Source organism: Aquitalea magnusonii (genome assembly GCF_003202035.1).
GTDB classification, from domain to species: domain Bacteria; phylum Pseudomonadota; class Gammaproteobacteria; order Burkholderiales; family Chromobacteriaceae; genus Aquitalea; species Aquitalea magnusonii.
Window position 1 is genome coordinate 56,437 of sequence record NZ_QJKC01000015.1, and the last position, 57,146, is coordinate 113,582.

The following is a 57,146-nucleotide window of genomic DNA, read 5'->3' on the forward strand; positions in this document are numbered from 1 at the left end:
GGTCACGCTGCGCGTGGTACGCACCAGCAATTTCACCCCCAGCCGCTCCTCCAGCGCATCCAGCCGCCGCCCTATCATGGCCGGCACCACCCCTTGCTGGCGTGCAGCTGCCGACAGGCTGCCGTGATTGACCACAGCGACAAAGGTTTCCAGCTGCTTGAATTCGCTCATTGCATACTTGAAAGTAAAAGATGTTATGCCTATTTATGCATTTTTTTTTACTGTTTGGCTAGATACACTGGCTGTCATCGCAATGCAGCATTTTGATCAATCAGGACGGTAGTCCGCCGCCCACGGCAATTCAATCAGGAGCAAGCACATGGCTGTCACCCTTCCGCAAGGCGTGGAAATCCTCGCCCCGCTGACCCCGGCGTTTGAAGAAATCCTCACCACCGAGGCGCTGGCCTTTGTGGCCAAGCTGCACCGCCAGTTTGAAGCGCGCCGCCGCGAACTGATCGCCGCCCGCGTGGTACGCCAGGCCGAACTGGATGCCGGCAAGCTGCCGGACTTCCTGCCGGAAACCGCCGCCATCCGTGCTGGCGACTGGAAGATTGCCCCGCTGCCGCAGGATTTGCTGGACCGCCGCGTGGAAATCACCGGGCCGGTTGACCGCAAGATGATGATCAATGCGCTGAATTCCGGTGCCAAGAGCTTCATGGCCGACTTCGAGGACTCCAACTGTCCGAGCTGGGAAAACCAGATCAGCGGCCAGATCAATGTGCGCGATGCCTATCGCAAGACCATTTCCTTTGCCAATCCGGACGGCAAGCAATACCGCCTGAACGATAGCGTGGCCACGCTGATCCTGCGTCCGCGCGGCTGGCACCTGATGGAAAAGCATGTCACCGTGGATGGTGAGATTGTCTCGGGTTCGCTGTTCGACTTTGCCCTGTCCTTCTTCCACAACATCGCCTATCTGCAAAGCGTGGGCAGCGCCACCTATTACTACCTGCCGAAGATGGAAGGCCATCTGGAAGCACGCCTGTGGAACGATGTATTCGTGTTTGCCCAGAACGAGCTGGGTATCCCGCAAGGCACAATCAAGGCCACCGTACTGATCGAAACCATTCTCGCGGCTTTCGAGATGGACGAAATCCTCTACGAACTGCGCGAACACAGCTCCGGCCTGAATGCCGGCCGCTGGGACTACATTTTCAGCTGCATCAAGAAGTTCAAGCAGAACCGCGACTTCTGCCTGGCCAACCGCGCACAGATCACCATGACCGTGCCCTTCATGCGTGCCTATGCCCTGCTGCTGCTGAAAACCTGCCACCAGCGCAACGCACCGGCCATCGGCGGCATGGCGGCGCTGATTCCGATCAAGAACGATCCGGTTGCCAATGAAAAGGCACTGGGCGGTGTGAAGGCCGACAAGGACCGCGATGCCACCGACGGCTACGACGGCGGCTGGGTAGCGCACCCGGGGCTGGTGCCGATTGCCAACGAAGCCTTCAGCCGCGTGCTGGGCGATGCGCCTAACCAGATTGCCAAGCAGCGCCCGGATGTGAACGTTACCGCTGCCGATCTGCTGAACTTCCAGCCGGAAGCGCCGATCACCGAAGCCGGCCTGGCGATGAACATCAATGTGGGTATCCAGTATCTGGGCTCGTGGATTTCCGGCAACGGCTGCGTGCCCATCCATAATCTGATGGAAGACGCTGCTACTGCAGAAATTTCCCGCTCGCAGATCTGGCAGTGGATTCGCAGCCCCAAGGGCGTGCTGGATGATGGCCGCAAGGTGACGGTGGAACTGTTCCGCGAACTGCAGGCCGCGGAAGTGGCCAAGCTGAAAGCCGAATACGGCAGCCGCTGGACCAAGCAATACGAAGACGCGGCCGGCATGTTCGACCTGCTGACCACCTCGGACGACTTTGTCGAGTTCCTGACCCTGCCAGGCTACGACTACATCGATTAAACGATCGACCCTATAGCTGGCAATTTGCCAGCTTACACTCATGCGGCCCGTGATCCGGGCCGCTTTTTTTATGCCTACCCGCCGAATCGGCAACTTCCTGTCTCCAATATCCAATTTCAGCCATTTTATTGCGCACCGCAGCAAGAAAAATCTTTGGCATTGGAATAAAATTGCGCGAAATAAACATTTTCCAAAAAAATCTATCCTGACTCACAAGGAAACGCCATGTCCCTACGCCATCGCCAACTGCTGGCCGCTGCCGCTGCCGTGTTGTCCCTGTCTGCCGCCGCGGCGGAAATGCAATCTGTCGCCATTACCGCCATCGTCGATCACCCGGCACTGGACGCTGCACGCAAGGGCATCACCGATGAACTGAAAGCCGCCGGCTACGGTGAAGACAAGGTCAAGGTGCAATACCAGAGCGCCCAGGGCAACCCGGCCACGGCCGGCCAGATCGCCCGCAAATTCGTCGGTGACAAGCCGGACGTCGCCGTCGCCATCGCCACCCCGTCCGCCCAGGCCCTGGTGGCCGCCAGCAAGACCCTGCCCATCGTGTTCACTGCCGTCACCGATCCGGTGGCTGCCAAGCTGGTGAGCAGCTGGAAACCCAGTGGCAGCAATGTCACCGGTGTATCCGACATGCTGCCGCTGGGCCCGCAGGTGGACCTGATCCTGAAAGTGAAACCGGCCGCCAAACGCATCGGCATGGTTTATAGCCCGGGTGAAGTCAACTCCACCATCGTGGCCAAAGAGCTGAAGGCCGAGCTGGCCAAGCGCGGCATGACCCTGGTGGAAGCCCCGGCCGCCCGTACCGTCGACGTGGCCCCGGCCGCCAAGAGCCTGATCGGCAAGGTGGATGCCATCTACACCAGCACCGACAACAATGTGGTGTCCACTTACGAATCGCTGGTGGCCGTGGCCAACCAGGCCAAACTGCCGCTGATTGCCTCGGATACCGATTCGGTCAAGCGTGGTGCCATCGCCGCCCTGGGCATGAACTACTACGACATGGGCCGCCAGACCGGCAAGATCGTCATCCGCATCCTGAAGGGTGAAAAGCCCGGCAGCATTGCCCCGGAAGTGGGCAGCAAGCTGAGCCTGACCGTTAACCCGTCTGCCGCCATGAAGCAAGGTGCCCCGCTGTCAGCCACCCTGCTGAAAGAAGCCCAGAACACCGTCAAGTAAGCAATAGCTGCGCAGCCCTGCCCTGATGGCCTGATGGCCGTCGGGGCTTTGTCCGTCATCACCGCCCTGCCTGCCCTGGCAGGGCCCGCCGGCTCCCCCATCCGGGCAGCCGGTTTGTCGTAGAGGTTTTCATGTCCCTGATTTCACTGATGGGCGCGCTGGAAATCGGCCTGATCTTTGCGCTGGTCGCACTGGGCGTGCTGATTTCCTTTCGCCTGCTCAATTTCCCCGATCTCACCGCCGACGGCAGCTTCCCGCTGGGCGGTGCCGTCGCCGCCGTATTGATTGCCGGCGGCCATGACCCGTGGCTGGCCTGTGGCCTGGCCGCCATCGCCGGCGCCGCCGCCGGCTGGCTCACCGCCTGGCTGAACGTCCGCCTGGGCATACTGCAATTGCTGGCCAGCATCCTGGTGATGATTGCGCTGTACTCGATCAACCTGCGCATCATGGGCGCGCCCAATATCGCGCTGATCGGCCTGCCCACTGTGTTCACCCCCTTTGTCAGCACCGTCAATGACAATGCCTGGCTGATCCAGCCGGCGGTACTGGCCGTCATCGTGGTGTTGGCCAAGCTGTTGCTGGATGCCTTCTTTGCCTCCGAAGCCGGACTGGCGCTGCGCGCCACCGGCGCCAATCCGCGCATGGCGCGTGCCCAGGGCATCTCCACCGACCGCATGACCCTGGCCGGCATGGCGCTATCCAATGCGCTGATTGCCCTGGCCGGCGCCCTCTATGTGCAAACCCAGGGCGGTGCCGACATTTCCATGGGTATCGGCACCATCGTGGTCGGCCTGGCGGCGGTGATCATTGGCGAAACCCTGCTGCCACCACGCAGCCTGTGGCTGGTGACCCTGGCCACCGTGCTGGGCGCCCTGCTCTATCGCCTGCTGATTGCCCTGGCCCTGAATGCCGACTTCATCGGCCTGCAAGCGCAGGACCTGAACCTCATTACCGCCGTGCTGGTGGGTCTGGCGCTGGTACTGCCCAAGATCAAGGCCAAACTGCGCAACAAGCAAGGAGGACGCACCGCATGATGCGCGCCGACAATCTGTTCAAAACCTTCAACCCCGGTACGCCGCTGGAAAACCCGGTGCTGCGCGGCCTGTCGCTCACCATCGAATCCGGCCAGTTCGTCACCGTGATCGGTAGCAATGGCGCGGGCAAATCCACCTTTCTCAATGCCATCAGCGGCGACATCAGCCCGGATAGCGGCAGCCTGTTTATCGATGGCCAGGATGTGACGCGCCAGACGGCCTGGCAACGCGCCGGGCTGGTAGCCCGTGTGTTCCAGGACCCGCTGGCCGGCACCTGCGAAGGCCTGTCCATCGAGGAAAACCTGGCGCTGGCCATGCAGCGCGGCCAGGGGCGCGGTCTGTCACGGGCAGTGAAAGCCAGCTATCGCGAACAATTCCGCGCCAAGCTGGCCACCCTGCAACTGGGGCTGGAAAACCGGCTGGGCGACCGCATGGGCCTGCTCTCCGGTGGCCAGCGCCAGGCAGTGAGCCTGCTGATGGCGTCCTTGCAGCCTTCGCGCCTGTTGCTGCTGGACGAGCACACCGCTGCGCTCGACCCCAAAACCGCCGCCTTCGTGCTGCAACTGACCGACCGCATCGTCAGCGAAAACCAGCTGACCGCGCTGATGGTGACCCACTCCATGCGCCAGGCGCTGGATCATGGCCATCGCACCGTGATGCTGCATCAGGGCCGGGTGGTGCTGGATGTCAGCGGTGAGGAGCGCAGCCGCATGGATGTGCCCGACCTGCTGGCCATGTTCGAGCAGACACGGGGCGAAAAGCTGGACGACGACGCCCTGTTGCTGGGCTGAGCCTGCGCAAGATCGTTGGCTGGGACGGCACAGCCCAGCCAACGACCATTTTCTTGTCATAAAAACGAACCTTCTGCAGCAACTCTGCTCAAAAGCCTGTTTGAAAACATCAGCAGGGAGCTTGCATGAACAACTACCTCATCCCCGCCCTGATCTGGGCCAGCCTGTCCGGGGTGTCGGCCATGGCCAGCGCGGCCGACACTATCGAATTGCGTCTTTCCGCCTCAGCCCAGCAGGAAGTGGCCAATGACCAGCTGCAGGCCACACTGTATTTGCAGGACAGGAGCGAGCAGCCCGCGCTGCTGGCAGACCACCTGAACAAGGGCATTGCCCGTGGCCTGGCGGCCGGCAAGGCCTACCCGCAGGTGGAGCTGAGTAGCGGCAGCTACAATAGCTGGCCCAGCTATGACAAAGGCGGCAAGATCAATGGCTGGCAAGGCCGGGCGGAAATCCGCCTGAAAAGCCGCAACATGACGCAGGCGGCGGAACTGGTCGCACAATTGCAAAAAACCATGCTGCTGGAGGGTGTGCAGTTCAGTGTTTCCGATAATGCCCGCCGCGCCGCTGAAAAAGCCATGATTCCGGCCGCACTGGCAGAAATGCAGCAACAAGCCGATATCACCGCCAAAACCCTGGGGAAAAGCCGGGTCACCATCAAGGAACTGGAATTCGGCAATGCCGCCCCGGCTTATCGCCCCCCCATGCTGATGCGGGCCGCCGCCGCGCCCATGGCCAAGGAGATGGATGTGGCCCAGCCAGACTGGCAGCCGGGGCAAAGCCAGCTGCAGCTGCAGATTACCGGCAAGATCGAACTCGACTAGCTCACACTCAACTAGGGCTTTATGCATGCGCAGCCATGCGCTAAAGTAAGCACATAACGGGCTGAGTTCATCAGCCCGCTTTTACGACCCGCCGAGCACCCTACCACCATGAAACTGATTGCCTCCCTCACCAGCCCGTATGCCCGCAAGGTACGCATCGTGCTGGCCGACAAGAAGATTGATTGCCCGCTGGAAGAGGACATGCCATGGAATCCGGACAGCCAGGTCCCGCATTACAATCCACTGGGCAAGGTCCCCGTGCTGGAGCTGGATGACGGCAGCACCCTGTTCGATTCACGGGTCATCGTGGAATACCTGGACAATATCTCGCCGGTGGCGCGCCTGCTACCGCAGGAAAACCGCCGCCTGATCAACACCCGCCGCTGGGAAGCGCTGGCCGATGGCATCACCGATGCTGTGGTGGCCATCGTGCTGGAGCAGCGCCGCCCGGCCGACAAGCAGATGCCGGAGTGGATTGCCCGCCAGCAGGACAAGGTAGACCGCGGCCTGGCCGCCCTGTCCAGCGACCTGGGTGAACGCCAGTGGTGCAATGGCGAGAGCTACAGCCTGGCCGATATCGCCGTCGGCTGCTGCCTGGCCTATCTGGATTTCCGCTTCCCCGCCATCGACTGGCGTGCCAGCTATCCCAATCTGGCCACCCTGCTGGAACGCTTGTCCACCCGTCAGTCTTTCATCGATACCCAGCCACCCGCAGTCTGAGCCAGGCACATGAAAAAACCGGGCCAGTCCCGGTTTTTTGTTGCGCCCCCCCACGCTCATGCCTGCCGCGGTGCCAGCATGATGATGCCCATCCCCAGCAGCGCCAGCGTGGCCCCCAGCACATCCCACAGTCCCGGCCGCACCCCATCGACCAGCCACAGCCACAGCAAGGCCACCACCACGTAGACACCGCCATAAGCAGCATAGACACGCCCCGCCGCGGCCGGATGCAGGGTCAGCAGCCAGACAAACAGCAGGAGTGCCAGCGCCGCCGGCAGCAACAGCCAGACCGAGCCCTGCTGCTTCAGCCACAACCAGGGCAGATAGCAGCCGGTAATCTCGGCCAGAGCGGTCAGGCCAAACAACAGCAATAACTTCAACAAGGCCACAAATGTTTTCCTTTAGTCGATTTTCCCGGCGCCGCTGGCAAGGTCAGTGGGCGGCCTGTGCCAATTCCTGTTGATACGCGGCCACTTCTTCTGCCATCCAGCCGGCAAAATCACGCTGTTTGCGCTGCGAACTCTCCCGCGCCGGCCACACCAGCCAGTGCGGGTAAGGATAAGACACCACGATATCACTCAGCTGCACCAGCGTGCCGGCTTGCAAGGCGGCATGCACCAGGCTGCGCCGCTCCAGCGCCACCCCCTGCCCCTGCTGTACCGCCTGCAGCACCAGATTGGAATCGTTGATCCACAAACCGGCCTGGGCCGGCTCGGCCACGCCGGCAGCCTGACACCAGCCCATCCAGCTCTCCACCGTACGCACCACCGGCCCGGCCACGATCTCGGCCGGCGTGCGCGGCAACCGCCCTTGACGGAAGCTTGGCGCAGCCACCACCACCAGTTCGTCATCAAACAAATGCTGTTGTTGCAGCCCCTCCCAATCGCCCTGCCCCATGCGGATGCCGATATCCACCAGCCCCTGGCGCAAATCCTGGATATCCAGGCTGGCACGCAGGCTGATGCGGTAGTGCGGGAAACGCGCCTGAAAGCGTGGCAGGCGCGGCAGCAGCCAGTGCGCGCCAAAGGAAGGCAGCACCGCCAGCACCAGCTCGCCATCGCGCGGCCGTGCCTGTACCAATCGTGTAGCCTCGGTTAATTCTGCCAGACCGACCCGCACCTGCAGCGCATACAGCCGGCCATCTTCGGTCAGGCGCAAACCACGCCCCTCACGCACAAACAACACCACACCCAGCAAGTCCTCCAGCTGGCGTATTTGCTGGCTGATGGCCGAGTGGGTGACATGCAGCTCGCTGGCGGCCAGGGTGACGCTACCCAGGCGGGCCAGTGCTTCGAAACTGCGCAGGGCAGATAGGGGTGGCAAGGCTCTCATGTAAGAAAAACTAACATGAATTCCAAATAAATATCAATTTTCCGCAGCCAGCCCGACGCTTATAGTGAACTCACCCCCACGCAAGGAGATGACCATGGCCCATTCATTACGGCTGGAACTGGCGGATGGCGAACTGCTGGTGCTACAGCTTGCCCGGCGCTGCCAGCTGTTTGCCCGCAGCGGCGCGCACTGGCTGACCATTGATGGCCAGGACATTTGCCTGCACGATGGCGAAACCGTCGACCTGCCTGCCGGCAAATTATTGCTGGAGGGCCGTGGCCAGCTGGAGCTACGGCTCTGCGCCGAACAGGCAGCTGCGCAACATGCCTGGCTCAGCCTGGGCAGCCATTACCAAACCGTTTGAACCGGAAAGGATGATCATGCAACTGATAGGCATGCTGGATTCCCCTTATGTACGCCGTGTCGCCATCAGCCTGCGCCTGATGGCGATTCCCTTCAGTCACCGTGCGGTATCGGTATTCCGCCATCTGGCCGAGTTTCAGGCCATCAACCCGGTGGTCAAGGCACCAACCCTGATTCTGGACGATGGCAGCACACTGATGGACTCCACCCTGATTCTGGATTATCTGGACACCTTGCATCCGGAACGCAGCCTGATGCCACCAGCCCTGCCACAACGCCAGCGTGCGCTGCGCTTGCTGGGGCTGGCGCTGGCCGCCATGGAAAAAAGCGTGCAGCTGGTTTACGAGCAGCGCGTGCGCCCCGAAGACAAACGGCATCAGCCCTGGCAGGAGCGGGTCAGTGCGCAGCTGCTGGCCGCCTATGGCTTGCTGGAGCAGGAGCTGGGCCGCGAGGCGCTGTCACTCAACTCGCTGGATCAGGCCGGCATCAGTATTGCCGTGGCCTGGCGCTTCAGCCGGGAAATGCTGCCACAGCAATTGGCCTGGGACGATTTTCCGCTGTTGCAGCAATGGAGCGCGCAGGCAGAAGCCCTGCCGGCCTTTCTCGCCACGCCGTTTGAGTAGCCCGGTCACCGCCAGCCGGCAAGGCCTGCTTGCCTTGCCCTCACCGGATACAAAAAACCGCCTGTCCTCAGCCAAGGACAGGCGGTTTGTCAGGTCACTGCGTGCATTCAGCCTCAGGCCGTCAGCTCCAGCAGCAGCTTGTTGATGCGCTTGACGAAGGTGGCCGGGTCTTCCAGCTTGCCGCCTTCTGCCAGCAGAGCCTGGTCGTACAGCACCTGGGCCAGATCGGCAGCACGGCCAGCATCGGACTCTTCGGCCAGACGTTTCACCAGTACGTGTTCCGGGTTGATTTCCAGCGTCGGCTTGCTGGTTTCCACCTTTTGTCCTGCCGCCTTCAGCATGCGCTCCAGATGCGCGCTCATATCATGCTCGCCGGCAACCAGGCAGGCCGGGCTATCGGTCAGGCGCACCGTGGCGCGCACTTCCTTCACCTTGTCACCCAGGGCATTCTGCACTTTTTCCACCAGCGGCTTGGCAGCTTCTTCAGCCTGCTTCTGGGCTTCCTTGTCGGCTTCGTCTTCCAGTGCGCCCAGGTCCAGTTGGCCCTTGGCGACCGACTGTAGCGACTTACCGTCAAACTCAAACAAGGAGCCGACTACCCACTCGTCCACGCGGTCGGTGAGCAGCAGCACTTCCACGCCCTTCTTCTTGAACACTTCCAGGTGCGGGCTGTTGCGGGCAGCGGCCAGGGTGTCGGCGGTGATGAAGTAGATCTTGTCCTGACCTTCCTTCATGCGGCCGATATAGTCGCTCAGGCTGACCGTCGGCTCGTCACCGTCCACTGCCGTGGAGGCAAAGCGCAGCAGCTTGGCAATGCGTTCCTTGTTGGCGTGGTCTTCGCCCACACCCTCTTTCAGCACCTGGCCAAACTCTTTCCAGAATGCCGCATACTTTTCCGGCTGATTGCTGGCCAGATCTTCCAGCAGGCCCAGTACCTTCTTGACGCAACCGGCACGAATGGCGTCGATATCCTTGCTTTCCTGGAGGATTTCGCGCGATACGTTCAGCGGCAGGTCATTGCTGTCGATCACCCCGCGCACAAAACGCAGGTATTGCGGCATCAGCTTGTCGCTGTCTTCCATGATGAACACGCGGCGCACATACAGCTTGATGCCCTGCTTGCGTTCGCGGTCCCACATATCGAACGGCGCACGCGCCGGGATGTACAGCAGCTCGGTGTATTCCTGGCGGCCTTCGACACGGGCATGGCTCCAGGCCAGCGGGTCGGTGAAGTCGTGCGCCACATGTTTGTAAAACTCGATGTACTGCTCGTCGCTGATCTCGCTCTTGCTGCGGGTCCACAGCGCGGAGGCGGCATTGACCGCTTCCAGCTCGTCGCTTTCGATCACTTCGCCGTTTTCGCCGTAGCTATTGCCCTTCTTCATCAGGATGGGGATGGAGATGTGATCGGAGTAGGTCCGTACGATGCGCTTGAGTGCCCAGTCATTCAGCAAATCGTCTTCACCTTCCTTCAGGTGCAGCACGATGTCGGTACCACGACCGGCTTTTTCCACCTGTTCCAGTGTGTATTCGCCTTCTCCTTGCGATTCCCAGCGCACGCCCTCGCTGGCGGCGCTGCCGGCACGGCGGGTGGTGAGGCTGACTTTGTCAGCCACGATAAAGGCCGAGTAAAAACCGACGCCGAACTGGCCGATCAGGTTGGCGTCTTTCTTGGAGTCGCCGGATAGCTGTTCGAAGAAGGCCTTGGTGCCGGATTTGGCGATGGTGCCGATATTGGCAATCACCTCGTCACGGTTCATGCCGATGCCGTTGTCGGAAATGGTGATGGTGCGGGCTTCCTTGTCGAAGCTGACGGTGATGTTCAGCTCGGCATCATTCTCGAACAACTCGGGCTTGGCCAGACCTTCAAAACGCAATTTGTCGGCTGCATCCGATGCATTGGAGATGAGTTCTCGCAGGAAGATCTCCTTGTTGGAATACAAGGAGTGGATCATCAGGTGAAGGAGTTGCTTGACTTCGGTCTGAAAGCCCAGGGTTTCTTTCTGTGCGCTCATGGTCTCTATTCATCAGTGGTTGGGTAATGGTGAGCTGACAGATAGGGGCAGAGTTAAGCGATTTCAATACCCTTACCCAGAATGCGGTCGCGGCAGCGGTGTGCCGGACAGCTGCAGCAGCTCGGCCACCACGGCAATGGCCACTGCGGCCGGCTGGCGACTGTCGATGCCGGCGATGCCGACCGGACAGCGTATCGAGGCAATCCGCCCCAGCGGCAAGCTGCCCATCAGCCGCAGATTAAAGCTGGCCAGCTTGCTGTGACTGCCCAGCAAGCCGACAAAGCGCGCGTCAGCACGCTGCAGTATCTGCTCGATCCAGCAATAGTCCAGCAGATCGCTATGCGTCATCACCAGCCAGCAGGCGTCTGCCGGCAACTGTCTGTTCAGCTCGACGCCACCCAGCAGGGTCGTGACATGCTCCGGGCAGGCCAGCGGGAACATGGCGGGCCGGTTATCCAGCCAGATCAGCCGGACCGGCAGCTCCCCCAGCAGGCGGCTCACCGCACGTCCGACATGGCCGGCCCCACACAGCACCACAGTCAGTTCGGGCGCCGCCAGATCGTCTTGCAGCACGGTTGGCTCGGCCAGCCAGCGCACTCCCTCACCGCTGCCGGCAGGCCAGCTGCAACGCACGGGCGCAGCAGAATCCAGCAGCAGCGTCCGCCGCAAAACCCGCCCCTCGCGCCGGGCTTGCCAGGCCAGTTCCAGCCATGGCTCATCCTGCCGGTCCAGCTTCTCAAACAACAGCCATACCTTACCGGCGCAGCAATACTCACCCGCCGGCCCCAGCTGAAAGCACAGGCAATGCCGTAGCACCTGTGGCTGGGCCAGCAGGCGACGGGCATGGCTGCATGCTTGTTGCTCCAGCCAGCCACCACCCAGCGAATCGGCTTGCCAGTCCTCAGCCAGTGCCAGCCGAGCGCCGGTTTCGCGCGGTACCTGCCCCTGGCTACGCACCACGGTCACCAGCATGGCCTGACCTTGTTGCGGTAGTTGCCGCCGCAGCGCGGTCAGCCAATCCCCCTCCAGCAGCATCGCCCTTTCCTTTTCCATGCGGCTCATCAGGCAGCCAGCGACCCGCGCGCAGGCGGGTCTACTAGCTCAATGCCCCGGCACCGACATCACCTCGGTGGCGCTGGCTTCGGTCAGGTCCGCCTGACCCAGGCCATTGAAAAATGCATTAAGCACCACGGCGGTCAGGCTGGCCAGCAGGATGCCGCTGTGCAATAGCGGTGCCATGCCGGCCGGCATCTGGCCAAAAAAGTCTTTGGCCACGGTGGGAATCATGCCCATGCCCAGGCTGATGGCGACGATGTACAGGTTGTAACGGTTGTGAAAATCCACCCGCGACAACACCTTGATGCCGGTGGCCAGCACCATGCCAAACATCACGATACCGGCCCCGCCCAGCACGAAGGGGGGAATGGAAGCCACCACGATGGACATCTTGGGCACCAGGCCAAAAGCGATCAGGATAAAACCGGACATCACGCACACCCAGCGGCTGCTGACCCCGGTAATACTGACCAGGCCGATGTTTTGCGAAAACGAGGTATGCGGGAAGGTATTGAACATGCCACCCACCATGGTCCCCAGTGCATCCACCCGCAGGCCGCGTACCAGATCATCGCGCCGGACCGGACGATCGACGATTTCCCCCAGTGCCAGAAACATGCCCATCGATTCGATGAACACGATCAGCATCACCACGGTGAGGGTGATGATGGACCACAGCTCGAACCGTGGCGCACCAAACTTGAAGGGCGTGATCAGGGCAAACCAGCTGGCATCCTGCAAGCCGTTGAAATCCACCTTGCCCAGCAGCAGCGCGATGCAGAAACCCAGCACCAGGCCCAGCAGGATGGAGATATTGGCCAGGAATCCACGGGCAAAGCGGATGATCAGCAGAATGAAGATCAGCACGCTGAGTGAAATACCCAGATAAAGCGGGCTGCCGTAATCAGGCGAACCCAGGCCGCCGGCCGACCAGTTGATGCCGACACCGATGATGGACAAGCCAATGGAGGTAATCACCACCCCGGTGACCAGTGGCGGGAAAAACCGGATCAAGCGGCCGATCAGCGGCACCAGCAGCAGCGACAGCAGGCCGGCAGCCATGGTGGCACCAAAAATGCCGGGCAGGCCCAGTGCCGGATTCTGGCCAATGGCAATCATCGGCCCCACCGTGGCAAAGGTCACCGCCATGATGACCGGCATGCGAATGCCAAAGCCCTTAAAGCCCAGGCATTGCAGCAGCGTGACCAGGCCACAGCAGAACAGGTCGGCACTGACCAGAAAGGCGATCTGCTCCTTCGGCAGCCCGACAGCGCCACCGACAATCAGCGGCACTGCCACCGCTCCGGCATACATCACCAGCACGTGTTGCAAGCCCAGTGTGAACAGCTGTACCAGCGGCAGCTTTTCGTCCACCGGATGAACAGTTTGCGTCGAGTTCATCGAGTCTCTCCTTCGCATGAGTCTTCCGCCAGCGCAAAACACGCTGTACGGGTGGGTGGCTCGCCTGACGACGGACGTGACGGGGCCACCCTGTTGCATCAACAACAAGGACTACAGCAGGAACCATCAGGGATTGAGGCTAGCTGGCGGCCTCGATGCGATAGCTCGTGGACAAGGCAAACTCATCGCAGTTGTGCCCGCTACCGACACGGTCGACCACGATGAAATCTCCTTCCCGCCCCAGACTGATCAAGGGGTGATGCCAGCAGCCACGGCGATAGTTGACCCCCTGGTCGGAATAGGCATGAAAGGCGCGCAAGCCGCTTTCATCCGGCAGGCCGTTTGGCAGGCTGGGGGCCACCACCACGATGAAAGGCACACCGTTGCAGGGGATGAAGGACTGACTACCCAACGGGTGACGTTCGAGCATGCTGATGCTCAGGGGAAAATCAAAGGCTGCGCCACGTGCCATGCTGATGGCGGGCAACCCGTCCTCACCCACCACCTCGACCATGCCCAGCTTGTGATAGCGCTGGGTACTGCCGTTATTGATGGGAAACCAGTCGCTGCCTTCGATTTCAATGACATCGCCAAAAGGGGCGAACGCTTCCTTGCTCAGTGCTTCCAGGACAAGCTGGGCCATGGTGTTTCTCCTCTTCAGAATCGGCGGGTCTGATGGCTGTCAATCAACCAGACGGCCCCAGATGCGCAAGCGGCTGACGCCACCATCGGGGAAGATGTTCAGGCGCACATGATTGACCGGCCCCAGCGGGCGGATCTGCTCGCGGTCATAAAAGTGCTGCTTGTCCATGGCAGTTTTTTGCTCGGGCAACAAGGTGTCCCAGAACATGGCCTGGGTCACGATGGACTGATCGGTACCCTGGGTCACCCGTGCTGCCTGAATGGAAACGCTGTCCGGATAATTGCCCTTGAAATGGGCGGTATCCACCTCGATACGCTCGACAACGGCAGTGTGCCCCAACTGGATGATGCACCAGTCGTTGCCGGGTTCACGGCGGCGGCGGGTTTCCCAGCCATCGCCCATATTGATGCCACGACCAGGCATGATCAGGCGAAAGGGCACGCCGAAATGGGCATCGTTATAGGCAACGATACGGCCCCCATGCTGTAGCGCCGATACTTCATGCAGGGCAGAACGGTCCTTGCCCGCCCAGTCGCTGTCGGGCTGGCCATACACCCGAAAACGCGCCACGCCGCCATCCGGATAGATGTGCAGCCGCAGATGTGTCCACACCCGTTGGTCATCGATGGCAAAAAAGTGATGCGCGTTGCTGCCCAGCGCTGCCGCCGGCAGGATTTCGGTCCATACCGTATGCTCGTCAGGTGCGCCGGCGATATGGCAAGCCTCCACCGAGGCGGCAGGCGGGAAGTTGCCGGTAAAATGGCTGGTATCGATATCCAGTCCCTTGATCACGCCAGGCAGGCCCAACTGGATGAGCGCATGATCATGCCCGCCATTACGGCGACGGCGCGTCTCCCAGCCATCCATCCATTTGCCGTGATCGTCAAACTTGCCGACCACGAACACCGGTGACGATGACTTCAGCATGCGCTCTGCCGGCGCAAACCACTCGTCCGAGCAGGACAGCACGCAAGCACCAAAATCCGGATCGGCCAGATTGACATGGCGACGGGCAAACTCGGGTAATTCAACCGGCGCAGCAGGTACAACGGTCGCCGTGGGATGCAATGCAATACTCATGATGTCTCTCTCCTTTATTTTTGCTTTACCACCAACACGATTTGCTACTTACCACTCCTTCACAGGGCAACGCTGGCCAGGGTCTGCCCCAGCAGTACGCCGCCCATCACCACAAAACAGATGGCAGAAGCCATCAGGAACAGCCGGCGCAGCGCAGCCATGCTGGACAGCAGCCGGCTGGCCAGCAGGCCATAAGCCAGCTTGCACAACAGATCGACCACCATCCAGCCCAGCACCATCCACAGCAGCTGCGGCAACAATGGTCTGGACGACGTCATGAATTGCGGCAGCAAGGCCAGGAAAAAAGCGATGTCCTTGGGATTGCTGATCCCCAGCAAAAAGGCTTTGGAAAATAACTGCGCCCGTCCCTGGCGACCATCAGCCGCCCGCGCCGCGCTATTGCGTCCCTGCCAGGTACGGATGCCCAGATAAAACAGGTAGCAGGCGCCCATGGCTTGCAGCAGCAGGAAGCTGCGCGGCGATGCCAGCAGCAAGGAGCCGATACCCAGGGCCGACAGCAGCAGCAGGCTGACCGAAGCCAGCACGCCGCCGGCGATACCGGGCCAGCTCTTCCAGACGCCAAACTGCAGGGCATTGCCCACCATGAACAGTGACAGCGGCCCGGGTACGGCAATCACCACGGCAATCGCCAACAGATAGAGGCCCAGCGTTTCCGGACTCATGCACAAACGCTTTCCGGGAGCAGTGCCTCCAGACGCAAGCGACCGATACGATAGATCTGCTCCAGGCACTCGCGCCGCTCCTCCTCCACGCCCAGTTGCAAGCGGCGTTCGAATTCGCGGATGATGCCCGCCCGGTCATAGCCGCGCACCGCCAGGATGAAAGGGAAGCCGAATTTGCTGCGGTAGGCATCGTTCAGCTCAGTCAGCCGGGCAAACTCCTCCGGGCTGCATTGATCAAGCCCTGCTCCGGCCTGCTCGGTGCTGGACTCTGCCGTCAGCTCGCCGCGTATCGCGGCCTTGCCGGCCAGCTCAGGGTGAGCCCGGATCAGCGCCATCTGCGCGGCATAGCCGGCCTTTTCCACTTCCCCGGCCATGACGGCAGCCAACTCGGCCACCGAATGGAAAGGACGCAAGGCTGCGGTACGCTCTGCCACCCAGGGCGAGTGTTCGAAGATACCGCCCAGCACCGCGACAAAATCATCGAATGGCAACTGGTTCAATAATGACAGGGTGAGAGGCTGGTTCATCGGCAGGACTCCAGAGCGGGGTGGGGATAATGACGCAGCCAGTGCTGGGCGATATCGACACGACGGCATACCCATGCCCACTCATGCTGCTGCACATAATCGAGAAAACGCTGTAATGCGGCAAAACGCCCCGGGCGACCAATCAGGCGGCAATGCAGGCCGATGGACAGCATGGCCGGCGTGGTTTCGCCTTCGGCATACAGCACGTCGAAGCTATCCTTCAGATACTGGAAAAAATGCTCGCCGGTGTTGAAGCCCTGCACTGAGGCAAAGCGCATATCGTTGGCATCCAGGGTATATGGCACCACCAGATGCGGCTTGCACTGGCCATTGCCCAGGCGGACTTCCGTCCAGAAGGGCAGCTCATCGCCATAGTGGTCGGCGTCGTAGAGAAATCCGCCCTCCTCCACCACCAGCCGGCGGGTATTCGGGCTGTCGCGGCCGGTATACCAGCCTGCCGGATGCGCTCCGGTCAGTTGGCTGATGATTTCGACACAGCGCTGCATGTGTTCGCGCTCCAGGCTGATATCCGCATTCTGGTAATGCAGCCAGCGGTAACCGTGGCAGGCCAGCTCATGCCCCAGCTCGACAAAGGCCGCAGCCGCTTCCGGATTGCGCTCCAGCGCCATGCCGACCGCAAATACCGTCAGCGGCAATTCGCGCTTTTCGAACTCACGCAAAATGCGCCATACCCCGACCCGCGAACCGTACTCATACAGGCTTTCCATTGACATGTGCCGCGCAGGGTAGGCCGCTGCGCCCACGATTTCGGAGAGGAACTGCTCGGATGCCGCATCACCGTGCAGCACATTGCTTTCTCCCCCTTCCTCGTAGTTGAGGACAAACTGCACGGCCACCCTGGCCTGGCCTGGCCAGTTCACCTGGGGCCGTTGGCGGCCATAGCCGATCATGTCGCGCGGATACGCCTGTTGCATGCGTTGAACTCCTTCGGTCTTGGGCCACTAAAGCTGGCGATGAAACATCGTCCATGGATCAGGTACATTTCTGTCGGCAAAATGCATGCGCTCTTCGCAATCCTGCAAATGCTGCCGCATGGCGTGCTGCGCCCCTTGTCGGTCTCCCCGGGACAACTGCTGCAGGATCTGCTCATGCTCATCGAATGAGCAGGCACTGCATCCCGGCTTGTCGTACAGGGCGATGATGAGCGAGGTGCGCGAACACAGGCTGTTCATCAATTCGGTCAGTACCTCGTTTTCCGCCAGACGCACCAGCTGCACATGAAAGGCATTGGACAGGCGAATCCAGCTGACCCGGTCCTGTCGCTCGAAAGCCGCCCGCTCCTGCCGCACCATTTGCCACAACTGCTGCAGGCGATCTGGCAAATCGGGCAGGCTCAGCAATTTATCCAGAATGGCAGCCTCCACCATACGTCTGGCCTCGAACACATCGCGGGTTTCCTTGATGTCCGGCTGCGCCACAAATGCCCCGCGATTGGGCTGCAGCTCAACAATCTTGTCATGCTGCAACTGGGCCAATGCCGCTCGTACCGTGCTGCGCGAACAGGCAAACGCATCGCACAGCACGGCCTCGGTCAGCTTGACGCCTGGCCGCAGACGCTGGTCGATCACCGCATCGAAGATTTCCAGGTACAGCCGATCCACTTCGCCCGGCGGCTGGCCTTCGTCACGCCAGCTGGAGGCCGGCGGTGCAGCCATGACGTCCTCCCCTTCCTGCACAGGCCATTGATGATTGTTCATTTTTACAATTTCCACAATACGGTAATGACTTCCAAAATATTGTTGACAATTATCGACAGGATAAAACAATATCGTCAACTCAAATCGCCCATGCTTTGCACAACAACAACAGCCCGCCGCTCACAAACCGCGCAGGGCTGGCACATCGGAGACAAACAAATGGGAAAACTTTCCACACACGTGCTGGACACCATGCATGGCCGCCCCGCGGCCGGGGTGCACGGTGAGCTGTACCGGATACAAGAAGAGGGACGCACGCTGCTGCGCCGCTTTGATACCAACGAGGATGGCCGCTGCGACGAGGCGCTCCTGTCTGGTGCGGCCATGCAGGCCGGGGTGTATGAGCTGGTTTTTCATGCCGGCGACTATTTCGCCAGCCAGGGGGTGGATCTGGCACAGCCCTGTTTTGTCGATCAGGTGGTACTGCGCTTTGGCATTGCCAATCCAGCCGAAAACTATCACGTCCCGCTGGTCGTCACGCCCTGGACGTACTCGACCTACCGCGGTAGTTGACCCCTACTTTCGATCAGGAACTTCGCTCATGGAAAGCTACCTCCTCGAGTTCGGCAACCTGCTGCTACGCTGGTTGCACGTGATCGCCGCCATTGCCTGGATTGGCGAGTCCATCTACTTTGTCATGCTGGACAACAGCCTTACCCCACCCAAGGGAGAGCAAGACCCGCGTTATGACCTGCTGGGTGAGATGTCCTCGGTGCATGGCGGCGGCTTTTATCACAACCAGAAATATCTGACCCGCCCGCCTTTTCCGCTGGATGACAAACTGCACTGGTCGTTCTGGAAGTCCTACACCACCTGGCTGTCCGGCTTTGCCTTGCTCTGCCTGCTCTATCTGAGCAACCCGGCGGTCTATCTGGCCAATCCGGCCAGCCCATGGGCCTGGGCCGCCGTGCTGACGCCGACCGAGGTCAATATCGCGGCCATTGCCCTGCTCATCGTCGGCTGGCTGGTTTACGACGAACTATGTCGCCGCATCAGCCCGGAAATGCAGCGCGATGGCCTGCTGAGCGTGGCAGTGGCGTTCATGATGGCCGGCGTGGCTTACTTCAGCGCCCATGTCTTCCAGGGGCGCGCCGCCTTTCTGCTGACCGGCGCGGTCATGGCCACCTGCATGTCGGCCAATGTGCTGTTCTGGATCATCCCCGGCCAGCGGCGGATGGTGGCCGCGCTACAGGCCGGAGAAGCGCCCAATCCGCTGGATGGCAAACGCGGCAAGCAAAGATCGGTGCATAACACCTACTTCACCCTGCCGGTCGTGTTCCTGATGATCAGCAATCACTATGCCTTTGCCTATAGCAATGACACGGCCTGGTTCATCATGGTGTTGTTCATCCTGGCCGGCGCCTTGATCAGGCAATATTTTGTACTGCGTCACCGTGGCGAGAACGTACTGACCCTGCTGGCTGCCAGCGCCATCATGCTGCTGGTCATCGGCATGATTGCCGCCCCCTCCAGCACGCCGAGCGACAATGCGACTAACAGCGCAAGCGCAGCCAGCAGCCATGTCACACCCTCTGCCAGCACCCAGGCAGAGGACAAGGGCAAGGACAGCGGGATGCAGAGCGTTGCCAGTGTGCTGCATCAACGTTGCGTCGCCTGCCATGCCGCCAAACCAAGCCAGCCGGGCTTTGCCGCAGCACCAGCGGGTATCCGGCTGGATAATGAGCGGGACATCCGCTTGCATTACCTCAAGATCAAACAGGCTGTCGCCAGCAAATACATGCCGCTGGCCAACACAACCAAGATGAGCGAAGAGGAGCGTCAACTGATTGCCCAGTGGCAGCCATAGCAAAAGCAGGCAGGACACGAAGGGAGCATGGCCCGGCTGCTGGCAGGCCGTTTGACACTGCCGGGCAACAGCTGGCTCAGCCTGTCAGCCGGTCTGCTGACGCATACAGTGGTTGAATGAAACGGCGCGACAGGGCCCGGTGTGATAAACAGCCTTGTCAGCAATCAGTAAGGGGCGGATTTCTCCGCCCCTTTTTTCACATCCGTCTTGATGGCGGCTGGCTGCCAGCTGCCTTACTGGGCCGGGATGGCAAAGTCTGACAATTGCTCCAGCGCCCGGACCATGGCGCTGTGATCCCAGGCTGCCCCGCCCTGTGCCACGCAGCTATTGAATAATTGCTGTGCCAGTGCCGTTGCCGGCAGGGCCAGGGCCATTTTCTGGGCATTGGACAAGGCCAGGTTCAAGTCCTTCTGATGCAGGGAGATGCGGAAGCCAGGATCAAAAGCCCGCTTGACCATGCGTTCGCCATGCACTTCGAGAATCCTCGACGAGGCAAAACCGCCCAGCAGCGCCTGACGCACCTTGGCCGGGTCAGCACCGGCACGTGCCGCAAACAACAGCGCTTCGCCCACCGCTTCTATCGTCAGTGCCACAATCATCTGGTTGGCCACCTTGGCTGTCTGACCGTCACCATTTTCACCGACCCGGGTGATGTTCTTGCCCATCAATTGCAGCACCGGCAGCAAGCGCTCGAATACCGCCTGCGGCCCACCGACCATGATGGAGAGGGTTGCCGCCTTGGCTCCCACTTCGCCACCGGATACCGGTGCGTCCAGATAGTGGCCGCCCAGCTGTTCGATACGCTGGGCATACTGTTTGGTGTCCAGTGGAGAGATCGACGACATGTCGACTACAACCTTGCCGGCCAGCTCGGCCTCCGCCACTCCTCCGGCACCAAACAATACCTCGCCCACATCCGGGGTATCCGGCAACATCAAAATGATGACTTCGGTCTGCTGGGCCACCTGCCGGGCCGTTTCACACAGCGTCAGGGGCTGGCCGGTCAGGGACGACGGCAGGCCGCTGCGCGAATTGACAAACAAGGTATGGCCGGCTTGTAGCAGATGCCCGGCCATGGGCGCGCCCATGATGCCCAGTCCAATGAATCCTATCTTCATTGCCATCTCCTTCTGTCTGTTCAGGAAAGATATTGCTTGGCCCAGGCCAGGCCGGCCTGGGTGCCATTGCGCGGTTTGTACTCGCAGCCTATCCAGCCCTGATAGCCGATTTCATCCAGCAAACGGAACAGATAGGGATAATTGATTTCGCCCGTTCCGGGCTCGTGCCGACCAGGGTTGTCAGCCAGCTGGATATGGGCGATGTGCGCCAGCTGCGACTGCAGGGTCTGCGCCAGTTCGCCTTCCATGCGCTGCATGTGATAGATGTCGTACTGGACAAACAGATTGTCACTGCCGATATCCCGTATCAGGGCCAGTACCTGGCGGGTGCGCGATAGCGCAAATCCCGGGATGTCAAAGGTATTGATGGCCTCGACCAGCAATTTGATCCCCTCGGCCCGCAACGCATTGGCAGCAAAGCGCACATTGTTGTAGAGGGTTTCCTCCACCGTGTCGGCATCGACTCCCGCCGGACGAATGCCGGCCAGTACATTCAACTGGCGACATCCCAAAGCCTTGGCATAGGCGATGGCTTCACCCACCCCATCCTGAAACTCGCCGACGCGGTCGGGCAGGCAGGCAATGCCACGCTCTCCGGCCTCCCAATTCCCGGCGGGCAGGTTATGCAGCACCTGCACCAGCCTATGCTTGTCCAGCTGCTCGGCCAGCTGCAGCTTGTCGTAGGCATAGGGAAACAAGTACTCCACACCATGGAAACCGGCAGCGGCGGCCGCCTGAAAACGCGACAGGAAATCGACCTCGCCAAACAACATGGTCAGATTGGCAGCAAATCTTGGCATAAGACTCTCCCGATAAAGGTGGCAAGCACATCAGACCGGCAGGTCGATGATGTCTTCAAACTCGTTGATGGCATTGATTTCTGCCCCCATGGCGATATTGGTGACTCTTTCCAGAATGACCTCCACCACCACCGGCACCGCATGCTGTTCCATCAGCCGCTGTGCCTCGGCCAGGCCGGATGCCAGCTGCGCCGGGTCGCGCACGCGCACGGCCTTGCAGCCCAGCCCCTCCACCACGCGAACATGATCGACACCATAACTGCCCAGTTCCGGGGCATTGATGTTTTCAAAACTGAGCTGCACGCAGTAATCGATATCAAACTGACGCTGCGCCTGACGAATCAGGCCGAGGTAGCTGTTATTCACCAAGACATGGATGTAGGGGACACGGAACTGTGCGCCAACGGCCAGTTCTTCCAGCATGAACTGGAAGTCGTAATCACCGGAAATGGCGACGACAGCGGTAGAGGGGTCCGCCACCTTGGCGCCGATGGCGGCCGGAATGGTCCAGCCCAGCGGGCCGGCCTGGCCGCAATTGATCCAGTTGCGCGGGTGATAGACATGCAGGAATTGCGCTGCCGCAATCTGCGACAGGCCGATGGTGCTGACATAGCGGGTGTTCTTGCCGAAAAAGCGGTTCATTTCCTCGTATACCCGCATTGGCTTGATCGGTACGTTGCCATGATCACTACGGCGCAGCATGCTGCTCTTGCGGCGCTGGCAGGCATCGCGCCACTGCGGACGCGTCGGCAAACGCCCCTGCTCCTGCCATTCGCGGGCGATATCGATCAGCAGGCTCAGCGCGCTGGCGGCATCGGACACGATGCCGTAATCAGGAGCAAACACCCGACCAATCTGGGTGGGTTCGATATCGATATGCACGAACTTGCGCCCGGCGGTATAGACATCGACCGAACCGGTATGACGATTGGCCCAGCGATTACCGATACCAAGGACAAAATCCGCCGCCAGCAAGCTGGCATTGCCGTAGCGGTGGGAGGTTTGCAGGCCGGCCATCCCTGCCATCAGCGGATGGTCGTCCGGTATGCAGCCCCAGCCCATCAGCGTGGGAATCACCGGCACCTGCACGATCTCGGCAAAGGTGGTCAGCAGTGTCGACGCATTGGCATTGATGACGCCGCCGCCGGCGACGATCAACGGACGCTCTGCCTCGAGCAGCATGCTCAATGCCTTTTCCAGCTGGGCACGGCTGGCGGTCGGCTTGAACACGGCCAGCGGCTGATAGGTTTCCGGGTCGAAATCGATCTCGGCCATCTGCACATCAAAAGGCAGGTCGAGCAAGACCGGACCCGGGCGACCGGAACGCATCAGGTGAAAGGCCTGCTGCAAGGCACCCGGCAGTTGGGCCGGTTCCATCACGGTTGTCGTCCACTTGGCCACCGGCCGGGCGATCTCCTTGATGTCGACGGCCTGGAAATCTTCCTTGTGCAAGCGGGAACGCGGCGCCTGGCCGGTGATGCACAGAATGGGAATGGAGTCGGCCGCGGCAGAATACAGGCCGGTAATCATGTCGGTACCCGCCGGACCTGATGTGCCAATGCAGACGCCGATATTGCCGGCACGGGCGCGGGTGTATCCCTCGGCCATGTGCGATGCGCCTTCCACATGGCGCGCCAGCAGATGGCGGATGCCGCCGATCTTTTTCATGGCGGCATACAGCGGGTTGATGGCGGCTCCCGGTACGCCAAAAACCGTGTCCACGCCCTCCTTGCTCAAGATATGAACGGCTGCTTCGATTGCTCTCATTTTGGCCATGGATTGCTCCTGAATTAGGCCGGCCTCACCACCTTGGTCATGGCCCAGCATGGCTTCAACTATCCCGCAGCACAGAAACATAGTCAACAAATAATGGAAATGGTTTCCATTATTTTGTTTTTTGATAATTTTTCCATTAAAATCATTTTGTTACACAAATAAAAATAAAGAAAACAAATACCAAAACACAAAAAAACTGCCATGCCATCAGTAATAGCTACACCCAACTGTACCTAAGGCGTAAAATCGCAACGAACTTCCCATCCGCCCATGCCACGAGGACATATGGCCAAAGCCGACAGCACCCCGCGCCCCCCCACCCGCAAACGCGCCGATGGCGGAAGCGCCAGTACAGGCCAGGTGCAGTCACTGACCCGCGGTCTGGTATTGCTGGAGCGAATTGCCGAAGCGCCTGCCGGCATCATGCTGACCGACCTTTCCATGCAGGTGGGCCTGCCCAATTCCACCACCCACCGCTTGCTCAGCACCATGCAGCAAATGGGTTTTGTGCAGCAGACCGGCGATTTGGGACTATGGAGCATCGGTGTGCGGGCCTTTACCGTAGGCAGCGGCTTTCTTGGCAGCCGCGACCTGTCCACCCTCGCAATGCCGGTATTGCGCCGCACCATGGAGGCCGCCGGTGAGACCAGCAATCTGGTGGTGTTCGACACCGATGCCTGGCAAAGCGTGGTGGTGGGCCAAGTGCAATGCCGCGAACTGATGCGCATGCTCGCACCGATTGGCGGTCGCCTGCCCTTGCACGCCTCAGCCGCAGGCAAGGCTTTTCTGGCGGCCCAGGATGCAGAACACCTGAACCGCATCTTGCAAAAAACCGGCTTGCCGCATTACACCGAGCACACCATCACCACCCCCGCCCTGCTCAAGGAACAGCTAGTGCGGATTCAGCAACAGGGCTTTGCATTTGACGATGGCGAACATGCACTGGGCCTGCGCTGCGTGGCCAGTTGCATCTATGACGAAAGCAGTCAGGCATTCGCCGCCATCTCGGTATCCGGCCCGAAATCGCGCATCCCGGATGAGCGCGTCACCCATCTGGGATCGCTGGTCATGCAGGCTGCCAGCGAGATCACCCAGCACTATGGCGGCAAACCCAGGAAAAGCAGCTGAAACCTGCGCGGCTAGCCATAAAAAAAGCTCTGCATGCATTTGCAGAGCTTTTTTTATGGCATCGCCACCAGCGTTATTTGTCGCGCAAGCCCGCCGGCAACGCGAATACTGTCGACTCCTCCACACCGTCCAGCTCGGCAACGTCTTGCGCACCATATTGACGGATCTGTTCGATGACAGCCTGCACCAGCACTTCCGGCGCACTGGCACCGGCAGTCACGCCCACCCGCTGCTTGCCGGCAAACCAGGCTTCCTGCAGCAGGCTGGCATTGTCGACCATATATGCATCAACCCCCTTCAGCGCCGCGACTTCACGCAGGCGATTGGAGTTGGAGCTATTGGGCGATCCCACCACGATCACGATATCGCACTCGTCGGCCAGCACCTTGACGGCATCCTGGCGATTCTGCGTGGCATAGCAGATATCGTCCTTTTTCGGACTGGTAATACCCGGGAAACGTGCTTTCAGGGCAGTGATGATGTCGCGGGTTTCATCCACCGACAGCGTGGTCTGGCTGACATAGGACAAGGCTTGCGGATTGCGCACCTGCAGCTTGGCGACATCGGCAACGTTTTCCACCAGATACATGCCGCCCTCCACCTGCCCCATGGTGCCCTCCACCTCAGGATGGCCGGCATGGCCGATCATGATGATTTCCATTGCTGCCTGGTGCATGCGCTTGACCTCGACATGCACCTTGGTGACCAGTGGACAGGTGGCATCGAACACTTGCAGGCCCAGCGCCTCGGCTTCGGCGCGCACCGACAGCGGCACACCGTGCGCCGAATACACCAGGGTGCTGCCTGCCGGCACATCCCTCAGCTCTTCAATGAACACCGCCCCCTTGGCGCGCAGGTTTTCCACCACGAAGCGGTTGTGTACCACCTCGTGACGCACATAAATGGGGGCGCCAAACTTTTCGATGGCACGCTCGACGATGGCGATGGCCCGGTCTACCCCGGCACAAAAGCCACGGGGATTGGCCAGCATGATGGTCTTCGTCATCAGCAATCCTTACAGAAAGACCGCCGCCAGCGGCGACGGTACAAAAACGGGTATCAGGCAGATTTGGGCTGTTTCATGCTGTCCAGCACCATCAGCACGGCACCGACACAGATGAAGGAGTCAGCCAGATTGAAGGCCGGGTAGTACCAGCTGTGCTGGTAATGCACCAGGATGAAATCCACCACATGGCCATAGGCCAGACGGTCGATCACATTGCCGATGGCGCCACCGATGATGAAGCTGGCTGCGACATTCATCAGGCCGGTAAAGCGTCCCTTGATGATGTTCCATCCCAGATAGCCGGACACACCCAGCGCCAGCAGGGTGAACAAATACTTTTGCCAGCCTCCGGCATCGCGCAGAAAGCTGAAGGCAGCGCCCGGATTGTAGATCAGGGTAAAGCTGAAATAGCCGGGAATGACATCCCGCATTTCGCCAAACTGGTACTGGCTGTTGAAATAGATCTTGGACAACTGGTCCAGCACGATGACCAGCAGCACCAGCCCCATCCACTTGGGCCAGCTTTTGGCGTGAGGCGCACTCATTACGGATTCCATTGCATTACATCCCTTGCCGCCAGGACGCTCCCGGGTCCAGACCCGGGAGCCGAATCAGGCCAGATCAGGCGTGAGCCCGCTGCTCGCCCTTGCCATCGATATTGTCCACGCAGCGTCCACACACCGCGCCATGACCAGCATGTGACCCGACATCGGCACGATAGTGCCAGCAACGCTCACATTTCTGGTAAGTGGACGGCGTGACCGTGATGCGGGTTTCATCTGCTTCCTTGACCCGTACCGCCGACACGATCAGCACAAACTTCAGATCCTCACCCAGGCTGGCCAGGTGCTGGTACAGCTCGCCGGCGGCTTCGATATCCAGCTCGGCCTGCAGCGAGGAACCGAGTTGATCGGCACTGCGCAATGCTTCGATCTGTTTGTTGACCTGGGCACGCAGGCCGCGGATGGCGTCCCACTTCTGCTGCAAGGCTTGCTCGCTGGCGCTGCTCAGCGCAGGGAACTCATGCCAGGTATGGAAGAGCGTGGATTCTTCATCGCTCTTGGTCAGCACTTCCCAGGCTTCATCAGCGGTAAAGCACAGCACCGGTGCGATCAGCAGCAGCAGGCTGCGGCTGAGGTGGTACAAGGCGGTCTGGGCGCTGCGACGGGCACGGCTGTCGGCCTGGGTGGTGTACAGGCGATCCTTGATGATGTCGAGGTAGAAGGCGCCCAGATCTTCCGAGCAATAATTCACCACCTCCTGCATCGCATGGTGGAAGGCATAGCGGGTGTACAGCTCGCCCGCCACACGCTCCTGCACCTGGCGCGCCATCAGCAAGGCGTACTGATCCAGTTCCAGCATTTCGCCAAACGGCACGGCATTGTCCAGCGGATCGAAATCCGACAGGTTGGCCAGCAGGAAACGCAGGGTATTGCGCAGGCGGCGGTAGCTCTCGGTCACCCGCTTGAGGATTTCGTCGGAAATGGCCAGTTCACCGGAGTAATCGGTCGATGCCACCCACAGGCGCAGGATGTCGGCACCCAGGCTGTCATTGACCTTCTGCGGCGCCACCACATTGCCCTTGGACTTGGACATCTTCAGGCCCTTGCCATCCACCACGAAACCGTGGGTCAGCAATTGCTTGTACGGTGCGCGGCCGATGGTGGCGCAGCCGGTGAGCAAGGAGGACTGGAACCAGCCGCGATGCTGGTCACTGCCTTCCAGATACAGGTCGGCCGGCCAGGCCAGCTCGGCACGCTGCTTGAGCACGGCAAAGTGGGTGGAGCCGGAATCGAACCACACGTCCAGCGTGTCGGAAAGCTTGCGATACTGGTCGGCCTCGTCGCCCAGCAATTCGCGGGCATCCAGGCTGAACCAGGCTTCGATGCCCTGCTGTTCGATACGCAGCGCCACTTCTTCCAGCAAGGCCAGCGAACGCGGATGCAGCTCACCGCTTTCCTTGTGCACGAAGAAGGTCATCGGCACACCCCAGTTACGCTGGCGCGATACGCACCAGTCGGGGCGGTTACCGATCATGGCTTCCAGCCGGGCTCGTCCCCAGGCCGGGAAGAATTCGGTGGCATCCACTGCGCTCTTGGCACGCTCACGCAATGCCACGCCATCCTTGCCGGCCTTGTCCATGCCAATGAACCATTGGGCCGTGGCACGGAAAATGATGGGCGTCTTGTGACGCCAGCAGTGCGGGTAGCTATGCAGCAGGCGTGTCTGATGGATCAGGGCACCATGTTGCTCCAGGGTTTCGATGACCTTGGGGTTGGCTTCCCATACCGTGAGGCCGGCAAACAGCTCGGTGGTCGACTTGTAACGGCCATCGTCGGCCACCGGATTGTCGATGGGCAAGCCATATTGCTGTCCCACCTGGAAGTCTTCCAGACCATGTGCCGGTGCGGTGTGGACCAGGCCGGTACCGGCATCGGTGGTGACGTGATCGCCACAGATCAGCGGCACGTTGCGTGCATAGAAGGGGTGTTGCAACTGGATCATGTCCAGTTGCGCGCCGGTGGTTTCGCCCAGAACAACAGTATCGGCAAAGCCATAGCGCTGCAGGGCGGACTCGGCCAGCTCCTTGACCAGGATCAGCTTGCCCTTGGGCGTGTCGATCAACTGGTAAGTCAGCGTGGCACTCACGGCCACCGCCTGGTTGGCCGGCAGGGTCCAGGGCGTGGTGGTCCAGATGACGGCACGCGCATCGCTCACCTGCGCTTCGGTCAGGCCAAACGCGGCTGCCAGCTTGTCGCTGTCCAGTACCTTGAAGCCAACATCAATGGCCGGGGAGTTCTTGTCTTCGTATTCGACTTCGGCCTCGGCCAGTGCCGAACCGCACTCGATACACCAGTGCACCGGCTTTTCACCCTTGAACAGGTAGCCATTGCTGTAGATGGTGCCCAAGGTACGCACGATGTCGGCTTCGGTCTTGAAGTCCATGGTGAGATAGGGATTATCCCAGTCACCCAGCACGCCCAGACGGATGAAGTCCTTTTTCTGGCGGGCAATCTGCTCCTTGGCATACTCGCGACACAGTTCGCGGAACTTGGCCGCCGGAATCGCTTTGCCATGCAGCTTTTCCACCATCAACTCGATAGGCAGGCCGTGGCAATCCCAGCCCGGCACATAGGGGGCATCAAAGCCGGCCAGGGTCTTGGAGCGGACAATGATGTCCTTCAGCACCTTGTTGACGGCATGGCCGATATGAATGTCGCCATTGGCATACGGCGGGCCGTCGTGCAGGATGAATTTGGGACGGCCGGCCGACAGTTTGCGTACCTTGTCGTAGCGCTTCTGTTCCTGCCAGCGCTTGACCCAGGCAGGTTCGCGCTTGGCCAGATCCCCTCGCATGGCGAACGGGGTATCCAGCAGGTTGACGGTTTTACGGTAATCGATGCTCATGCCTGCTCTCGCTGCAAACTGGTCAAATAGGTATGGGCACTGGCAGCATCGCGTTCGATCTGCGCCACCAGTGCCGGCAAATTGTCATAGCGCTCTTCATCGCGCAGTTTCTTCAGGAAGCGCACCGTGACGCGCTGGCCATACAGATCGCCAGAGAAATCAAACAGATGTGCTTCAAGCTTGTAGTCGCTGCTGGTGCTGACCGTGGGGTTCAACCCCAGGCTGGCCACCCCTCCCTTGCGACCAAAGGGGGTCTCTACTTCTACCACAAACACGCCCTGCAAGGCCGGCTTCAGGTGTGGCAGATGGACATTGATGGTGGGAAAACCGATGGTCCGCCCCAGCTTCTTGCCATGCATCACCTTGCCAGACAGCTGATAGCAGCGCCCCAGCAAGGCATTGGCCGCATCCAGGTCGCCCAGTGCCAGCCGCTCGCGCACCAGGGTACTGGATGCGCGCTCGCCCTGGACCAGCACCGACGGCATGGCCTCGGTGACAAAATCCGGACAGGCGGACAGCAAGTCGAAATTCCCCTTGCGGGCAGCACCAAACTGGAAATCGTCACCGATCAGCAAATAACGGGTTTTCAGATCACGTACCAGCACATCCTGGATGAAGGCTTCTGCGCTCATGCCGGCAAAACGCTGGTTGAAACGAAAGACAAACACGTAATCCAGCAGGCCCAGTTCGCGCAGAAAACTACACTTGTCGCGCAAGGTGGATAGCCTGGCCGGCGGATTGCTGCGGGTGAAAAACTCGCGCGGGTGCGGTTCGAACGTCAGCAGCGCAGTGGGCAAGGAACGGGCCTTGGCCTCTTCCTTGAGGCGCTGCAGCATGTGCTGGTGGCCCAGATGCACGCCATCGAAATTGCCGATGGTCAATGCACAGCCAGCGAGCCCAAAGCGTCGCGGGTCTCCTAGAAATACCTGCATGTGCTGCCTAGCATCCTGAAAACTTACGATTGTAGCCGTGCGCAGCGCGCAGCGTCCAGCCAAGCGCACCGATGGTGCAAAACAAAAAAGCCCCACTTGCGTGGGGCTTTTCAGGTCTACCGTGGCAGATTACTGCTGGGTAACAACCTTGACAGCGTCGATCACTACGTCAACACGACGATCCGGCTCGATGCAGGCCTTGATTTCAGCATTTTGCTTCTTGTTCTTGGCATACTTCGGGAACTTGGACTTGCACTCGTCAGTCATCTTGGCATCAGCCTTGCCCTTGCCAACTGCAGTCACCTTCTCAGCCGGTACACCAGCGTTTACGAAGTATTCCTTGACAGCATCAGCACGCTTCTGCGACAGGGCGTTGTTGTACTTGTCGCTACCCATGAAGTCGGTGTAGCCGTCGATTTCAACACCGTTCAGAACGCCTTGACCAGCGTGGGCCTTCAGCTTGGCAACCAGCGGATCCAGTTCGTTCTTGGCATCAGTACGCAGGGTGGCCTTGTCGAAGTTGAACAGAACCTTGGCGGACAGGGTGACGTGTTCCTTGACGGAAACCGGAGCAGCCTTGGGAGCTTGTGCTACCGGAGCAGCCGGCTTGGCAGCTTCGCGATCGCCACACTCAACCAGACCGTCCTTGGCCTTGTCGAAGTAAGCAGTGTGCCAGCATTCGCCGTAGTTGTTACGGGAAACGGCGTCGGTGCTTTGATCTACGGTGTAGCCCGGCTTAGCTGCGAACGCGCTAGCAGAAACCAGCAGAGCAGCAACCAGGGCGCTCAGTTTCAGCTGTTTAGTCATATTATTCCCTCTTTTATCTATGAATCGGTATTGATGCGGTTGACGCAAACACCACGCGGACAATTCTACTGCAAACAACAGGGTAAGCGCCAAACTGTGTTTATGCAGTTAACGGGCACTATAGAAATGCGTCCACCCGGTGTCAACACAGCACGACAGCTGCTGCAGACAACATGTTGCAAAAAAGCATCAAAAATCAGGCAAAATTCAGCACTTCTGTATCATTAACACGACACTATCACAACGATGTTACACGGCGACGAAACAGGGGAAGCGGTTCACGATGGGTGGACTGGTAACGTTCCGTGAAGGTGTCATATCCGGACAGCGCGCTGTCAATCGCTTTGCCATCCTTGATTTCAAAGGCATTGAAGCCAACCTGCCAGAGATAGTGCAGCAAATCCACCCACACGTCGCCCAAGGCTCTTAACTCACCGGCATAGCTGTATCGTTCGCGCAACAGTCGTCCCAGACTGTAACCTCGCCCATCAGTAAAGGCTGGAAAATCCACCGCCACCAGCGGCAGCGCCGCCAGATCGGCCGCCAGCAGCTGCGGATCATCAGCCGGAGCCAGCCAGACGGCAGTCCGGCCGGGCCGGGCCTGCCAGCCGGCCTTGTCGGCCAGCCATTGCGACAGCGGTACGATCACGTCGACGTCGGGGGCGACCGCCGGATACTGTCCCTCGGCATCGGCACGCAGGATCTGCCAGCCATCCTGAACAATCTGGCCATCTTTAATGATGCTTTGCATAAACGCGCTCCTTGAAGGGGTCGAGGCCAATACGGCGTACGGTTTCGATAAAGCGCTCGCCGGCTGCGCGCTGTTCCAGGTACACGGTCATGATTTTTTCGAAGGCCAGAGGCACATCGGCCTGGGCAAACGAAGGGCCAATCACCTTGCCGATGGTGGTGTGGCTGCCCTGGCTGCCGCCAAGGGTGATCTGGTACCACTCCTCGCCGTTCTTGTCGACGCCCAGGATGCCGATATTACCGATGTGATGATGACCACAGGCATTCATGCAACCGGAGAAATTGCAGTCGATGTCTCCCAGGTCAAACAGGTAGTCCAGATCCTCGAAACGGGTCTGGATCGCTTCCGCCACCGGAATGGAGCGTGCATTGGCCAGGCTGCAGAAGTCACCACCCGGGCAGCAGATGATGTCGGTCAGCAGGCCGATGTTCGGTGTGGCAAAGCCCTGGCTCTTGGCCAGTTGCCATACTTCATACAGGTCGCGCTCACGCACATCCGGCAGAATCAGGTTTTGTTCGTGTGCCACACGCAGCTCACCGTAACCGAAACGGTCGGCCCAGTCGGCAGCGGCGTCCATCTGCTCGGCGGTGATATCGCCCGGGGGGACGCCGGTCTTCTTCAATGACAGTACGACAGAACGATAGCCGGCCTGTTTGTGAGGACGAGTATTACGCTCCACCCAGCGGGCAAAGGCCGGTTCTTCAGCCAGTTTGCTGCTGAACTCAGGCGGATTGGCTGACAGCTGTTCGTAGTCGGGGTCGGTGAAGAAGGAGGCATAGTGGGAGACATCCACATCCCGCAGGGTGGAGGGGCCGTCCTTCAAATGCATCCATTCGTCTTCGACCTTGGCGGCAAAGCCCTCAACAGTCATGGCCTTGACCAGAATCTTGATGCGCGCCTTGTACTTGTTGTCACGGCGACCAAAACGGTTATAGACGCGCAGTACCGCATCCAGATAGGTCAGCAGATGGCGGGTGGGCAAGAATTCCTTCACCACTTCACCCACAATGGGGGTACGTCCCAGACCACCGCCGACGATCACCTTGAAGCCGACTTCACCCGCGTCATTACGCACCACATGCAGGCCGATATCGTGTACTTGTGTCGCGGCGCGATCTTCCACGCTGCCGGAAACGGCAATCTTGAACTTGCGCGGGAGGAAGGCGAATTCCGGATGCAGGGTGCTCCACTGGCGGATGATTTCGCAATAGGCGCGCGGGTCGAGCAATTCGTCCTGTGCTACGCCAGCAAAGGCGTCGGTGGTGGTGTTGCGCACGCAGTTGCCGGAGGTCTGGATGGCATGCATTTCCACTTCGGCCAGTTCGGCCAGAATATCCGGCACCCGCGCCAGCTCCGGCCAGTTGAACTGGATGTTCTGACGCGTGGTGAAGTGGGCGTAATTCTTGTCATAGGTGCGGGCAATGTGCGCCAGCTTGCGCAATTGACGGCTTGCCAGATGGCCATAGGGAATGGCCACCCGCAGCATGGGGGCATGGCGCTGAACATACAGGCCATTCATCAGCCGCAGCGGGCGGAATTCATCTTCGGACAGCTGACCCGCCAGAAAGCGCTGAGTCTGATCACGAAACTGCTCGACACGCTCGCGCACAATGCGGTGGTCGACTTCATCATAACGGTACATGGTTGGATGTCCTTGGGTAAGGTTGGCCTGTGCTGGCCGGCCAGCCTTATGCTGGGCGCTTGAGCGGGCTTGCCTTGATGTGCAGGCCGCACTCTTTGGATTCGGGGTTTTCCCACCACCAGCGGCCTGCACGCACGTCCTCACCGACGGTGATCGCACGGGTACAGGGGGCACAGCCGATGGAGGGGTAACGCTGATCATGCAGGGCGTTATAGGGCACATCGTTGCTGCGGATGTATTCCCACACTTCGGCCTCGGTCCATTCGATCAGCGGATTGAATTTCATCAGGCCATTGTCGGCATCGAATTCCTGATTGCCCAAGTCCTGGCGCGTAGGCGACTGTTCGCGACGCAGGCCGGTAATCCAGGCGGACTTCCCCGCCAGTGCGCGCTTGAGCGGCTCGATCTTGCGAATCTGGCAACAGGATTTGCGCAGTTCCACGCTGTGATAGAAACCATTGATGCCATGGGTATTGACGTAGGCCTCGGTGGCCTCGGTCTGCGGGAAGTACACCTTGACCGGCAAGGCCGGGTAGCGCTCGGCCACCTGCTGCATCAGGGTGTAGGTTTCCGCTGGCAGGCGCCCGGTATCCAGGCTGAACACCTGCAGCGGCAGGGCCAGGCGGGCGATCAGATCGGTCAGCACCATGTCTTCGGCGCCATAGCTGTTGGCCAGCACCGCATCCGGGTGCTTGGCGGCAATTTCCGTCAGCAAGGCTTGGGTTGCGGCAAGTTTCACATCCAGGCTCATCGAGCGCTCCACATAGGTATAGTCTGGCTAGGGCACCATCCTACCCAAGCCCCATATAAACCTAAAAGAATATTGTGTTAGTATTTAATGCCTACAGGTTTTATGGAATACGCCCGTCTTATGAAACTGCAACAGCTGCGCTATCTGGTCGAAGTGGCCAAACAGGGCCTGAATGTCTCCGAAGCAGCGGAAAAGCTGCATACTTCTCAGCCCGGCATTTCCAAACAGATTCGCCTGCTGGAAGACGAGCTGGGCATTCAGGTATTCATTCGCAACGGCAAGCGCGTGGTGTCGGTTTCCGAGCCGGGCAAGGAAGTGCTGCGCATTTCCGAGCGCATTCTACGTGAAGCACAGAACCTGAAACGGGTGGGTGACGAATTTTCGCGGGAATCGGAAGGGGCGCTGACCATTGCCACCACCCATACCCAGGCCCGCTACGCCCTGCCGCCCACGATTGCAGCCTTTGTGCAACGCTATCCCAAGGTCAGACTCTCCATCAAACAGGGCAGTCCGACCCAGATCTGCGAAATGGTGGTGTCCGGCGAGGCCGATCTGGCGGTGGCAACCGAAGGCATTGCGCTCTACAAGGAGCTGGCCATGCTGCCCTGCTATGAATGGAACCGTTCGGTGGTGGTGCCGCAGGATCATCCGCTATTGCAACTGGAACGGCCGATTACGCTGGCCGATATTGCCAGTTATCCGATTGTCACTTACGACTTTGCCTTTGCCGGCCGCTCCAAAATCAACAAGGCCTTTGCTGATCAGGGGCTGAGTCCGAACGTGGTGCTCACTGCGATCGATACCGATGTGATCAAGACCTATGTTTCGCTTGGCCTGGGTATCGGCATCATCGCCAGCATGGCGTTCGAGCCGAACCGTGATGCCGGTTTGCGCATCATCGATGCCGGTCACCTGTTCGAGCCGTCCACCACCAAGATCGGCATTCGCAAGGATGCCTATCTGCGTGGCTTTGCCTACACCTTTATCGAGCTGTTTGCTCCCCACCTGCACCGACGCGAAGTGGATGCCGCCCTGCTGGCCCACGACAGCGATCTGGACGACTGAAACAAGACAGCAGACAGACAAACGCCCCGGCATGCCGGGGCGTTTTGACTGATGAGCTGCCGTAATTACAGGGTCAGGCCACCGGTTACTTCGATTGCCGCGCCATTGATGTAGCTGGCTTCGTCCGATGCCAGGAAGGCATAGACATTGGCGATTTCAGCCGGGTCGGCCATGCGCTTCATCGGCACCTTGTCTTCCATGGCCTGGATCACTTTTTCCGGCATGGATTTCAGGATGGGCGTAGCCACAAAGCCCGGACATACGGCGTTGGCGCGAATGCCCTTCTTGCCCAATTCCTTGGCCCAGGTCTTGACGAAGCCGATCACGCCAAACTTGGTGGCGGCGTAGTTGGTCTGGCCGAAGTTGCCATACACACCGACTACCGAGGATGCGTTCAGGATGACACCACCACCCTGCTCCACCATGGTATCCACCACGGCGCGGGCGCAGTTGTACACGCCCTTCAGGTTGATGTCGATCACCTTGTCGAACTGATCGTCGGTCATCTTGATCAGCTGGGCATCCATCACGATGCCCGCATTGTTCACCAGTACGTCGATGCGGCCAAAGCGTGCTTTCAGATCACCAACCATATCGGCGATCTGCGCCTTGTCCGTCACGTTGACCTGGTAGCCGACAGCCTCCCCGCCCAGAGCCTTCAGTTCTTCCACCACCGCATTGACAACGTCAAGGTTCAGGTCACAGACGGCAACGATGGCGCCTTCCTTGACGAACTTTTCCGCAGTAGCCTTGCCGATGCCGCTGGCACCGCCAGTGATGATGGAGACTTTCCCTTTCAATCGCATGGTTCTTCCTTCATTAACTTGAGGTTGCAGGCAACCCGATCACGGGTCGACTTTCGGGCTCCACCATCGACCCATTCGAGATCAGGTTCCTGTTCTTGTCTTGTAATTATTATGTGGCACTACGTAAAAACGGGAGCATCGTGCGCTGTCGTTATTGCAGCGCAACACAATGTCGCACTGCAATATAGCGCACCTGCTCCCGTCGGTAAAGCAATCGCTCTAGCCTGCCTGTCACGATGACAAAGACAAGGCCGGCCGCGAGTATTCCGGCTTACTCCAGACCCTTGCTGGCCAGATAATCCTCGTAATTGCCGGTGTAGTAGTCATAGCCGCCCTTGCCATCCAGTTCCAGCACATGGGTGGCCAGCGAGCTGACGAACTGACGGTCGTGCGAGACGAAAATCAGCGTGCCCTTGTACTTTTCCAGCGCCATGTTCAGCGCCTCGATGGATTCCATGTCCATGTGGTTGGTCGGTTCATCCATGATCATCACATTGGGCTTTTGCAGCAGCAGCTTGCCATACAGCATGCGGCCCTTCTCGCCACCGGACAGAACCCGCACCGGCTTGGTCACTTCGTCGCCGCCAAACAACAGTCGGCCCAGGGTGCCGCGAATGACTTGCTCGTCGTCGCCTTCCTGTCCCCACTGCCGCATCCACTCGGTCAGTGTCATGTCGCTGTCGAACTCGGCTTCATGATCCTGGGCGAAATAACCGATCTGTGCTTTTTCTGCCCATTTGATCGTGCCGTAATCAGCTGTCAGGCCCTCGGCAAAGGCAGGTTCAAACGCACCGGCCAGCAACTTGACCAGCGAGGTCTTACCGGCACCGTTCGGGCCGATCACCGCCAGACGGGCACCGGCTTCCAGGATGAAACTCATGTCCTTGAACAGCACTTTGCTATCGTAAGCCTTGCTCAGGTTTTCCACTTCCACCGCCTGACGATGCAGCTTGAAGCGGTCGTCGGTTTCAAAGCGGATAAACGGGCTCTGACGGCTGGATGGCTTCACTTCCACCATCTCGGACTTCAGCTTGTCCACCTGCTTCAGGCGGGAAGTCGCCTGGCGTGCCTTGGACTTGTTGGCCGAGAAGCGCGCCACGAACTCCTGCAGTTCCTGGATACGTTCCTTGGCCTTGCTGTTGGACGACAACTGGCGTTCGCGCGCCTGGGCCGAGGCGATCATGTAATCGTCGTAGTTGCCCGGATAGATGCGAATGGTGTTGTAGTCCAGATCCGCCATGTGGGTACACACGGAGTTCAGGAAGTGACGGTCGTGGGAAATGATGATCATGGTGGAATTGCGCTCGTTCAGCACATTTTCCAGCCAGCGAATGGTGTTGATGTCCAGGTTGTTGGTCGGTTCATCCAGCAACAGGATGTCCGGATTGGAGAACAGCGCCTGCGCCAGCAGGACACGCAGCTTCCAGCCCGGTGCCACTTCGCTCATCGGGCCGAAATGCTGCTCGACCGGAATACCCACCCCCATCAACAGCTCGCCGGCGCGGGCTTCGGCGGTATAGCCATCGTACTCGGCGAACTTGGCTTCCAGTTCTGCCGCGTGCATGTAGTCATCTTCGGTGGCTTCGAGGTTGGCATAGATGGCGTCGCGTTCGCTCATTGCCGACCACATTTCGGTGTGGCCCATCAGCACGACATCGATGACGCGCTGCTCTTCATAGCCAAACTGATCCTGCCGCAGCTTGCCCAGGCGCAGACCGTTTTCAATGGCCACTTCGCCACTGGTCTGCTCCAGGTCACCGCCCAGAATTTTCATGAATGTCGATTTGCCGGAACCGTTGGCACCAATCAGGCCATAACGGTTGCCTTCGCCAAACTTGACGGAAACCTTTTCAAACAAAGGCTTCACGCCAAACTGCATGGTAATGTTGCTAGTGGTAATCACGCTTGAGATCCTTCAGCCAGTCCAGCCGTAAGTATCGGAAAAACGTAGGATTCTATCACAGCCCGCTTTCAATCCGGAGTCCTGCACCAAATGCGATGACATGCTTTTGACCCGTAGGGGAATTCCGCTACAATCGAAGACTTTGAATCCTCATCCCTAGATATAGGCAGAACTATGCTTACCGGTAGCTTGGTTGCCCTGGTCACCCCGATGACCACAGATGGTCGGGTCGACTTCGAATCGCTTTCCCGCCTCGTTGATTTCCACATCGACAACGGAACCAGCGGCATTGTCGCCGTCGGCACCACTGGCGAATCCGCCACCCTGGCCGTTGATGAACACATCCAGGTCGTCGAGGCCGTCATCAAACAAGCCAAGGGTCGCGTCAAGGTCATCGCCGGCACCGGGGCGAACTCCACCGCCGAAGCCATCGAACTGGCCGCCCATGCCAAGCAGGCCGGTGCCGACATGACCCTGTCGGTGGTGCCCTACTACAACAAGCCCACCCAGGAAGGCATGTACCGCCACTTCCGCGCCATTGCAGAAAGTGTCGACATCCCGGTGATCCTGTATAACGTACCGGGCCGTACCGTTGCCGACATGAATAACGACACGGTGCTGCGCCTGACCCAGGTACCCGGCATCATCGGCCTCAAAGACGCCACTGGCGATATCGGCCGCGCATGTGACCTGATCAGCCGCGTACCGGCCGACTTCGCACTGTACTCCGGCGATGACGCCACCGGCATGGCCTTCATGCTGTGCGGCGGCAATGGCGTGATTTCGGTCACCTCCAATGTGGCACCGAAACTGATGAGCCAGATGTGTGCTGCAGCCATCGCCGGCAACACCGTGCTGGCTCGCCAGCTGAATGACAAGTTGCAGGGTCTGCACAAGCAGCTGTTTGCCGAACCCAATCCGATTCCGGCCAAATGGGTACTGCAAGAGCTGGGCCTGATCCCCGACGGCATCCGCCTGCCCCTTCATGTGATGTCGGAAAGCCTGCGCCCGCAGCTGACCGCCGCCATGAAGCAGGCTGAACTCATCTAATCCCCTGACGACAAGGGAGTCCGCATGAAACGAAGCGCGCCTGCCGCGATTCTGCTGGCAACCGGCATCCTCGCCGGTTGCAGCACCTCCAATCCGCTGGAAAAGAAGCTGGACTACAAGTCCGCCGAGCCGCCCAAGCTGGGTAACTCGCTGGAAGTACCACCAGACCTGACTGCACCGCAAATCCAGAACAAGTATGTGATTCCGGCCACCGGCAGTGCATCGGCACTGGCCAACAGCAGCAATGCCGCCGCCGCGCAGCAGGTAGCAGCACAGCCGGTAACGAACGAAACGGTTGCCATCAAGAGTATCGACAATATCACCATGGAGCGTGCCGGCACCCAACGCTGGCTCGCCGTGCAGGGCAAGTCGCCCGCCGAACTGTGGCCGGTACTGAAAGCCTTCTGGCAGGAAAACGGTTTTGTCATCAAGACCGAAGAGCCTGACCTCGGCATCATGGAAACCGACTGGGCCGAAAACCGTGCCAAGCTGCCGGCAGACGGCATCCGCAAGCTGATGGAAACCGTGGGCCTGGGTGGTGCGATGTCGACTCCGGAGCGTGACAAATTCCGCATCCGTCTGGAAAAAACTGCCAACGGTACCGAAATCTACTTCTCGCACCGCGGCATGTACGAAACCTTCATCAACGAAGGCAAATCGGACACCATGTGGCAACCGCGTCCGGTTGACCCGAATCTGGAAGCCGAGCTGCTGGGTCGTTTCATGATCCGCATGGGCATTACCGAAGAGAAGGCCAAGGAAGCGCTCACGCAAACCCAGCTTGCGGCAGACAAGCCCAAAGAAGCGATTGTGGATGGCAAGCTGAACATCAACGACAGCTTCGACCGTGCATGGCGCCGTGTGGGTCTGGCTCTCGATCGTATCGGCCTGGTGGTCAACGACCGCGATCGCTCGCAAGGCATTTACTATGTGAAGCCTGCCAAGGGTGAGCTGGACAAGAACGACGGCAGCTCCAGCGGTGGTTTCTGGTCCAGCCTGGCCTTCTGGAAGAGCAAGGAAGCCGACGACAAGAGCAGCCCCACCGGGCCGGAATACCGCATCCTGGTCAAGGATGTCGGCAATGGCCTGAGTACTCTTGCCGTACAGGACAAGCAAGGCAAGCAGCTGTCCGACAGCTTTGCCAAATCGGTCCTGTCCAAGCTTCAGACTGAACTGCAGTAAAGCCAGTACATTCCTAGACAAAAGCCCGCACAAGCGGGCTTTTTTCTTGCCTGCTCCGGCAGTGATACACATCTTCTGCGGAACATGGGCGTAAAAAAACCGGCCGAGGCCGGTTTTTGGTGCTTTCGCGCTGAATTACTGAGCAGCGGAAGCAGCCGGAGCGGAAGCAGCAGCAGCGGAAGCGTCAGCAGCCGGAGCGGAAGCGTCAGCAGCCGGAGCGGAAGCGTCAGCAGCCGGAGCGGAAGCTTCAACAGCAGGAGCGGAAGCTTCAGCCGGAGCATCAGCCTTCTTACCGCAAGCGGACAGAGCAACGGCCAGCAGGGCAGCAACGAGGAGCGACTGTTTCATTTTTTCTTGACCTTTAAAGATAAGTTAACAAGACGTCAATTTAATCGCCCAAGCTGTTTTGGAAATGACTGGGCGACTGAAAATCTTTCAGTGCGCAAATTGTATCACGAAAAAAATTGCTGTGTAGGGGGGCAAGCTAGCAAAAACGCCACCACCCCCACCGCAACCTCCCGCAATGCAGCATTCCCGGCAAAATAGACGTTTGAACGCCAATCGCAGCAGGGTAGCAGCCTTGCTATGTGTACATTTGAACATCTGATGTGGTTATTTTGCTACAGACTGCGGAAAATGCCAATAACCAGTTAAGTATCCTTGGTACAGCTGATCCAATAACGACGGCCTGATGTCGGCAGCCGACAAGCGACGCTGATTGGCAAACTGTTGCCACACAGCAACATCATCCGGTTCGATTTCGAGAAGCTCACCATTGCAATAGAACATTCCATGATGGAACAGGATGAGGCTCTTGCGGTCCAGCTCGATCCCCTTCTCCCCCAGGGCAGCGGCAAACTCGTCTTCGTCCAGCTCATCTTCCGGCGCATCGTAGAACACATGCGCTTTGGGTTCGGTCAGGTAATGGCCGAGGAAGTCGCTGACAACCTGCTTGTCCCAGCTGATCTGGCTGAGCATCTGGCTGACCTTGTCCACCATCTCGTCGCTGATGCGCGCCGGATCGGACTGTCGCTGCAATTCCGGGTCGGCATAGCGTCCCTCCAGGCAGATGCGATCCTGCAAATACACCAGGAATTGTGTGGCCAGTTCCTGCGTCGGCGCGGCACGGAAGCCGATGGAGTAAGTCATGCCGGGCTCCAGCGCCACGCCATAGTGTGCGCACTTGGGCGGCAAATAGAGCATGTCGCCATGCTCGAGCACGAACTCCTCTTCCACGCGGAAATCCTGCAATACCCGGATGGGGGCATCCGGGATGAAATCATCATCGGCCTGGGAGGAGATTTGCCAGCGCTTGCGCCCTCCCACTTGTAACAGGAACACGTCGTAGGAGTCGAAGTGCGGGCCAACCGTGCCCCCCGGCGGGGCATAGCTGATCATCAGGTCATCCAGCCGGGCAAAGGGAATGAAATCGAATTGCCACAGGATTTTGTCGATATGCGGCAAGTGATGATTGACGTTCTGCACCAGAATGGTCCAGTCGGTTTCTCCGAGCTTGCGGAAACGGGCGGGACGGAAGGGGCCGCGTTCCAGATGCCATTTGCCGTTACGGTTTTCGATCAGGCGCGATTCAACATCGTCCTGCATCGCCAGTTCGGACAGGCATTTGAAATCAACGTGCGGCCCTACATCGGTCAGCGCACCACGAATCAGCAGCGGCTTTTTTTGCCAGTATTCATTAAGAAATTGTTCAGGGGTGAGTCCACCCAGCAATGTCATCGGTTTCATGGCAGTTTCACGGGCTTGCAGGCCCTTCTATGGTTTACAATACGTTCAAGCGGCTGTTCCGCACCATTCCTTGCAGGAGAAGGAAGTCTCGCGCTCCCTGCCCTGTCAAGATTTTTCATTTCATCCCGGACAATTTCTGATGCAAATCGCCAAAGATACCGTCGTCACCCTCCACTACGAGATGTTCGACGCGGAGAATACTCTCCTCGACAAAACCGAAGAACCGATTGCCTACCTGCATGGTGGCTATGATGGCATCTTCCCGCTGGTGGAAGAGGCTCTGCACGGCAAGGCAGTTGGCGACTCCGTGGACGTCAAGCTGACCCCGGACGACGCCTTCGGCGATCCGGAAGAAGAACTGGTCCGCGTCGAAGATCTGGACGTGTTCCCGGCAGACGTTGAGGTCGGCATGATGTTCGAAGCCGACGATCCGGAAACCGGCGACGTGCTGCTGTTCCGCGTGACCGACATCGCTGACGGCAAGGCCATTGTGGATGCCAACCATCCGCTGGCTGGCCAGACCATCCGCTTTGTTGCCAAGGTAACCGAAGTACGTGCCGCCACCGCTGAAGAACTCAGCCACGGCCATGTACACGGTGCCCACGGCCACCACCACTAAGCCATGACGACCGGCAGCTGCCGGTCTGATCTGTGCCAGTAATAGGCGCAGTCCGAGTCCTGCTTGCAGGACAAGGACTACGCCTGTTTTCATTTCAGGCCCGCTTCCACCATGGCAGTCCAGCCCGGCTTGCGCAGCGCAGGCGCCAGCATGCCGCTGTAATCAGCTCATCCCTTTGATGCAGGGCAAGCAAGCTCGATTGATTCGCCAATAAAAGCCTGATCAACGGCAGAGGCGAGCCATACCGCGGCAAGGGACAAGCCTCTGCCCATCAGCCCGCCAGCTGCCCCATGCTGACGCGGTCCAGGCCGGCCAGGTCAGGCAGCGTCGCCACCTGCTGCAAGCCGGCAGCCAGCAGCAATTGGCGCACTGCATTGCCCTGATCAAAGCCATGCTCCAGCATCAGCCAGCCTCCCGTCTTCAGACGTGCCGGGGCACCGGCAATGATCTCGCGCAGGCAGCTCAGACCGTCATCTTCGTCGGTCAGCGCCATGCGTGGCTCAAAGCGCACATCGCCCTCGGCCAGATGGTGATCATGCTGTTCGATATAAGGCGGATTGGAAACAATCAGGTCAAAACCCTCCTGCCCCCCCAGTGGCTGATACCAGCTCCCCTGATGAAAATGCACCACGGCGCCCAGCTGTTCCGCATTGCCACGGGCGACCTCAAGCGCAGCCGGTGACAAATCAACGGCCTGCACCTGCCATGCCGGTGCTTCCAGTGCCAGGGTGACGGCAATGGCACCGCTGCCGCAGCCCAGGTCAACCACCTGCGCCGGTGCCAACCCCAGCCTGGCCAAGGCAGCCTCGACCAGATGTTCGGTTTCCGGGCGTGGAATCAGTACCGCCGGGCTGACACGGAAGCAGCGGCCATAAAATTCGCGCTCACCCAGCAAATAGGCCATGGGCTCGCCTTGCAGGCGACGCTGCGCCAACTGCTTGAAACACTCGGCTTCGTCTTCCGTGAGCGGCAGGTCCGGGTCCGCAATCATGCGGGCATGAGTCAAACCAGGTCGGACATGCTGCAATAGCATGCGTGCTTCAAGACGTGGCAGGGAATGGCAGCGCAGTGCCTGTTCAAGTGTCAGCATGATTCATCATCAAAGCAGGAAAAGGGTGGCCAGGCCAAGGAAAATGAAAAAGCCACCGGAATCGGTGCAGGCGGTGATCAGCACGCTGGAACCCAGCGCCGGGTCTCGCCCCATTTTTTGCATCAGCGAAGGAATCAGCACGCCCATGGTGGCCGCCAGCATCAGGTTGAGTGTCATGGCCGCCAGCATGACCAATCCCAGCGACAGCCGTCCGTACAGCGCCCAGGCGATCAGGCCGATGGCCCCACCCCAGACCAGGCCATTGATGATGCTGACCCCCAGCTCCTTGCGCCACAGCCGCCAGGCCTGACCGACCTGCATCTGCCCCATGGCCAGGGCGCGCACAATCATGGTGATGGTCTGGTTGCCGGAGTTGCCGCCAATACCGGCCACAATCGGCATCAGTGCGGCCAGCGCCACCAGCTGGTTGATGGACTGCTCGAATGCACCGATCACGCGCGAGGCGATAAATGCAGTACACAGATTGATGGCCAGCCAGGCCCAGCGGTTCTTTACCGAATCGACCACCGGGGCGAACAGGTCTTCTTCTTCCTTCAGGCCGGCCAGATTCAGCACTTCGCTGTCCGACTCCTCACGCATGACGTCGACCATTTCATCCACCGTCAGCCGGCCGATCAGCGCGCCACGCTCGTCGACCACCGGCGCCGAAACCAGGTCGTAACGCTCGAAAGCCAGCGCGGCATCGCGCGCTTCATCGTCCGGCTGAAAGGACACGACTTCGGTCGCCATCACCTCGGACACCATCCGCTCCGGATCAGCCACCAGCAGGCTGCGCAAGGGCAGTACGCCACACAGCGCCTCTGCGGCGTCCAGCACGAAAATCTTGTCGGTCTGATGTGGCAGCTCGTCAAAACGCCGCAAATAGCGCAACACCACTTCGCAACTGACATCGGCGCGGATTTTCACCAGTTCGAAGTCCATCAGCGCACCGACCGAGCCCTCCGGGTAGGACAGTGCGGATTGCAGCTGCTCACGCTCTGCCTCGTCCAGTTCGCCCATCACTTCGTAGACCACCTGTCGCGGCAGGTCGCCGGCCAGTTCGGCCAGCTCGTCGGTATCCAGCTGGCGCACGGCGGCGACCAGTTCGTCCGGGGCCATGGAGTCGATCAGCGTTTCCCGTACCGCATCGGAAACTTCCAGCAGGATGTCGCCATCCTGCTGAATCTTGACACGCTGCCATACCAGCAGGCGCTCTTGCAGCGGCAGGGCTTCCAGAATATAGGCGATGTCCGCCGGATGCAGGCTTTGCAGCCGCTGCTGCAAGGCTGACAGCGCATCGGAATCAGCCTGCGCCAGTACGTCATGCGTCTGATGCAAGCCGATCAGCCTTTGCACATCGGCCAGGCTTTCACTTAATCGTTCGGCAGTTTGTTTTTTTTCGATAACCGTCAAGCACAACTCCTTCCGCCGCGGCGACGGAGACTGGGCTACACGGTCGGGACGGCGGGAATCAACGACAAAACAGGGGAAAGCCAGCGGCTATGGGATAACTGGGTAAGTCCATGTGCAATACCCTGCCTTTACAGCAGGGCAGAACGGATAAACAGAAGTGGAATTGTAACATGAGCCACCCCTGGCCTTCCAGCCGGGGGCAGCTGCTGTACGGTGGCTTAAGGCAGGTCGGCGTACTGCATGCGCCGCTGGATGATGCGGGTTTTCTTCATCAGGCCAGGCGCATTGCGATGCTCATCGTAATAGCGCGGATTGGGCACCATGGCGGCCAATTTGGCGGCCTGACCGGCGGACAGCCGCGCGGCACTGGTGTGAAAGTAATAACGGGCCGCGGCCTCGGCACCGAACACCCCATTACCCCACTCGATCACATTGAGGTAGATCTCGAAGATACGACGCTTATCCAGCACCTTTTCCAGCATCACGGTAATCGCGGCCTCTTCCAGCTTGCGCCAGGGCGTTTTCTTGCTGGACAGGAACAGGTTCTTCGCCAATTGCTGACTGATGGTGGAGCCTCCGGCCACAATATGGCCCTGCTTCAGGTTTTTCTCGAAAGCCGCCTCGATGCCATCCCAGTCGAAACCTTCGTGATCGGCAAACTTGGCATCTTCCGCCGCGATCAGCGCGCGCTTGAGATTGGGTGAAATCTGGCCATAGCCCACCCACTTCTGCCGCAATTCGGCATTGGGGTCATCCTCCTGCAGCTTGGCCAGCTGTTCGTTCATGAAGGCACTGGCTTCGGGATTGTGGTCTCGCCAGTACACCACATGCCCCAGAATCCACAGGTTGTACAACACAATGGCGGCCACCAGGACCGCCATGATTTTCAGGAAGAGACGCATCGGATCAGGCCAGCACTTCCCTCAGCATATTGGTGACCTTGCGGGTATCCGGCTGCACACCGCGCCAGATATGGAAGGACTCGGCCGCCTGTTCCACCAGCATGCCCAGGCCATCGGCCAGCATGCCGGCATTTTCGCTCTGGGCACGCTTCAGGAAAGGGGTGAGACCCTTGCTGTACACCATGTCGTATGCCAGGGTGCGTGCGGTGAAGATATTGGCCGGCAGCGGCGGGATTTCGTTATGCAGGCTGGTGGAGGTGCCATTGATGATGATGTCGAAGGTTTTGCCTTCCAGCGCCTCGTAACCACTGGCGACCACCTCGCCCCAGGGGGCAAAGTGGTGGGCAATGGCTTCCGCCTTGATCAGCGTGCGGTTGGCAATGGTCACCTTGGCCGGCTTCTGCTCCAGGATGGGTTCCAGCACGCCACGCACGGCACCGCCGGCACCCAGGATCAGGATGCTCTTGCCTTCCATCGGGAAATCCAGGTTTTCCACGATGTCGCGCACCAGGCCCACGCCATCGGTATTGTCGCCATAGACTTTGCCATCGCGGAAAGTCAGGGTGTTCACCGCCTCTGCGGCGCGGGCACGCTCGGTGACTTCCTGCGCCATGCGGTAGGCATCGCCCTTGAACGGCAGGGTGACATTCAGGCCCAGACCACCGGCCCGGACAAATTCACCGACCACTTCGTCGAACTTGCCCAGCTCGGCAAACAGCTTTTCGTACTGGATGGACTCACCGGAGGCGCTGGCGAATTCGCTGTGGATAAACGGCGACTGGCTATGGGAAACGGGGTTACCGATGACGGCGTAACGGTTGATCATGATCAGCTTTCTTGGATTCCTGTGGTGCTTCCGCGTCGTGCGGTTCATCTGCTGAGGTAGCACTTTGCCGTGTAACGTCATAAACATCAACCGGTCAATACCCCTGTCCCAACAATTCAGCGCTGGCTCAGCCCTGCACCCAGGGCAGGCCATGTGCCTTCCAGCCAGTCAGCTGGCCACGATGCTCGTGCTCATCCTTGTCCCCCTCGAACCCCTCCAGCACGTTGTAAACCCGGGTATAACCGGCGGCGCGGGCTTGCGTGGCCGCCTCGTGCGAGCGCACACCGCTGCGGCACATCAGTAACAGGACAGCCTGCTTGTCGACGGCGGCTTGCAGCTGCTCGACAAACTGCGCATTGACTTGCATGCCGGGGAAGCTGCGCAGCTCAATGCGCAAGGCACCGGGCACCACGCCGACAAACTGCCATTCCGCCGCACTGCGCACATCCACCAGCACGGCCCCCGGCAGATGCTGGGCCAGATAGTGTGCCTCGGGCGGGGTAAGCGCGCCCTGATAAGGCAGTTGCTGGGCTGCCGCACGCTCGGCGGCCGTTTGCAGGATCAAATCGCTCTGGTCCATTGCTTTCCTTTCTTTGTAATAGGGCCATGCCACGATGCTGGCAGGGCCAGAATCACCACTCACCCGCACAATGCACAAACATGGTGCAACTGCACGGTGCATTGCATTGATTTGGTGCATTGATAACAACTAGCCGTGCACCAAGCCCTGTGACACAATGATTACATTAGTGTTCGTAGCCTGGCACGCTTCATGCTTCCAGTGAGGCGTACCATCTTTATCAAGCAATATTGCTTTCGATGCACGTTGCCTTTAGGAGAACATTCATGGCGGTTGCAGACGTAGTCAAGCTGATTCAAGAAAACGACGTCAAGTTCGTAGACCTGCGCTTTACTGATACCCGTGGCAAAGAACAACACGTTACCATCCCGGCACACGTTCTGCTGGAAGATGCTGACGAATGGTTCGAACGCGGCCACGCTTTCGACGGCTCCTCCATCGCTGGCTGGAAAGGCATCCAAGCCTCCGACATGCTGCTGATGGCCGACCCGGCTACCGCCAAGATTGACCCCTTCTTCGACGAACCCACCGTATTCATGTCGTGTGACGTGATCGACCCGGCCGACGGCAAGGGTTACGACCGCGATCCGCGCTCCATCGCCAAGCGTGCTGAAGCCTACCTGAAGGCATCCGGCATGGGCGACACCGCCTACTTCGGCCCGGAACCGGAATTCTTCGTCTTCGACAGCATCACCTGGGGCACCGACATGTCCGGCTGCTTCGTGAAGATCAAGTCCGAAGAAGCTGCCTGGGCCTCCGCTGAAGAATTCGAAGGTGGCAACACCGGTCACCGTCCGGGCGTCAAGGGTGGTTACTTCCCGGTTCCGCCGGTTGACTCCGCACAAGACCTGCGTTCCGCCATGGTACTGCTGCTGGAAGAACTGGGCGTGCCGGTTGAAGTGCATCACCACGAAGTGGCCACTGCCGGCCAGATGGAAATCGGTACCAAGTTCAGCACCCTGACCCAGCGTGCCGACTGGACCCAGATCCTGAAGTACGTGGTACAGAACGTGGCACACAGCTACGGCAAGACCGCCACCTTCATGCCCAAGCCCATCGTTGGCGACAACGGTTCCGGCATGCACGTGCACCAGTCCATCTGGAAAGACGGCAAGAACCTGTTCGCTGGTGACGGCTACGCCGGCCTGTCCGAAACCGCCCTGTACTACATCGGCGGTATCATCAAGCACGCCAAGGCTCTGAACGCCATCACCAACCCGGGCACCAACTCCTACAAGCGTCTGGTACCGCATTACGAAGCTCCGGTAAAACTGGCCTACTCCGCCAAGAACCGTTCCGCTTCCATCCGTATCCCGCACGTAGCCAATCCGAAGGGCCGTCGTATCGAAGCCCGCTTCCCGGATCCGCTGGCTAACCCGTACCTGTGCTTCTCCGCTCTGCTGATGGCCGGTCTGGATGGTATCCAGAACAAGATCCACCCGGGCGATGCTGCTGACAAGAACCTGTACGACCTGCCGCCGGAAGAAGACAAGCTGATCCCGACCGTATGCGCCAGCCTGGACGAAGCCCTGGCCGCGCTGGACGCAGACCGCGACTTCCTGACCCGTGGCGGTGTGTTCTCCAACGAATGGATCGACGCCTACATCGAACTGAAGATGCAGGAAGTGAACCTGACTCGCATGACGACCCACCCGGTCGAATTCGCGATGTACTACTCGCTGTAATGGCAAACAGCCACCGGAACCTTCCGGTGGCTGTGGCAAAACCCGCATGGCTCATGGCCCTGCGGGTTTTTTCATATCAATTCGAAACGGTCTGCATAGCCTGAGCACGCTGTGGCCTGGTCAGCTTGAGTTTTAATAATGCGCCTCTCCATACGCAGGCGCTTGGCCGTAGCAAGAGCCATTCCCCCAAGCACACACTGCCATACTGCACTCCCTTTCAACACTTAATTCCATGCCTATGTGCAGTGGTCACAAGACAAGAACCAAGGGTTGCTTGCTCGGCACAAAGCCACCTTAACAGCTTGATTTCAAAAAGCAAAATGACATTTGTATTTTATTTCGCAAATGAATATTGATTGGTATAAAATATTTATAAATAAATTTTCATACCAAAAGGTGTGCGCTTGTGAAAAACCCAAGAATTCTGAGCGGAATCGCTATCATTGCCACGCTGACAGCTTGCACAACCGCAACGCTTGATGTGCCGCGTGCGGATAACTACCCCGTATCCAGTCAGCAAAAAGCAAGAGCCGCACATCACTGGGATGTCTTGGCTGCCGACGTAGCAACGCGTATTGCAGAGAAAACACAAAACCGAATCAGCTCCGATCAGGCCATCTACGTGGTACCTGCCACGGATTCCGCCTTCGACAAAGGCTTTCGCAATCTACTCATCACCCGGCTCGTTGAAAAAGGCATTCCCGTAGCCGTTCGTCCTGGTAGCTTGCGGCTGAATATCGAAACCCAAGTGATCAAACACAATAGCAATGCAGGTAATGCCATTCAGTATCCGATGACAACACTGGCAGCAGGCATTGCTGTCGCCCGCGATCTTACCTTTAGCCATGCCGCGGCGACTTACAGCCTGATCGGTTTGGGAGCGGCCGCCGCACTTGACAGCACAAACCTGGCACTGAATGGCAAGGCATCAGGTGGGCCAACCAGAACAGAAGTCTTGGTCACCACATCGCTTGAAAGCGCCAATCAATATCTGGCACGCACATCCGACCTTTATTACATCGAACGTGAAGATTCTGCGCTCTACGCAATTGATGCAATGAAGACCTGGGAGGTGGTAGGCAAATGAAAAAACTCATACTCATCAGTACTATTGTGCTGACGACAGCATTATTGTCCGCATGCCAGACCGTCCCGGAAAGCCCAGTCAAGACAGATTTGATTGAGACCAATTACAAGGCTGTCGATGCTTTGCTACAAGGTGTAACGCTAAATAGCGAACAGCCCTTGCTGGTCGCAACGCTTGTCAATGTCAACGAACTGACCGAGTCTTCCAGCCTTGGGCGTTTGTTTTCCGAGCAAATCGCCGCGCGACTAGCCAAGCGAGGATTGCAAATCAAAGAGCTGAAACTGCGCGATAACCTGTTTATCAAGCAAACCGAAGGGGAGCTCATGCTATCCCGTGAAGTTACCGAGGTTAGCAAATCGCACAAGGCTCAAGCCGTTGTGGTTGGAACCTATGCCGTTTCACCCAGTATGGTTTACATCAATCTCAAGATCGTCAATCCCAATGGCAATCTCGTGATATCAGCTCATGACTATGCCATGCCTATCGATGCAAACATCCGTGGTCTCTTGCCCAAGAGCATGACATCCAGCTACGCCTACCGCTGACCCTGTGCAAGCCCAATGTAGCAAAACCCGCATGGCTCATGGCCCTGCGGGTTTTTTCATGGCACTGGCCGGTAGTCAAGTCGTCCTTGCGCCTGTCATGGGACAGCCCGATGTGACGCGGGCCGGGCTTTTGCTTATCATATCGCCACGACCACCCTGTTTTTCTTGCTGATGCGGACTCCCATGAAAACGCTTGCCTTTTGTCTGCTGCTCAGTTGCAGCCTCGCCCAGGCCGAGGTGTACAAATACATAGACGCCAACGGCAATGTCACCTTCACCAATGTACCGATCAAGGGCGCCAAGCCCATGCACCTGGCGCCGCTGTCCACCTATGGCAACAGCGGCAAGAGCAAGCCGGCGGGCAATGCCGGCAGCAAGTCGGCTTCCACCCCGGATGGCTATCCCAATGTCGACAACGGCACCCAGAGCAAGCGCGACGAAAGCCGGCGCAAGATTCTGGAAAACGAGCTGGCCAATGAGCAAAAGGCACTGGCCGATGCGCAGAAGGCCTACACCGACGGTGCCGCCACCCGCAATGGCGATGAAGCCCGCAACTACCAGAAATACCTCGACCGCGTGCAGAAGCTGAAAGATGCGGTGACCGAGCGGCAGAAGAATGTGGATGCGCTGCGCCGCGAATTGGGGCAGGCCACCTCATCTGCACAATAATGGTGCATAATTGACTCCGTAATCGTGCATTCGCTGTGCTCTGGCTTGGCGTGCTTATTGCTAACAGCACCAGGCACAGCCCCCTTCGATCCGGAGCACCATGAACTCTCCCAGCTTTGCCGGCCTGGAATTACTCGACACCCCGGTCCTGATCACCAGCGCCGACGGTGTACTGGAATTCGCCAATCCCGCGTGTGAAAACCTGCTGGCCATCGGCCGGCGCGAGCTACTGCGCCACACCCTGTTCGAGCTGTTTCAGGACAGCCCGGCCCTGCGCCAGGCGCTGAGCACCGCCCTACAGCACAATGCCGGCTATATCGAACACGACCTGGAACTGCGCACGCCGCATGGCGAGCAGCCACTGCACATTGCCCTGTCGGTGACCCCGGTGGATGCTGATGGCCGGCTGGCACTGGTGGAATTGCGGCCCCTCGACCAGCAGCTGAAAATTGCCAACGAAGAGCGGTTGCTGCTGCAACAGCAGGCCAATCGCGAGCTGATCCGCAATCTGGCGCATGAAATCAAGAATCCGCTGGGTGGTATACGCGGTGCGGCGCAGCTGCTGGAACACGAGCTGTCCGACCGGCCCGAATTGAAGGAATACACCGAAGTCATCCAGGAAGAAGCACTGCGCCTGCAGTCGCTGGTTGACCGCCTGCTGGCTCCGCACCGCCGCCATGTGCGCAGTGAAATCAATATCCACGAAGTCCTGGAACGGGTGCGCAGCATCGCCCTGGCCGAGTACCCGCAGGGGCTGATCATCCGCCGCGACTACGACACCAGCCTGCCGCACATGGTGGCGGACAAGGAGCAGCTGATCCAGGTGGTGCTGAATATCGTCAAGAACGCCATCCAGGCGATGAAGGCCAGCGGCGAGGTGATTTTGCGCACCCGAGTGGCCCGCCAGGTCACCCTGGCACGCAAGCGTCACGGGCTGGCATTAAAATTGCAGATTGTCGACAACGGCCCCGGCATTCCGGAGGAAATCAGGGATCACATCTTCTATCCGCTGGTGACCGGACGCGCCGAAGGCACCGGTCTGGGGCTGACACTGGCCCAGGCTTATGTGCACCAGCATGGCGGCAGCATCGAATTCGAATCCCGCCCCGGCCAGACCTGCTTTACCGTAATGCTGCCTTTCAGCAATACGGATTGAACCCAAATAACAGAAACGAGGGCTGCTATGAATAACCCGGTGTGGATCATCGATGACGACAAGGCCATCCGCTGGGTACTGGAAAAGGCACTGGGCCGCAGCGGCATCGGCTTTGACAGCTTTTCCAGTGCAGACGACGCACTCAATGCCCTGTATGACAACACCCCGCGCGTCATCATTTCCGATATCCGCATGCCGGGCACGGACGGCCTGAAATTCCTGTCGCGGGTCAAGGCCGACCACCCGCAGCTGCCGGTCATCATCATGACCGCCCATTCCGACCTGGACTCGGCCGTGGCCGCCTTCCAGGGCGGGGCTTTCGAATACCTGCCCAAGCCCTTTGATGTCGACCAGGCCGTGCAGCTGATCGAACGGGCGCTGGCCGAGAGCAATAGCCAGATCGAAGCCAGTGGCGGCGTGGAAGCCATGCCGGTGCTGCTAGGCCAGGCTCCGGCCATGCAGGACGTGTTCCGCGCCATTGGCCGGCTGTCGCAATCGCATGTCACCGTGCTGATTACCGGTGAATCCGGCACCGGCAAGGAAAGGGTGGCCGAAGCGCTGCACCGCCACTCGGTGCGTGCCAGCAAGCCCTTCATCGCCCTGAACACCGCCGCCATTCCAAAAGACCTGCTGGAATCGGAACTGTTCGGCCATGAAAAAGGCGCCTTCACCGGCGCACTGGCCACCCGCCGTGGCCGCTTTGAAGAAGCCGAAGGCGGCACGCTGTTTCTGGATGAAATCGGCGACATGCCCACCGAGCTGCAAACCCGCCTGCTGCGCGTGCTGTCGGACGGCCATTTCTACCGCGTGGGCGGCCATGTGCCGATCAAGGCCAATGTGCGGGTGATTGCCGCCACCCACCAGCATCTGGAAGACCGCGTCAAACGCGGCCTGTTCCGCGAAGACCTGTTCCACCGGCTGAACGTGATTCGCCTGCGCCTGCCACCCTTGCGCGAACGGCGCGAAGACATTCCGCTGCTGACCCGCCATTTCCTGGCCAAGAGCGCCAGCAGCCTGGGGGTGGAGCCGAAGCGGCTGACCGATGCGGCGATGGAGGTGATCAAGTTCCACAGCTTCACCGGCAATGTGCGCGAGCTGGAAAACCTGTGTCAGTGGATTACCGTGATGGCACCGGGCCAGCAGGTAGAGGTGGGCGACCTCCCGGCCGAACTGCGCGAACCGGAAGCCGCCCCCGTGGCAGCGGCCGGCGAAGGCAGCCCGGTGGCCAGCACGGCCGTTCATGTGGTGGACTGGACGCTGGGCCTGGCCGAAGAAGTGGCCCGCCGCCTGCGTGCCGGCGAAGTGGGCATCATCGACGACCTGTGCCGGCGCTTCGAGGAAAGCTGCATCCGCACCGGCCTGGCCCACACCGGCGGGCGCAAGGTGGAAGCGGCACATCTGCTGGGCTGGGGCCGCAATACCCTCACCCGCAAGATTCAGGAACTGGGCATGGAAGCCCATGACGAACAGGGCTGAAACCCAGCACCGTGCATCAGCCCTCCAGCACGGTCAGCCCCGGGAGCGTGGCAAAGCTGCGCTCCCGCACCGTGGCGAGAAAATCCTGCATATAGGCTAGCCCGGCATCCTCGCTGCGCAAGGCTGCGTACAATTCGCTGCTCAGCCCCTGCTCGCCGATCTGCCGCGCCACCACATAGCCGCGCTCCAGATACGGCTTGACCGCCCAGAACGGCAGGGCCGCCACACCGCGCCGGCTGGCCACCAGCTGAATGATGGCCACCGTCAGCTCGCTGGTACGGCGCAACGGGCTCACCCCGGCCGGCAGCAGTACCTTGCGCCATAAATCCAGCATCTCGTCCGGCACCGGATAGTGAATCAGTGTTTCCGCGGCAAAATCCTGCGCCTGCCACACCTTTTTGGCGGCCAGCGGATGATCACGCGCCACAATGCCCACCATTTCATAGGCAAACAAGGGCTGGTGGACGATGCCGGCCTGCGGCTCGGCTTCCGACACGATGGCCAGGTCGGCGCGCCGCGTCAGCAACAGCCCCACCGGGTCGGCATGAAAACCGGAAACAATGTCCAGCTCCACCGCCGGCCAGTGCTGGCGAAAGCTGTCCATGGCCGGCATCAGCCAGTCGAAACAGGTGTGGCACTCCACCGCCACCCGCAGCTCCCCTGCCTCGCCCTGGCGGATGCGCGCCACCTCGCGCTCGGCCGCGGCCACCTTGTCCAGCACCTCGCGCGCCAGCGCCAGCAGACGCTCGCCCGCCAGGGTAAAGCGCAGCGGCTGGGTTTTGCGTTCAAACAAGGGCTGCTGGTAATAAGCCTCCAGCTGCTTCAGCTGATGCGACAGGGCCGACTGGGTGAGAAACACCCGCTCGGCCGCCAGCGACACACTGCCGGTTTCCTGCAGGGCAAGCAGGGTGCGCAGATGACGTAGTTCCAGCATGGCATGGGCCTTCCGACAAACATGAATTAAATTCATTCAAAACAACAAAAAAATGAGTTTGAATCATACAGCAGATTCACCGATGCTGGGAGCACTGACAGACAAGGACTCCGACATGACCACACTGCACCTGGCCGGCTTTCCCCGCATCGGCGCCAAACGCGAACTGAAACAACTGCTGGAAGACTTCTGGCAAGGCCAGATTGACGAGGCCGCCTTGCAACAAGGCGCCCGCACGCTGCGCCAGCGCCATTGGCTGCTACAGAAGGGCGCCGGCATCCAGCTGTCGCCCGTGGGGGATTTTTCGCTATACGACCATGTGCTGGATGCACAGATCCTGGTGGGCGCCATTCCGGCCCGCTTCGGCTTTGACCCTGCCCGGCTGGACAGCGCGCAATACTTCCAGCTGGCGCGCGGCAATAGCCGCCAGCCGGCGCTGGAAATGACCAAATGGTTTGATACCAACTACCACTACCTGGTACCGGAATGGCAGGCGGATACCGCCTTCAGCGCCAACCCCGCCCCGCTGCTGGCCCAGCTGGCCGAAGCGCAGGCGCTGGGCATCCAGGCCAAACCGGTAGTGATCGGGCCGCTCACCCTGCTGTGGCTGGGCAAATGCAAGGGCGGCGATTTTGACCGTCTGCAATTGCTGCCGGACCTGCTGGCCTGCTATGAACAGATCCTCCAGCAACTGGCTGCCGCTGGCGTGAGCTGGGTACAGCTGAACGAACCCATCCTGGCGCTGGACCTGCCCGCCGACTGGCTGGCCGCCTTTGCCCCGGCCTATCAGCAGCTGGCTGCCAGCAGCCCGCTCCAGCTATTGCTGGCCACTTACTTTGGCAGCGTGGCCCGGCATGCCGCGCTATTGCACAGCCTGCCGGTCGCCGGCCTGCATCTGGACCTGGTCCGCGCGCCGGAGCAACTGGCCCACTTCATGCAGCAGTGGCCGGATGACAAGGTGCTGTCTGCCGGCGCGGTGGACGGGCGCAATGTCTGGCGCAGCGATCTGAGCGCCTTGCTGGCACAGCTGGAGCCGGTGGCGGCACAACTGGGCGAGCGCCTGTGGCTGGCCCCCAGCTGCTCGCTGCTGCACAGCCCTTTCGATTTGGCCGCGGAAACCGAAATGGATGCCGACATCCGCAGCTGGCTGGCCTTTGCCGTGCAAAGACTGAACGAGCTGAAGCTGCTGCAGCGCGGGCTGGAGCAGGGCCGTGCCAGCATCAGTAACGAACTGCAGTCCAGCGACCATGTGCAGGCACAGCGCCGCAGCAGCCCGCTGATTCACCGGCCAGCCGTGCAGCAGCGTCTGGCCTCACTGCCAGCCGGTGCCGACCAGCGCCCCCTGCCCTTTGCCCGACGCATTGCCCTGCAGCAGGCCGGGCTCAAGCTGCCATTGCTGCCCACCACCACCATCGGCTCTTTCCCGCAAACCGCCAGCATTCGCAGCGCACGGGCGGCCTTCAAGCGCGGCGAACTGGATGCAGCCGCCTACGAGCAGGCCATGCAGGAAGAAATTGCGCTGGCGATCCGCCGTCAGGAAGCACTGGGGCTGGATGTACTGGTCCACGGCGAAGCCGAGCGCAACGACATGGTGGAATACTTTGGCGAACAGCTGGAAGGCTTTGCCTTTACCCGGCTGGGCTGGGTGCAGAGCTATGGCAGCCGCTGCGTCAAACCACCCATCATCGTCGGCGATGTGGCCCGGCCGCAGCCGATGACCGTGCGCTGGGCCGTCTATGCACAAAGCCTGAGCACGCGCCCGGTAAAAGGCATGCTCACCGGGCCGGTCACCATGCTGCAATGGAGCTTTGTCCGCAATGATGTACCACGCAGCACGGTCTGCCGGCAGATTGCCCTGGCACTGAACGAAGAGGTGCTGGATCTGGAAAACTCCGGCATCCGCATCATCCAGATCGACGAGCCGGCCATTCGCGAAGGGCTGCCCCTGCAGCAGGCACAGCAAGCGGCTTATCTGCAGTGGGCGGGCGAGGCTTTCCGCCTGTGCAGCTGGCGCATTGATGACAGCACCCAGATTCACACCCATATGTGCTACTCGGAATTCGGCGACATCCTGCCGCAGATTGCCGCACTGGATGCCGATGTGATCACCATCGAAACCTCGCGCTCCGACATGGCCTTGCTGCAGGATTTTGCCGAGTTCCGCTACCCCAATGACATCGGCCCCGGGGTGTACGACATCCACAGCCCGCGCGTGCCAGCCGAGGCTGAAATGGCAGCCCTGCTGGACAAGGCCTTGCAGGTGATTCCGGCCGAACGCTTGTGGGTCAACCCCGATTGCGGACTGAAAACCCGTGGCTGGCCAGAGGTGGAGGCCGCGCTGGGCAATATGGTGAGTGTGGCGAAAAGGCTGCGCCAGCAGCTGGCGCTCCGGCTTAGCTAACCGTCATTCATTGCAATTACTAAAAAGTATTTTTAATATTTATTTACCAAGACTCTCTCTCAGGGCCAGTGCGGCCCGCTTGGTACCCGCTGATCAGGGCTCCTTCGGGAGCCCTCTTTTTTGCAGACCAGCACCAGCCGCTGGCACCCGGCCAGCGGGCAAGCGCTTATGCCCCCCA

Annotated in this window: 54 protein-coding genes (1 of these 54 running past the window's edge); 22 read left to right on the top strand and 32 right to left on the bottom strand. The window is 59.8% G+C overall.

The window, feature by feature from the left end:
- Nucleotides 1–171, bottom strand: partial view of a LysR family transcriptional regulator gene (locus DFR38_RS15745; protein WP_110313611.1) — the 5' end (the start) only. Its footprint begins 726 nt before the window's first position; 171 of the gene's 897 nt are visible here — the first part of the coding sequence; its start codon is at nt 169–171; the stop codon falls past the left edge of the window.
- 148 nt (nt 172–319) lie between these two features.
- Here DFR38_RS15745 and aceB point away from each other — a divergent pair, with 148 nt between their 5' ends.
- The 6 genes from aceB to DFR38_RS15775 all read left to right on the top strand — a co-directional run bounded on the left by aceB (nt 320) and on the right by DFR38_RS15775 (nt 6,466).
- On the top strand, nt 320–1,915 hold the full coding sequence (aceB, locus tag DFR38_RS15750; protein WP_110313612.1) for a malate synthase A: 1,596 nt from the start codon (nt 320–322) through the stop codon (nt 1,913–1,915).
- A 225-nt stretch (nt 1,916–2,140) separates the two neighbouring features.
- The gene (locus tag DFR38_RS15755) at nt 2,141–3,100 is read left to right on the top strand and encodes an ABC transporter substrate-binding protein (protein WP_059287537.1); all 960 of its coding nucleotides are present in this window, start codon (nt 2,141–2,143) and stop codon (nt 3,098–3,100) included.
- A 131-nt stretch (nt 3,101–3,231) separates the two neighbouring features.
- The gene (locus tag DFR38_RS15760; protein ID WP_110313613.1) at nt 3,232–4,134 is read left to right on the top strand and encodes an ABC transporter permease; all 903 of its coding nucleotides are present in this window, start codon (nt 3,232–3,234) and stop codon (nt 4,132–4,134) included.
- Complete coding sequence (locus DFR38_RS15765) at nt 4,131–4,925, top strand: ABC transporter ATP-binding protein (protein WP_059285766.1); 795 nt, start codon at nt 4,131–4,133, stop codon at nt 4,923–4,925. Before DFR38_RS15760 ends, DFR38_RS15765 begins: the two co-directional genes overlap by 4 nt.
- Before the next feature lie 125 nt (nt 4,926–5,050).
- Nucleotides 5,051–5,746 carry an SIMPL domain-containing protein gene (locus DFR38_RS15770; protein WP_059285767.1) on the top strand — a complete coding sequence of 232 codons (696 nt, stop codon included), beginning with the start codon at nt 5,051–5,053 and terminating at the stop codon, nt 5,744–5,746.
- 108 nt (nt 5,747–5,854) lie between these two features.
- Nucleotides 5,855–6,466 carry a glutathione S-transferase gene (locus DFR38_RS15775; RefSeq protein WP_059285768.1) on the top strand — a complete coding sequence of 204 codons (612 nt, stop codon included), beginning with the start codon at nt 5,855–5,857 and terminating at the stop codon, nt 6,464–6,466.
- Nucleotides 6,467–6,522: 56 nt separating this feature from the next.
- Here the strand turns inward: DFR38_RS15775 and DFR38_RS15780 are convergent, their stop codons facing one another.
- Nucleotides 6,523–6,846 (bottom strand): YnfA family protein, encoded by a 324-nt coding sequence (locus DFR38_RS15780; RefSeq protein WP_059285787.1) that lies wholly within the window; start codon nt 6,844–6,846, stop codon nt 6,523–6,525.
- 52 nt (nt 6,847–6,898) lie between these two features.
- Nucleotides 6,899–7,798: a LysR substrate-binding domain-containing protein gene (locus tag DFR38_RS15785; protein WP_110313614.1), complete on the bottom strand. Its 900-nt coding sequence runs from the start codon at nt 7,796–7,798 to the stop codon at nt 6,899–6,901.
- A gap of 94 nt (nt 7,799–7,892) precedes the next feature.
- Here DFR38_RS15785 and DFR38_RS15790 point away from each other — a divergent pair, with 94 nt between their 5' ends.
- Both DFR38_RS15790 and DFR38_RS15795 read left to right on the top strand, forming a co-directional pair.
- Nucleotides 7,893–8,162 carry a DUF2917 domain-containing protein gene (locus tag DFR38_RS15790; RefSeq protein ID WP_082693414.1) on the top strand — a complete coding sequence of 90 codons (270 nt, stop codon included), beginning with the start codon at nt 7,893–7,895 and terminating at the stop codon, nt 8,160–8,162.
- A gap of 16 nt (nt 8,163–8,178) precedes the next feature.
- Entirely contained in the window at nt 8,179–8,784 is a 606-nt protein-coding gene (locus tag DFR38_RS15795) for a glutathione S-transferase family protein (RefSeq protein ID WP_059285788.1), read from the top strand.
- Between the two features lie 113 nt (nt 8,785–8,897).
- On the opposite strand, the gene htpG is transcribed toward DFR38_RS15795, so the two are convergent.
- The 9 genes from htpG to DFR38_RS15840 all read right to left on the bottom strand — a co-directional run bounded on the left by htpG (nt 8,898) and on the right by DFR38_RS15840 (nt 17,907).
- Complete coding sequence (htpG, locus tag DFR38_RS15800; protein ID WP_059285770.1) at nt 8,898–10,799, bottom strand: molecular chaperone HtpG; 1,902 nt, start codon at nt 10,797–10,799, stop codon at nt 8,898–8,900.
- Nucleotides 10,800–10,871: 72 nt separating this feature from the next.
- On the bottom strand, nt 10,872–11,861 hold the full coding sequence (gene xdhC / locus DFR38_RS15805; RefSeq protein ID WP_059285771.1) for a xanthine dehydrogenase accessory protein XdhC: 990 nt from the start codon (nt 11,859–11,861) through the stop codon (nt 10,872–10,874).
- A 39-nt stretch (nt 11,862–11,900) separates the two neighbouring features.
- Nucleotides 11,901–13,256 carry a nucleobase:cation symporter-2 family protein gene (locus DFR38_RS15810; RefSeq protein WP_082693411.1) on the bottom strand — a complete coding sequence of 452 codons (1,356 nt, stop codon included), beginning with the start codon at nt 13,254–13,256 and terminating at the stop codon, nt 11,901–11,903.
- Between the two features lie 139 nt (nt 13,257–13,395).
- On the bottom strand, nt 13,396–13,899 hold the full coding sequence (locus tag DFR38_RS15815) for an ureidoglycolate lyase (protein WP_059285773.1): 504 nt from the start codon (nt 13,897–13,899) through the stop codon (nt 13,396–13,398).
- Between the two features lie 39 nt (nt 13,900–13,938).
- Nucleotides 13,939–14,979 (bottom strand): allantoicase, encoded by a 1,041-nt coding sequence (alc, locus tag DFR38_RS15820; protein ID WP_059285774.1) that lies wholly within the window; start codon nt 14,977–14,979, stop codon nt 13,939–13,941.
- 59 nt (nt 14,980–15,038) lie between these two features.
- Nucleotides 15,039–15,662, bottom strand: coding sequence for a LysE family translocator (locus tag DFR38_RS15825; protein WP_059285775.1), 624 nt, complete (start codon nt 15,660–15,662; stop codon nt 15,039–15,041).
- A complete protein-coding gene (uraD, locus tag DFR38_RS15830) occupies nt 15,659–16,189 on the bottom strand; it encodes a 2-oxo-4-hydroxy-4-carboxy-5-ureidoimidazoline decarboxylase (protein WP_059285776.1) in 531 nt (176 codons plus the stop codon). Before uraD ends, DFR38_RS15825 begins: the two co-directional genes overlap by 4 nt.
- Complete coding sequence (puuE, locus tag DFR38_RS15835; RefSeq protein WP_059285777.1) at nt 16,186–17,124, bottom strand: allantoinase PuuE; 939 nt, start codon at nt 17,122–17,124, stop codon at nt 16,186–16,188. The genes uraD and puuE overlap by 4 nt, the downstream gene beginning before the upstream one ends.
- A gap of 27 nt (nt 17,125–17,151) precedes the next feature.
- Nucleotides 17,152–17,907: a GntR family transcriptional regulator gene (locus DFR38_RS15840; protein WP_199053329.1), complete on the bottom strand. Its 756-nt coding sequence runs from the start codon at nt 17,905–17,907 to the stop codon at nt 17,152–17,154.
- A 159-nt stretch (nt 17,908–18,066) separates the two neighbouring features.
- On the opposite strand from DFR38_RS15840, the gene uraH reads away from it, so the two are divergent.
- Both uraH and DFR38_RS15850 read left to right on the top strand, forming a co-directional pair.
- Nucleotides 18,067–18,420, top strand: a complete 354-nt coding sequence (uraH, locus tag DFR38_RS15845; protein WP_059285778.1) for a hydroxyisourate hydrolase — start codon at nt 18,067–18,069, stop codon at nt 18,418–18,420.
- A 28-nt stretch (nt 18,421–18,448) separates the two neighbouring features.
- Nucleotides 18,449–19,714 carry a urate hydroxylase PuuD gene (locus DFR38_RS15850; RefSeq protein ID WP_059285779.1) on the top strand — a complete coding sequence of 422 codons (1,266 nt, stop codon included), beginning with the start codon at nt 18,449–18,451 and terminating at the stop codon, nt 19,712–19,714.
- A gap of 233 nt (nt 19,715–19,947) precedes the next feature.
- Here DFR38_RS15850 and DFR38_RS15855 read toward each other — a convergent pair whose 3' ends face one another.
- From DFR38_RS15855 to gcl, 3 genes are read right to left on the bottom strand one after another with little or no spacing between them, the layout of a single operon-like run.
- A complete protein-coding gene (locus DFR38_RS15855) occupies nt 19,948–20,832 on the bottom strand; it encodes a 2-hydroxy-3-oxopropionate reductase (RefSeq protein WP_082693412.1) in 885 nt (294 codons plus the stop codon).
- A 20-nt stretch (nt 20,833–20,852) separates the two neighbouring features.
- On the bottom strand, nt 20,853–21,632 hold the full coding sequence (gene hyi, locus DFR38_RS15860) for a hydroxypyruvate isomerase (RefSeq protein WP_059285781.1): 780 nt from the start codon (nt 21,630–21,632) through the stop codon (nt 20,853–20,855).
- A 30-nt stretch (nt 21,633–21,662) separates the two neighbouring features.
- Nucleotides 21,663–23,408 (bottom strand): glyoxylate carboligase, encoded by a 1,746-nt coding sequence (gcl, locus tag DFR38_RS15865; RefSeq protein WP_059285790.1) that lies wholly within the window; start codon nt 23,406–23,408, stop codon nt 21,663–21,665.
- Nucleotides 23,409–23,693: 285 nt separating this feature from the next.
- Here gcl and iclR point away from each other — a divergent pair, with 285 nt between their 5' ends.
- Nucleotides 23,694–24,536: a glyoxylate bypass operon transcriptional repressor IclR gene (gene iclR / locus DFR38_RS15870; protein ID WP_059285782.1), complete on the top strand. Its 843-nt coding sequence runs from the start codon at nt 23,694–23,696 to the stop codon at nt 24,534–24,536.
- A 73-nt stretch (nt 24,537–24,609) separates the two neighbouring features.
- On the opposite strand, the gene ispH is transcribed toward iclR, so the two are convergent.
- From ispH to DFR38_RS15910, 8 genes are all read right to left on the bottom strand, one after another.
- A complete protein-coding gene (ispH, locus tag DFR38_RS15875; protein ID WP_059285783.1) occupies nt 24,610–25,542 on the bottom strand; it encodes a 4-hydroxy-3-methylbut-2-enyl diphosphate reductase in 933 nt (310 codons plus the stop codon).
- Between the two features lie 53 nt (nt 25,543–25,595).
- The gene (lspA, locus tag DFR38_RS15880; protein ID WP_059285784.1) at nt 25,596–26,087 is read right to left on the bottom strand and encodes a signal peptidase II; all 492 of its coding nucleotides are present in this window, start codon (nt 26,085–26,087) and stop codon (nt 25,596–25,598) included.
- Nucleotides 26,088–26,163: 76 nt separating this feature from the next.
- Entirely contained in the window at nt 26,164–28,950 is a 2,787-nt protein-coding gene (gene ileS / locus DFR38_RS15885; RefSeq protein ID WP_059285785.1) for an isoleucine--tRNA ligase, read from the bottom strand.
- Nucleotides 28,947–29,882: a bifunctional riboflavin kinase/FAD synthetase gene (locus DFR38_RS15890; RefSeq protein ID WP_059285786.1), complete on the bottom strand. Its 936-nt coding sequence runs from the start codon at nt 29,880–29,882 to the stop codon at nt 28,947–28,949. The genes ileS and DFR38_RS15890 overlap by 4 nt, the downstream gene beginning before the upstream one ends.
- Nucleotides 29,883–30,011: 129 nt before the next feature.
- Nucleotides 30,012–30,689 carry an OmpA family protein gene (locus DFR38_RS15895; protein WP_110313615.1) on the bottom strand — a complete coding sequence of 226 codons (678 nt, stop codon included), beginning with the start codon at nt 30,687–30,689 and terminating at the stop codon, nt 30,012–30,014.
- Nucleotides 30,690–30,927: 238 nt separating this feature from the next.
- Nucleotides 30,928–31,440, bottom strand: a complete 513-nt coding sequence (locus DFR38_RS15900) for a DUF934 domain-containing protein (protein WP_110313616.1) — start codon at nt 31,438–31,440, stop codon at nt 30,928–30,930.
- A complete protein-coding gene (locus DFR38_RS15905) occupies nt 31,424–33,082 on the bottom strand; it encodes a nitrite/sulfite reductase (RefSeq protein ID WP_110313617.1) in 1,659 nt (552 codons plus the stop codon). Before DFR38_RS15905 ends, DFR38_RS15900 begins: the two co-directional genes overlap by 17 nt.
- 46 nt (nt 33,083–33,128) lie before the next feature.
- Nucleotides 33,129–33,833 (bottom strand): phosphoadenylyl-sulfate reductase, encoded by a 705-nt coding sequence (locus tag DFR38_RS15910; protein ID WP_059287470.1) that lies wholly within the window; start codon nt 33,831–33,833, stop codon nt 33,129–33,131.
- A 120-nt stretch (nt 33,834–33,953) separates the two neighbouring features.
- Between DFR38_RS15910 and cysB the strand changes: the two genes are divergently transcribed.
- Nucleotides 33,954–34,898 carry an HTH-type transcriptional regulator CysB gene (gene cysB, locus DFR38_RS15915; protein ID WP_059287469.1) on the top strand — a complete coding sequence of 315 codons (945 nt, stop codon included), beginning with the start codon at nt 33,954–33,956 and terminating at the stop codon, nt 34,896–34,898.
- A 65-nt stretch (nt 34,899–34,963) separates the two neighbouring features.
- Here cysB and fabG read toward each other — a convergent pair whose 3' ends face one another.
- Together fabG and DFR38_RS15925 are read right to left on the bottom strand one after the other, a co-directional pair.
- A complete protein-coding gene (fabG, locus tag DFR38_RS15920) occupies nt 34,964–35,704 on the bottom strand; it encodes a 3-oxoacyl-ACP reductase FabG (RefSeq protein WP_059287468.1) in 741 nt (246 codons plus the stop codon).
- A gap of 271 nt (nt 35,705–35,975) precedes the next feature.
- Entirely contained in the window at nt 35,976–37,607 is a 1,632-nt protein-coding gene (locus DFR38_RS15925; protein WP_110313618.1) for an ABC-F family ATPase, read from the bottom strand.
- Between the two features lie 174 nt (nt 37,608–37,781).
- Here DFR38_RS15925 and dapA point away from each other — a divergent pair, with 174 nt between their 5' ends.
- Nucleotides 37,782–38,657: a 4-hydroxy-tetrahydrodipicolinate synthase gene (gene dapA, locus DFR38_RS15930; RefSeq protein WP_059287090.1), complete on the top strand. Its 876-nt coding sequence runs from the start codon at nt 37,782–37,784 to the stop codon at nt 38,655–38,657.
- Between the two features lie 24 nt (nt 38,658–38,681).
- Nucleotides 38,682–39,839 carry an outer membrane protein assembly factor BamC gene (gene bamC / locus DFR38_RS15935; protein ID WP_059287091.1) on the top strand — a complete coding sequence of 386 codons (1,158 nt, stop codon included), beginning with the start codon at nt 38,682–38,684 and terminating at the stop codon, nt 39,837–39,839.
- Nucleotides 39,840–40,451: 612 nt separating this feature from the next.
- Here bamC and DFR38_RS15945 read toward each other — a convergent pair.
- Entirely contained in the window at nt 40,452–41,585 is a 1,134-nt protein-coding gene (locus DFR38_RS15945) for a ribosomal protein uL16 3-hydroxylase (RefSeq protein ID WP_059287092.1), read from the bottom strand.
- 139 nt (nt 41,586–41,724) lie between these two features.
- Between DFR38_RS15945 and DFR38_RS15950 the strand changes: the two genes are divergently transcribed.
- On the top strand, nt 41,725–42,204 hold the full coding sequence (locus DFR38_RS15950) for an FKBP-type peptidyl-prolyl cis-trans isomerase (RefSeq protein WP_059287093.1): 480 nt from the start codon (nt 41,725–41,727) through the stop codon (nt 42,202–42,204).
- Nucleotides 42,205–42,475: 271 nt separating this feature from the next.
- Here the strand turns inward: DFR38_RS15950 and prmC are convergent, their stop codons facing one another.
- The 5 genes from prmC to DFR38_RS15975 form a co-directional block, all read right to left on the bottom strand.
- Nucleotides 42,476–43,291, bottom strand: coding sequence for a peptide chain release factor N(5)-glutamine methyltransferase (prmC, locus tag DFR38_RS15955; RefSeq protein WP_059287095.1), 816 nt, complete (start codon nt 43,289–43,291; stop codon nt 42,476–42,478).
- 12 nt (nt 43,292–43,303) lie between these two features.
- The gene (mgtE, locus tag DFR38_RS15960; protein WP_425320058.1) at nt 43,304–44,650 is read right to left on the bottom strand and encodes a magnesium transporter; all 1,347 of its coding nucleotides are present in this window, start codon (nt 44,648–44,650) and stop codon (nt 43,304–43,306) included.
- Nucleotides 44,651–44,925: 275 nt separating this feature from the next.
- Entirely contained in the window at nt 44,926–45,609 is a 684-nt protein-coding gene (gene mtgA, locus DFR38_RS15965; protein ID WP_059287080.1) for a monofunctional biosynthetic peptidoglycan transglycosylase, read from the bottom strand.
- Nucleotides 45,610–45,613: 4 nt separating this feature from the next.
- Nucleotides 45,614–46,435, bottom strand: coding sequence for a shikimate dehydrogenase (gene aroE, locus DFR38_RS15970; protein WP_059287079.1), 822 nt, complete (start codon nt 46,433–46,435; stop codon nt 45,614–45,616).
- A 127-nt stretch (nt 46,436–46,562) separates the two neighbouring features.
- On the bottom strand, nt 46,563–47,015 hold the full coding sequence (locus DFR38_RS15975) for a rhodanese-like domain-containing protein (RefSeq protein WP_059287078.1): 453 nt from the start codon (nt 47,013–47,015) through the stop codon (nt 46,563–46,565).
- 266 nt (nt 47,016–47,281) lie between these two features.
- On the opposite strand from DFR38_RS15975, the gene glnA reads away from it, so the two are divergent.
- The 6 genes from glnA (at nt 47,282) to ntrC (ending at nt 53,633) form a co-directional block, all read left to right on the top strand.
- Nucleotides 47,282–48,700 carry a type I glutamate--ammonia ligase gene (gene glnA, locus DFR38_RS15980; protein ID WP_059287077.1) on the top strand — a complete coding sequence of 473 codons (1,419 nt, stop codon included), beginning with the start codon at nt 47,282–47,284 and terminating at the stop codon, nt 48,698–48,700.
- 406 nt (nt 48,701–49,106) lie between these two features.
- A complete protein-coding gene (locus DFR38_RS15985; protein ID WP_146215990.1) occupies nt 49,107–49,787 on the top strand; it encodes a hypothetical protein in 681 nt (226 codons plus the stop codon).
- Entirely contained in the window at nt 49,784–50,332 is a 549-nt protein-coding gene (locus DFR38_RS15990) for a FlgO family outer membrane protein (RefSeq protein WP_059287075.1), read from the top strand. The genes DFR38_RS15985 and DFR38_RS15990 overlap by 4 nt, the downstream gene beginning before the upstream one ends.
- A gap of 183 nt (nt 50,333–50,515) precedes the next feature.
- A complete protein-coding gene (locus DFR38_RS15995; RefSeq protein ID WP_059287074.1) occupies nt 50,516–51,001 on the top strand; it encodes a DUF4124 domain-containing protein in 486 nt (161 codons plus the stop codon).
- 100 nt (nt 51,002–51,101) lie between these two features.
- On the top strand, nt 51,102–52,157 hold the full coding sequence (glnL, locus tag DFR38_RS16000; RefSeq protein WP_059287073.1) for a nitrogen regulation protein NR(II): 1,056 nt from the start codon (nt 51,102–51,104) through the stop codon (nt 52,155–52,157).
- Nucleotides 52,158–52,184: 27 nt separating this feature from the next.
- Nucleotides 52,185–53,633, top strand: a complete 1,449-nt coding sequence (ntrC, locus tag DFR38_RS16005; protein ID WP_110313620.1) for a nitrogen regulation protein NR(I) — start codon at nt 52,185–52,187, stop codon at nt 53,631–53,633.
- Between the two features lie 16 nt (nt 53,634–53,649).
- Here the strand turns inward: ntrC and DFR38_RS16010 are convergent, their stop codons facing one another.
- On the bottom strand, nt 53,650–54,567 hold the full coding sequence (locus tag DFR38_RS16010; protein WP_110313621.1) for a LysR family transcriptional regulator: 918 nt from the start codon (nt 54,565–54,567) through the stop codon (nt 53,650–53,652).
- 115 nt (nt 54,568–54,682) lie between these two features.
- Here DFR38_RS16010 and metE point away from each other — a divergent pair, with 115 nt between their 5' ends.
- Complete coding sequence (metE, locus tag DFR38_RS16015; protein ID WP_059287346.1) at nt 54,683–56,968, top strand: 5-methyltetrahydropteroyltriglutamate--homocysteine S-methyltransferase; 2,286 nt, start codon at nt 54,683–54,685, stop codon at nt 56,966–56,968.
- Nucleotides 56,969–57,146: the final 178 nt, after the last annotated feature.

Excerpts from the sequence above, each read along its gene's own strand:
- aceB (WP_110313612.1), top strand. The coding sequence starts at position 320 with ATGGCTGTCACCCTTCCGCAAGGCGTGGAAATCCTCGCCCCGCTGACC.
- DFR38_RS15755 (WP_059287537.1), top strand. The coding sequence starts at position 2,141 with ATGTCCCTACGCCATCGCCAACTGCTGGCCGCTGCCGCTGCCGTGTTG.
- DFR38_RS15760 (WP_110313613.1), top strand. The coding sequence starts at position 3,232 with ATGTCCCTGATTTCACTGATGGGCGCGCTGGAAATCGGCCTGATCTTT.
- DFR38_RS15765 (WP_059285766.1), top strand. The coding sequence starts at position 4,131 with ATGATGCGCGCCGACAATCTGTTCAAAACCTTCAACCCCGGTACGCCG.
- DFR38_RS15770 (WP_059285767.1), top strand. The coding sequence starts at position 5,051 with ATGAACAACTACCTCATCCCCGCCCTGATCTGGGCCAGCCTGTCCGGG.
- DFR38_RS15775 (WP_059285768.1), top strand. The coding sequence starts at position 5,855 with ATGAAACTGATTGCCTCCCTCACCAGCCCGTATGCCCGCAAGGTACGC.
- DFR38_RS15785 (WP_110313614.1), bottom strand. The coding sequence starts at position 7,798 with ATGAGAGCCTTGCCACCCCTATCTGCCCTGCGCAGTTTCGAAGCACTG.
- DFR38_RS15790 (WP_082693414.1), top strand. The coding sequence starts at position 7,893 with ATGGCCCATTCATTACGGCTGGAACTGGCGGATGGCGAACTGCTGGTG.
- DFR38_RS15795 (WP_059285788.1), top strand. The coding sequence starts at position 8,179 with ATGCAACTGATAGGCATGCTGGATTCCCCTTATGTACGCCGTGTCGCC.
- htpG (WP_059285770.1), bottom strand. The coding sequence starts at position 10,799 with ATGAGCGCACAGAAAGAAACCCTGGGCTTTCAGACCGAAGTCAAGCAA.
- xdhC (WP_059285771.1), bottom strand. The coding sequence starts at position 11,861 with ATGAGCCGCATGGAAAAGGAAAGGGCGATGCTGCTGGAGGGGGATTGG.
- DFR38_RS15810 (WP_082693411.1), bottom strand. The coding sequence starts at position 13,256 with ATGAACTCGACGCAAACTGTTCATCCGGTGGACGAAAAGCTGCCGCTG.
- DFR38_RS15815 (WP_059285773.1), bottom strand. The coding sequence starts at position 13,899 with ATGGCCCAGCTTGTCCTGGAAGCACTGAGCAAGGAAGCGTTCGCCCCT.
- alc (WP_059285774.1), bottom strand. The coding sequence starts at position 14,979 with ATGAGTATTGCATTGCATCCCACGGCGACCGTTGTACCTGCTGCGCCG.
- DFR38_RS15825 (WP_059285775.1), bottom strand. The coding sequence starts at position 15,662 with ATGAGTCCGGAAACGCTGGGCCTCTATCTGTTGGCGATTGCCGTGGTG.
- uraD (WP_059285776.1), bottom strand. The coding sequence starts at position 16,189 with ATGAACCAGCCTCTCACCCTGTCATTATTGAACCAGTTGCCATTCGAT.
- puuE (WP_059285777.1), bottom strand. The coding sequence starts at position 17,124 with ATGCAACAGGCGTATCCGCGCGACATGATCGGCTATGGCCGCCAACGG.
- DFR38_RS15840 (WP_199053329.1), bottom strand. The coding sequence starts at position 17,907 with ATGAACAATCATCAATGGCCTGTGCAGGAAGGGGAGGACGTCATGGCT.
- uraH (WP_059285778.1), top strand. The coding sequence starts at position 18,067 with ATGGGAAAACTTTCCACACACGTGCTGGACACCATGCATGGCCGCCCC.
- DFR38_RS15850 (WP_059285779.1), top strand. The coding sequence starts at position 18,449 with ATGGAAAGCTACCTCCTCGAGTTCGGCAACCTGCTGCTACGCTGGTTG.
- DFR38_RS15855 (WP_082693412.1), bottom strand. The coding sequence starts at position 20,832 with ATGAAGATAGGATTCATTGGACTGGGCATCATGGGCGCGCCCATGGCC.
- hyi (WP_059285781.1), bottom strand. The coding sequence starts at position 21,632 with ATGCCAAGATTTGCTGCCAATCTGACCATGTTGTTTGGCGAGGTCGAT.
- gcl (WP_059285790.1), bottom strand. The coding sequence starts at position 23,408 with ATGGCCAAAATGAGAGCAATCGAAGCAGCCGTTCATATCTTGAGCAAG.
- iclR (WP_059285782.1), top strand. The coding sequence starts at position 23,694 with ATGGCCAAAGCCGACAGCACCCCGCGCCCCCCCACCCGCAAACGCGCC.
- ispH (WP_059285783.1), bottom strand. The coding sequence starts at position 25,542 with ATGACGAAGACCATCATGCTGGCCAATCCCCGTGGCTTTTGTGCCGGG.
- lspA (WP_059285784.1), bottom strand. The coding sequence starts at position 26,087 with ATGAGTGCGCCTCACGCCAAAAGCTGGCCCAAGTGGATGGGGCTGGTG.
- ileS (WP_059285785.1), bottom strand. The coding sequence starts at position 28,950 with ATGAGCATCGATTACCGTAAAACCGTCAACCTGCTGGATACCCCGTTC.
- DFR38_RS15890 (WP_059285786.1), bottom strand. The coding sequence starts at position 29,882 with ATGCAGGTATTTCTAGGAGACCCGCGACGCTTTGGGCTCGCTGGCTGT.
- DFR38_RS15895 (WP_110313615.1), bottom strand. The coding sequence starts at position 30,689 with ATGACTAAACAGCTGAAACTGAGCGCCCTGGTTGCTGCTCTGCTGGTT.
- DFR38_RS15900 (WP_110313616.1), bottom strand. The coding sequence starts at position 31,440 with ATGCAAAGCATCATTAAAGATGGCCAGATTGTTCAGGATGGCTGGCAG.
- DFR38_RS15905 (WP_110313617.1), bottom strand. The coding sequence starts at position 33,082 with ATGTACCGTTATGATGAAGTCGACCACCGCATTGTGCGCGAGCGTGTC.
- DFR38_RS15910 (WP_059287470.1), bottom strand. The coding sequence starts at position 33,833 with ATGAGCCTGGATGTGAAACTTGCCGCAACCCAAGCCTTGCTGACGGAA.
- cysB (WP_059287469.1), top strand. The coding sequence starts at position 33,954 with ATGAAACTGCAACAGCTGCGCTATCTGGTCGAAGTGGCCAAACAGGGC.
- fabG (WP_059287468.1), bottom strand. The coding sequence starts at position 35,704 with ATGCGATTGAAAGGGAAAGTCTCCATCATCACTGGCGGTGCCAGCGGC.
- dapA (WP_059287090.1), top strand. The coding sequence starts at position 37,782 with ATGCTTACCGGTAGCTTGGTTGCCCTGGTCACCCCGATGACCACAGAT.
- bamC (WP_059287091.1), top strand. The coding sequence starts at position 38,682 with ATGAAACGAAGCGCGCCTGCCGCGATTCTGCTGGCAACCGGCATCCTC.
- DFR38_RS15945 (WP_059287092.1), bottom strand. The coding sequence starts at position 41,585 with ATGAAACCGATGACATTGCTGGGTGGACTCACCCCTGAACAATTTCTT.
- DFR38_RS15950 (WP_059287093.1), top strand. The coding sequence starts at position 41,725 with ATGCAAATCGCCAAAGATACCGTCGTCACCCTCCACTACGAGATGTTC.
- mtgA (WP_059287080.1), bottom strand. The coding sequence starts at position 45,609 with ATGCGTCTCTTCCTGAAAATCATGGCGGTCCTGGTGGCCGCCATTGTG.
- aroE (WP_059287079.1), bottom strand. The coding sequence starts at position 46,435 with ATGATCAACCGTTACGCCGTCATCGGTAACCCCGTTTCCCATAGCCAG.
- DFR38_RS15975 (WP_059287078.1), bottom strand. The coding sequence starts at position 47,015 with ATGGACCAGAGCGATTTGATCCTGCAAACGGCCGCCGAGCGTGCGGCA.
- glnA (WP_059287077.1), top strand. The coding sequence starts at position 47,282 with ATGGCGGTTGCAGACGTAGTCAAGCTGATTCAAGAAAACGACGTCAAG.
- DFR38_RS15990 (WP_059287075.1), top strand. The coding sequence starts at position 49,784 with ATGAAAAAACTCATACTCATCAGTACTATTGTGCTGACGACAGCATTA.
- DFR38_RS15995 (WP_059287074.1), top strand. The coding sequence starts at position 50,516 with ATGAAAACGCTTGCCTTTTGTCTGCTGCTCAGTTGCAGCCTCGCCCAG.
- glnL (WP_059287073.1), top strand. The coding sequence starts at position 51,102 with ATGAACTCTCCCAGCTTTGCCGGCCTGGAATTACTCGACACCCCGGTC.
- ntrC (WP_110313620.1), top strand. The coding sequence starts at position 52,185 with ATGAATAACCCGGTGTGGATCATCGATGACGACAAGGCCATCCGCTGG.
- DFR38_RS16010 (WP_110313621.1), bottom strand. The coding sequence starts at position 54,567 with ATGCTGGAACTACGTCATCTGCGCACCCTGCTTGCCCTGCAGGAAACC.
- metE (WP_059287346.1), top strand. The coding sequence starts at position 54,683 with ATGACCACACTGCACCTGGCCGGCTTTCCCCGCATCGGCGCCAAACGC.